Origin of the sequence: Chryseobacterium sp. MFBS3-17, from assembly GCF_020687745.1 — a bacterium.
In the GTDB taxonomy this organism is placed as follows: Bacteria; Bacteroidota; Bacteroidia; order Flavobacteriales; family Weeksellaceae; genus Marnyiella.
In genome coordinates, this window is record NZ_JAJEWK010000008.1 from 57,672 (window position 1) to 115,044 (window position 57,373).

56 protein-coding genes (2 of these 56 only partly in view) are annotated in these 57,373 nt (G+C 44.3%); 32 read left to right on the top strand and 24 right to left on the bottom strand.

Annotation, left to right across the window (positions count from 1 at the left end; translation table 11 throughout):
* Positions 1 to 229 carry the 5' portion of a peptidase T gene (gene pepT / locus LKO26_RS05735; protein ID WP_227586892.1) on the bottom strand. 1,034 nt of this gene lie to the left of the window's left edge, so 229 of the gene's 1,263 nt are visible here — the first part of the coding sequence; its start codon is at positions 227 to 229; its stop codon lies off the left edge, out of view.
* A 164-nt stretch (positions 230 to 393) separates the two neighbouring features.
* Positions 394 to 570 (bottom strand): hypothetical protein, encoded by a 177-nt coding sequence (locus LKO26_RS05740; protein WP_227586893.1) that lies wholly within the window; start codon positions 568 to 570, stop codon positions 394 to 396.
* Positions 571 to 672: 102 nt separating this feature from the next.
* Between LKO26_RS05740 and LKO26_RS05745 the strand changes: the two genes are divergently transcribed.
* A complete protein-coding gene (locus LKO26_RS05745) occupies positions 673 to 1,521 on the top strand; it encodes a hydroxymethylglutaryl-CoA lyase (RefSeq protein WP_227586894.1) in 849 nt (282 codons plus the stop codon).
* 29 nt (positions 1,522 to 1,550) lie between these two features.
* Positions 1,551 to 1,958, top strand: coding sequence for an OsmC family protein (locus LKO26_RS05750; protein ID WP_317206370.1), 408 nt, complete (start codon positions 1,551 to 1,553; stop codon positions 1,956 to 1,958).
* On the opposite strand, the gene LKO26_RS05755 is transcribed toward LKO26_RS05750, so the two are convergent.
* Genes LKO26_RS05755 through LKO26_RS05765 form a run of 3 tightly spaced genes read right to left on the bottom strand, consistent with a single transcriptional unit; the run spans position 1,955 to position 3,575 of the window.
* Positions 1,955 to 2,281 (bottom strand): SUF system Fe-S cluster assembly protein, encoded by a 327-nt coding sequence (locus LKO26_RS05755; RefSeq protein ID WP_227586895.1) that lies wholly within the window; start codon positions 2,279 to 2,281, stop codon positions 1,955 to 1,957. The two genes, LKO26_RS05750 and LKO26_RS05755, sit on opposite strands and share 4 nt — an antisense overlap.
* A 41-nt stretch (positions 2,282 to 2,322) precedes the next feature.
* Positions 2,323 to 3,021: a 3'-5' exonuclease gene (locus LKO26_RS05760; protein WP_227586896.1), complete on the bottom strand. Its 699-nt coding sequence runs from the start codon at positions 3,019 to 3,021 to the stop codon at positions 2,323 to 2,325.
* 11 nt (positions 3,022 to 3,032) lie between these two features.
* Complete coding sequence (locus LKO26_RS05765; RefSeq protein ID WP_227586897.1) at positions 3,033 to 3,575, bottom strand: hypothetical protein; 543 nt, start codon at positions 3,573 to 3,575, stop codon at positions 3,033 to 3,035.
* A 113-nt stretch (positions 3,576 to 3,688) separates the two neighbouring features.
* On the opposite strand from LKO26_RS05765, the gene LKO26_RS05770 reads away from it, so the two are divergent.
* Both LKO26_RS05770 and LKO26_RS05775 read left to right on the top strand, forming a co-directional pair.
* Positions 3,689 to 5,224, top strand: a complete 1,536-nt coding sequence (locus LKO26_RS05770; RefSeq protein WP_227586898.1) for a YifB family Mg chelatase-like AAA ATPase — start codon at positions 3,689 to 3,691, stop codon at positions 5,222 to 5,224.
* Between the two features lie 102 nt (positions 5,225 to 5,326).
* Positions 5,327 to 5,668, top strand: coding sequence for a hypothetical protein (locus LKO26_RS05775; RefSeq protein ID WP_227586899.1), 342 nt, complete (start codon positions 5,327 to 5,329; stop codon positions 5,666 to 5,668).
* Positions 5,669 to 5,753: 85 nt separating this feature from the next.
* On the opposite strand, the gene LKO26_RS05780 is transcribed toward LKO26_RS05775, so the two are convergent.
* Both LKO26_RS05780 and LKO26_RS05785 read right to left on the bottom strand, forming a co-directional pair.
* Complete coding sequence (locus LKO26_RS05780; protein ID WP_227586900.1) at positions 5,754 to 7,934, bottom strand: S46 family peptidase; 2,181 nt, start codon at positions 7,932 to 7,934, stop codon at positions 5,754 to 5,756.
* 136 nt (positions 7,935 to 8,070) lie between these two features.
* Entirely contained in the window at positions 8,071 to 10,206 is a 2,136-nt protein-coding gene (locus LKO26_RS05785) for a S46 family peptidase (RefSeq protein ID WP_227586901.1), read from the bottom strand.
* Between the two features lie 73 nt (positions 10,207 to 10,279).
* Between LKO26_RS05785 and LKO26_RS05790 the strand changes: the two genes are divergently transcribed.
* From LKO26_RS05790 to LKO26_RS05815, 6 genes are all read left to right on the top strand, one after another.
* On the top strand, positions 10,280 to 10,714 hold the full coding sequence (locus LKO26_RS05790; protein WP_227586902.1) for an META domain-containing protein: 435 nt from the start codon (positions 10,280 to 10,282) through the stop codon (positions 10,712 to 10,714).
* Between the two features lie 14 nt (positions 10,715 to 10,728).
* On the top strand, positions 10,729 to 10,995 hold the full coding sequence (locus LKO26_RS05795; RefSeq protein ID WP_227586903.1) for a SemiSWEET family sugar transporter: 267 nt from the start codon (positions 10,729 to 10,731) through the stop codon (positions 10,993 to 10,995).
* Positions 10,996 to 11,028: 33 nt separating this feature from the next.
* Positions 11,029 to 12,243 carry a GTPase HflX gene (gene hflX / locus LKO26_RS05800; protein ID WP_227586904.1) on the top strand — a complete coding sequence of 405 codons (1,215 nt, stop codon included), beginning with the start codon at positions 11,029 to 11,031 and terminating at the stop codon, positions 12,241 to 12,243.
* A 111-nt stretch (positions 12,244 to 12,354) separates the two neighbouring features.
* Positions 12,355 to 13,068: a DNA alkylation repair protein gene (locus LKO26_RS05805; protein ID WP_227586905.1), complete on the top strand. Its 714-nt coding sequence runs from the start codon at positions 12,355 to 12,357 to the stop codon at positions 13,066 to 13,068.
* Positions 13,065 to 13,397 carry a DUF6122 family protein gene (locus LKO26_RS05810; RefSeq protein WP_317206371.1) on the top strand — a complete coding sequence of 111 codons (333 nt, stop codon included), beginning with the start codon at positions 13,065 to 13,067 and terminating at the stop codon, positions 13,395 to 13,397. The genes LKO26_RS05805 and LKO26_RS05810 overlap by 4 nt, the downstream gene beginning before the upstream one ends.
* 111 nt (positions 13,398 to 13,508) lie before the next feature.
* Positions 13,509 to 14,585 carry a calcium:proton antiporter gene (locus LKO26_RS05815; RefSeq protein ID WP_227586906.1) on the top strand — a complete coding sequence of 359 codons (1,077 nt, stop codon included), beginning with the start codon at positions 13,509 to 13,511 and terminating at the stop codon, positions 14,583 to 14,585.
* A gap of 50 nt (positions 14,586 to 14,635) precedes the next feature.
* Here LKO26_RS05815 and LKO26_RS05820 read toward each other — a convergent pair whose 3' ends face one another.
* The gene (locus tag LKO26_RS05820; protein WP_227586907.1) at positions 14,636 to 15,019 is read right to left on the bottom strand and encodes a group III truncated hemoglobin; all 384 of its coding nucleotides are present in this window, start codon (positions 15,017 to 15,019) and stop codon (positions 14,636 to 14,638) included.
* Between the two features lie 177 nt (positions 15,020 to 15,196).
* Here LKO26_RS05820 and LKO26_RS05825 point away from each other — a divergent pair, with 177 nt between their 5' ends.
* Positions 15,197 to 15,685, top strand: coding sequence for a YkgJ family cysteine cluster protein (locus tag LKO26_RS05825; protein WP_227586908.1), 489 nt, complete (start codon positions 15,197 to 15,199; stop codon positions 15,683 to 15,685).
* A 107-nt stretch (positions 15,686 to 15,792) separates the two neighbouring features.
* Here the strand turns inward: LKO26_RS05825 and gdhA are convergent, their stop codons facing one another.
* The 3 genes from gdhA to LKO26_RS05840 form a co-directional block, all read right to left on the bottom strand.
* On the bottom strand, positions 15,793 to 17,151 hold the full coding sequence (gene gdhA / locus LKO26_RS05830; protein ID WP_227586909.1) for an NADP-specific glutamate dehydrogenase: 1,359 nt from the start codon (positions 17,149 to 17,151) through the stop codon (positions 15,793 to 15,795).
* 176 nt (positions 17,152 to 17,327) lie between these two features.
* On the bottom strand, positions 17,328 to 18,437 hold the full coding sequence (gene dprA / locus LKO26_RS05835; protein ID WP_227586910.1) for a DNA-processing protein DprA: 1,110 nt from the start codon (positions 18,435 to 18,437) through the stop codon (positions 17,328 to 17,330).
* Positions 18,438 to 18,468: 31 nt separating this feature from the next.
* Positions 18,469 to 19,236 carry a rhomboid family intramembrane serine protease gene (locus tag LKO26_RS05840; protein ID WP_227586911.1) on the bottom strand — a complete coding sequence of 256 codons (768 nt, stop codon included), beginning with the start codon at positions 19,234 to 19,236 and terminating at the stop codon, positions 18,469 to 18,471.
* 160 nt (positions 19,237 to 19,396) lie between these two features.
* Between LKO26_RS05840 and LKO26_RS05845 the strand changes: the two genes are divergently transcribed.
* Positions 19,397 to 20,512, top strand: a complete 1,116-nt coding sequence (locus LKO26_RS05845; protein ID WP_227586912.1) for a DUF3078 domain-containing protein — start codon at positions 19,397 to 19,399, stop codon at positions 20,510 to 20,512.
* Between the two features lie 56 nt (positions 20,513 to 20,568).
* On the opposite strand, the gene sufD is transcribed toward LKO26_RS05845, so the two are convergent.
* From sufD to LKO26_RS05865, 4 genes are all read right to left on the bottom strand, one after another.
* Positions 20,569 to 21,876, bottom strand: coding sequence for a Fe-S cluster assembly protein SufD (gene sufD, locus LKO26_RS05850; RefSeq protein ID WP_227586913.1), 1,308 nt, complete (start codon positions 21,874 to 21,876; stop codon positions 20,569 to 20,571).
* Positions 21,877 to 21,988: 112 nt separating this feature from the next.
* Positions 21,989 to 22,732 carry a Fe-S cluster assembly ATPase SufC gene (gene sufC / locus LKO26_RS05855; RefSeq protein WP_227586914.1) on the bottom strand — a complete coding sequence of 248 codons (744 nt, stop codon included), beginning with the start codon at positions 22,730 to 22,732 and terminating at the stop codon, positions 21,989 to 21,991.
* Between the two features lie 100 nt (positions 22,733 to 22,832).
* Positions 22,833 to 24,281, bottom strand: coding sequence for a Fe-S cluster assembly protein SufB (sufB, locus tag LKO26_RS05860; RefSeq protein ID WP_227586915.1), 1,449 nt, complete (start codon positions 24,279 to 24,281; stop codon positions 22,833 to 22,835).
* 68 nt (positions 24,282 to 24,349) lie between these two features.
* Complete coding sequence (locus LKO26_RS05865; RefSeq protein WP_227586916.1) at positions 24,350 to 24,679, bottom strand: HesB/IscA family protein; 330 nt, start codon at positions 24,677 to 24,679, stop codon at positions 24,350 to 24,352.
* Positions 24,680 to 24,828: 149 nt separating this feature from the next.
* Here LKO26_RS05865 and LKO26_RS05870 point away from each other — a divergent pair, with 149 nt between their 5' ends.
* From LKO26_RS05870 to LKO26_RS05880, 3 genes are all read left to right on the top strand, one after another.
* The gene (locus LKO26_RS05870; RefSeq protein ID WP_227586917.1) at positions 24,829 to 25,650 is read left to right on the top strand and encodes a GLPGLI family protein; all 822 of its coding nucleotides are present in this window, start codon (positions 24,829 to 24,831) and stop codon (positions 25,648 to 25,650) included.
* Positions 25,651 to 25,767: 117 nt separating this feature from the next.
* Entirely contained in the window at positions 25,768 to 27,612 is a 1,845-nt protein-coding gene (locus tag LKO26_RS05875) for a M1 family metallopeptidase (protein WP_227586918.1), read from the top strand.
* Positions 27,613 to 27,629: 17 nt separating this feature from the next.
* A complete protein-coding gene (locus tag LKO26_RS05880; RefSeq protein WP_227586919.1) occupies positions 27,630 to 28,388 on the top strand; it encodes a type III pantothenate kinase in 759 nt (252 codons plus the stop codon).
* Between the two features lie 53 nt (positions 28,389 to 28,441).
* On the opposite strand, the gene LKO26_RS05885 is transcribed toward LKO26_RS05880, so the two are convergent.
* The 7 genes from LKO26_RS05885 to LKO26_RS05915 form a co-directional block, all read right to left on the bottom strand.
* Positions 28,442 to 28,873: a nucleoside deaminase gene (locus tag LKO26_RS05885; protein WP_227587068.1), complete on the bottom strand. Its 432-nt coding sequence runs from the start codon at positions 28,871 to 28,873 to the stop codon at positions 28,442 to 28,444.
* Positions 28,874 to 28,905: 32 nt separating this feature from the next.
* Positions 28,906 to 29,448, bottom strand: coding sequence for a hypothetical protein (locus tag LKO26_RS05890; RefSeq protein ID WP_227586920.1), 543 nt, complete (start codon positions 29,446 to 29,448; stop codon positions 28,906 to 28,908).
* 37 nt (positions 29,449 to 29,485) lie between these two features.
* Positions 29,486 to 30,712, bottom strand: coding sequence for an aminotransferase class V-fold PLP-dependent enzyme (locus LKO26_RS05895; RefSeq protein ID WP_227586921.1), 1,227 nt, complete (start codon positions 30,710 to 30,712; stop codon positions 29,486 to 29,488).
* Between the two features lie 138 nt (positions 30,713 to 30,850).
* Positions 30,851 to 31,486, bottom strand: a complete 636-nt coding sequence (locus LKO26_RS05900; protein ID WP_227586922.1) for a 50S ribosomal protein L25/general stress protein Ctc — start codon at positions 31,484 to 31,486, stop codon at positions 30,851 to 30,853.
* A gap of 111 nt (positions 31,487 to 31,597) precedes the next feature.
* Positions 31,598 to 32,536 carry a ribose-phosphate diphosphokinase gene (locus LKO26_RS05905; RefSeq protein WP_227586923.1) on the bottom strand — a complete coding sequence of 313 codons (939 nt, stop codon included), beginning with the start codon at positions 32,534 to 32,536 and terminating at the stop codon, positions 31,598 to 31,600.
* Between the two features lie 91 nt (positions 32,537 to 32,627).
* Positions 32,628 to 34,190 carry an SGNH/GDSL hydrolase family protein gene (locus LKO26_RS05910; RefSeq protein ID WP_227586924.1) on the bottom strand — a complete coding sequence of 521 codons (1,563 nt, stop codon included), beginning with the start codon at positions 34,188 to 34,190 and terminating at the stop codon, positions 32,628 to 32,630.
* A 9-nt stretch (positions 34,191 to 34,199) separates the two neighbouring features.
* The gene (locus LKO26_RS05915) at positions 34,200 to 35,432 is read right to left on the bottom strand and encodes an OmpP1/FadL family transporter (protein ID WP_227586925.1); all 1,233 of its coding nucleotides are present in this window, start codon (positions 35,430 to 35,432) and stop codon (positions 34,200 to 34,202) included.
* A 260-nt stretch (positions 35,433 to 35,692) separates the two neighbouring features.
* On the opposite strand from LKO26_RS05915, the gene LKO26_RS05920 reads away from it, so the two are divergent.
* The 3 genes from LKO26_RS05920 to LKO26_RS05930 are packed head-to-tail and all read left to right on the top strand — an operon-like array spanning position 35,693 to position 39,885.
* Positions 35,693 to 37,045 (top strand): stage 0 sporulation family protein, encoded by a 1,353-nt coding sequence (locus tag LKO26_RS05920; protein WP_227586926.1) that lies wholly within the window; start codon positions 35,693 to 35,695, stop codon positions 37,043 to 37,045.
* Positions 37,038 to 37,502, top strand: a complete 465-nt coding sequence (locus LKO26_RS05925; RefSeq protein ID WP_227586927.1) for a gliding motility lipoprotein GldH — start codon at positions 37,038 to 37,040, stop codon at positions 37,500 to 37,502. The genes LKO26_RS05920 and LKO26_RS05925 overlap by 8 nt, the downstream gene beginning before the upstream one ends.
* A gap of 10 nt (positions 37,503 to 37,512) precedes the next feature.
* Complete coding sequence (locus LKO26_RS05930) at positions 37,513 to 39,885, top strand: penicillin-binding protein 1A (protein ID WP_227586928.1); 2,373 nt, start codon at positions 37,513 to 37,515, stop codon at positions 39,883 to 39,885.
* Between the two features lie 48 nt (positions 39,886 to 39,933).
* On the opposite strand, the gene LKO26_RS05935 is transcribed toward LKO26_RS05930, so the two are convergent.
* Positions 39,934 to 40,251: a helix-turn-helix domain-containing protein gene (locus LKO26_RS05935; protein WP_227586929.1), complete on the bottom strand. Its 318-nt coding sequence runs from the start codon at positions 40,249 to 40,251 to the stop codon at positions 39,934 to 39,936.
* A gap of 296 nt (positions 40,252 to 40,547) precedes the next feature.
* Here LKO26_RS05935 and LKO26_RS05940 point away from each other — a divergent pair, with 296 nt between their 5' ends.
* The gene (locus tag LKO26_RS05940) at positions 40,548 to 42,086 is read left to right on the top strand and encodes a protein adenylyltransferase SelO (RefSeq protein ID WP_227586930.1); all 1,539 of its coding nucleotides are present in this window, start codon (positions 40,548 to 40,550) and stop codon (positions 42,084 to 42,086) included.
* Positions 42,087 to 42,145: 59 nt separating this feature from the next.
* Complete coding sequence (locus LKO26_RS05945) at positions 42,146 to 43,420, top strand: DUF6080 domain-containing protein (protein ID WP_227586931.1); 1,275 nt, start codon at positions 42,146 to 42,148, stop codon at positions 43,418 to 43,420.
* Between the two features lie 43 nt (positions 43,421 to 43,463).
* On the opposite strand, the gene LKO26_RS05950 is transcribed toward LKO26_RS05945, so the two are convergent.
* Positions 43,464 to 43,985 (bottom strand): SPOR domain-containing protein, encoded by a 522-nt coding sequence (locus LKO26_RS05950; protein ID WP_227586932.1) that lies wholly within the window; start codon positions 43,983 to 43,985, stop codon positions 43,464 to 43,466.
* Between the two features lie 194 nt (positions 43,986 to 44,179).
* Between LKO26_RS05950 and LKO26_RS05955 the strand changes: the two genes are divergently transcribed.
* From LKO26_RS05955 to LKO26_RS06010, 12 genes are all read left to right on the top strand, one after another.
* Positions 44,180 to 45,544: a c-type cytochrome gene (locus LKO26_RS05955; RefSeq protein WP_227586933.1), complete on the top strand. Its 1,365-nt coding sequence runs from the start codon at positions 44,180 to 44,182 to the stop codon at positions 45,542 to 45,544.
* Positions 45,545 to 45,566: 22 nt separating this feature from the next.
* Entirely contained in the window at positions 45,567 to 48,620 is a 3,054-nt protein-coding gene (locus LKO26_RS05960) for a TAT-variant-translocated molybdopterin oxidoreductase (protein WP_227586934.1), read from the top strand.
* A gap of 21 nt (positions 48,621 to 48,641) precedes the next feature.
* The gene (nrfD, locus tag LKO26_RS05965; protein WP_227586935.1) at positions 48,642 to 50,036 is read left to right on the top strand and encodes an NrfD/PsrC family molybdoenzyme membrane anchor subunit; all 1,395 of its coding nucleotides are present in this window, start codon (positions 48,642 to 48,644) and stop codon (positions 50,034 to 50,036) included.
* A complete protein-coding gene (locus tag LKO26_RS05970; protein WP_227586936.1) occupies positions 50,023 to 50,544 on the top strand; it encodes a DUF3341 domain-containing protein in 522 nt (173 codons plus the stop codon). The genes nrfD and LKO26_RS05970 overlap by 14 nt, the downstream gene beginning before the upstream one ends.
* Positions 50,537 to 51,247 carry a c-type cytochrome gene (locus LKO26_RS05975; RefSeq protein ID WP_410681555.1) on the top strand — a complete coding sequence of 237 codons (711 nt, stop codon included), beginning with the start codon at positions 50,537 to 50,539 and terminating at the stop codon, positions 51,245 to 51,247. Before LKO26_RS05970 ends, LKO26_RS05975 begins: the two co-directional genes overlap by 8 nt.
* 14 nt (positions 51,248 to 51,261) lie before the next feature.
* Complete coding sequence (locus LKO26_RS05980; protein WP_227586938.1) at positions 51,262 to 52,596, top strand: quinol:cytochrome C oxidoreductase; 1,335 nt, start codon at positions 51,262 to 51,264, stop codon at positions 52,594 to 52,596.
* 153 nt (positions 52,597 to 52,749) lie between these two features.
* Positions 52,750 to 53,766: a hypothetical protein gene (locus LKO26_RS05985; protein WP_227586939.1), complete on the top strand. Its 1,017-nt coding sequence runs from the start codon at positions 52,750 to 52,752 to the stop codon at positions 53,764 to 53,766.
* A 58-nt stretch (positions 53,767 to 53,824) separates the two neighbouring features.
* Entirely contained in the window at positions 53,825 to 54,970 is a 1,146-nt protein-coding gene (locus LKO26_RS05990) for a hypothetical protein (protein WP_227586940.1), read from the top strand.
* 2 nt (positions 54,971 to 54,972) lie between these two features.
* Complete coding sequence (locus LKO26_RS05995; protein ID WP_227586941.1) at positions 54,973 to 55,509, top strand: adenine phosphoribosyltransferase; 537 nt, start codon at positions 54,973 to 54,975, stop codon at positions 55,507 to 55,509.
* 79 nt (positions 55,510 to 55,588) lie between these two features.
* Entirely contained in the window at positions 55,589 to 56,296 is a 708-nt protein-coding gene (locus LKO26_RS06000) for a tetratricopeptide repeat protein (protein ID WP_227586942.1), read from the top strand.
* A gap of 3 nt (positions 56,297 to 56,299) precedes the next feature.
* Entirely contained in the window at positions 56,300 to 56,815 is a 516-nt protein-coding gene (gene ribH / locus LKO26_RS06005; protein WP_227586943.1) for a 6,7-dimethyl-8-ribityllumazine synthase, read from the top strand.
* Between the two features lie 133 nt (positions 56,816 to 56,948).
* A protein-coding gene (locus LKO26_RS06010) for a neutral zinc metallopeptidase (protein ID WP_227586944.1) crosses the window boundary here: on the top strand, positions 56,949 to 57,373 show its 5' portion. 430 nt of this gene lie beyond the right edge of the window; the window shows 425 of its 855 coding nt (coding positions 1-425); the start codon lies at positions 56,949 to 56,951; the stop codon falls past the right edge of the window.

Consider the following 57,373-nt stretch of genomic DNA (forward strand, 5'->3'; position numbering starts at 1 on the left):
CCAGATTGGAAGGCACGTAGGCATAAATATAGCCGTGCTCGTCTATGCTTACATCGCTGAGGCCCAGGGCTTTCAGTTCCTCGTAAATGTAATTGGCGATGTCCCACTGCCTTTCTGTAGAGGGTGTGGTTTCGCTTTCGGGATCACTTGTAGAATAGATTTTTGCGTAGTTGATGAAGCGGTTCTGAAGTTTCAGTTTCCACTCCAGGTTGAATTCTATGGTCGTCATTTCTGATAAATTTAATCTAACAAAGATAAGGATTTTACCGCAGCCGGAAGCACGGTTTTGGCTGTGAATTCCTGATGGGGTGATTCATTTTTTATGGCCGTTTCGGAACGCGTCTGTGTTTTGTAGCCTCACGGGATATTTGCTTGCCTGAGTTTCTATTTTCCTCAAAAGAAATTTCCTGCCCGAACATAGTCCGGATGGAAGCGTCTACCCCGCACGCCTGGCGCCACGGTTTTAACCGTGGCGCCAGGCGGAGGAGTAATAGCGGACAGCCGGGTTCTGAAGTGTGCCGGAGCCACAAATGCGGTACTCCTGATGATGCCCGGAAGTCTGATGTTCACTTCTAAAATTTGGGCGGGGTCCCCAGGTTATTTTGCGGTGCTGCAGACCTGAAATCTAACTTTCAAAAAAAATATTATCTTTGAGAAAATCAAAAATCGAAAATGTTTCTTACAGAATGTCCAAGAGATGCCATGCAGGGATGGGGTGAAATGATTCCCACGCAGAAAAAAATCGACTATATCAATTCACTGATGGGTGTTGGTTTTGATGTGCTGGATTGTGGCAGTTTTGTCTCGCCCAAATCCATTCCCCAGATGGCAGACAGCGGTGAGGTGATGGACGCCATAGACAAATCGGGTTCTGCCACGCAAATTTCCGTTATTGTGGCCAATTTACGGGGTGCAGAGAAAGCGCTGAACCACAGTAATGTAGATATTCTTGGGTTTCCTTTTTCTATTTCTGAGACCTTTCAGTACCGAAATACGAATAAAGATCAGGAGGAGGCATTTGCGCAAATTGTAGAAATTAAGAAACTGACGGAAGACGCCGGCAGAAAACTCAATGTTTATTTTTCAATGGCATTTGGAAACCCTTATGGTGAAAAATGGCAGTGGGAGGATGTCGATTTGTGGGCCAAACGATTTCAGGATATTGGAATACGGGATATTCTGCTTTCAGATACTACCGGAACCGGAACTACCGAGCAGATAGAGTTGCTGTTCAGTAAAATTCCTCCGCAGTATGCCGATATTGAGTTTGGGGCTCATTTTCATAACCGGTATGAAGATTCCTATGCCAAACTGAAGGCTGCCTATGACAGTGGTTGCCGCCGTTTTGACTCTGCCATAAAGGGAATTGGCGGCTGCCCGATGGCCAAAGATGATCTGGTGGGAAATATGCCTACAGAGCAGGTCATCAATTTTATGGCTGCAGAGAAAATAGACCATTCACTGAATTTACTGAATTTTGAAAGTGCCTATAATAAGGCGAAGGATGTTTTTCATTTTTAGAAAGATACTGCTAACGATAACTGATCCCTATGATGACTTCTAAAATAACCTACCTGGGCGATTTGCGCTGTGAATCCGAACATCTGCAATCTGGAACAGTGGTGCTTACAGATGCTCCTACCGATAATCATGGAAAAGGTGAAGCTTTTTCGCCTACCGATTTATGTGCGGCCTCGCTGGCGCAGTGCATGCTGACTACCATTGCCATTTTGGGCAGGACCAGAGGAATTGTCATCGACGGTTCTTATGCCGAAATTCAGAAAAATATGAATCCGCAACCCAGAAAAATTGCGGAAATCGTATGCAAGCTGTCCTTTAAAGGTGAATTTACTGAGGAGCAGCGCGAGTTCATGGAACATACCGCAATGAACTGTCCCGTGGCACTATCCCTGCACCCGGATGTGAAAAAGACGGTTACTTTTTCTTACGGAAATTAGAACATTCCGAGCTCAAAGCGGGCTTCTTCACTCATCATATCTTTATTCCATGAGGGTTCGAAGGTAAGTTCCAGATCTACTTCGCCCACTCCGCGTACGGCGGAAACCTTTTCGCGGACTTCTGCCGGGAGACTTTCTGCTACAGGGCAGTTGGGTGTGGTAAGGGTCATCACCACCTTTACGTTGCCCTCATCAGAAATCTGCACGTCATAGATAAGTCCCAGCTCGTAAATATCTACCGGAATCTCCGGGTCATATACGGTCTTTAGAGCAAAAATAATTTTTTCGCCGATATCGGCTATCTGATCGTCTGTATATTTCATTTTGACTTTTCCCAGATGCTGTTTTGTGCAGCACCGGTATCTTAATTTTCGGATGTTGATAATAAATCTTCCTGCCGCATCCGGCGGAAAACATTTGCCAAAGTTAAGACATCTTTTTCACAATATTGAACAATTCTAAATAAGTCTTTTTCTATATAATAGATTGATGCAACCATAGACCCGTCTATATCGTCCTTAGGCGTAGGGATTCCGAAGACATGCGCCAGCAACTCCAGAGATACATAGGATTTATAATCGCCGAACTTCCAGAGTTCCATCGTATCCAGATGCGGAATTTCCCACGGCTTTTTGCCAAACATCTGAAACGGCACGGGCGGTTGCATTCCATGGATCAGAAATCTGCGGGCAATCCACGGGAAGTCAAATTCTTTCCCGTTGTGCGCACACAGAATTACGTCCCGGAGTTTGGGTCTGTTAAAAATGGCTCCGAATTCTTCCAGTAACTTTTTTTCATCATCACCGTAGAAACTTTTGATGAGCAATTTTCCGTTTTTGTCGGTCATGCCCACGGAGATACAGATGATTTTTCCGAATTCAGCCATGATTCCGCCCCGTTCTTTATAAAATTCTTCTGCGGTGAATTCTTCTTTTCGCTGAAATTTTGTTTTTTTATCCCATAAGGCCTGTTCGGCTTCATGGAGTTCGTCCCAGTTGCCGTACTGAGGTACTGTTTCTATATCCAGAAACAAAACTTTTTCTAAGGGAATATGCTGAATCATAATAGAATATTTTAGAGAGGTTGATTTTGTGCAGCAGATTTTTTGCTAAGAATTTCTTCCAGCACAGTTTCTACTTTCTTTTTTTCTGAAGCGTATTTTTGTTGCAGTTCGGAACCTTCACCCATCCGGCGGTAATATTCCAGTGCCTTCTCTGCAAATTGTTTTCTGTTAAAATCCGGTGCATCCGGGATTTGCGGAAATTCTTTGTGAAAGAGCATTTCGGTATAGGCCTGCCATTCCCGTTCGTTTTTGTCTTCCACTATGTGCCCGGGTGCTTTTTGTCTGACGTGGAGCATCTCATGGGCAATGAGATTGAGGACCAGCGGCAGATTAAAGTCAAAGATATTCCGAGGAATATACACTTTCTGCGGTCCGCCCAGCACGCCCTCAGCGGTAAGCAGCAGTGCATTTGCAGACCTCTCCGGCCGGAAATCAAAACCTGCGAAATTTTCGTGCTCAAGCTTATAATTATGAATCAGAAATTGGGCAGCGTCCAGAATCTGGTCGTGAGATTTGTACGCGTCCACATGCATCCGGATGTTTTCTAAATTCATTAAAAATGGCTTTACTTAACAAAAGTATCAATAATTTGAATATCATAATGGGGAAAAACCCTTAATTTTTATTCGTGAGATTTATTAACTTTACTCAGACTAAACCTTGGAGTATGCTTGTAAAGATTTACGGAAGTGCCATTTTTGGTGTGACAGCTCAGACGATTACCATAGAAGTTAGTGTAGACAGTCCCGGTGTAGGCTATCACCTGGTGGGTCTGCCCGACAACGCCATCAAGGAAAGCAGCTACAGAATTTCTGCTGCGCTGAAAAATGTGGGGTATAAAGTTCCCGGTAAAAAAATCACCATCAATATGGCGCCTGCAGATCTCCGGAAAGAAGGCTCTGCATATGATTTGAGCATTGCCATCGGAATTCTGGCCGCCTCAGATCAGATTGTTGCTGAAACAGTGGGCGATTATATCATTATGGGCGAACTCTCTCTGGATGGAGGCTTGCAACCGATAAAAGGGGTATTGCCCATCGCGATCAAAGCCAGGGAAGAAGGTTTTAAAGGAATTATTCTCCCTAAACAAAATACCCGTGAGGCAGCCATTGTAAGCAATCTGGACGTGTACGGGGTAGAAAATATTGCAGAGGTGATTGCATTTTTTAATGACGGAACGCCACTTGAGCGCACGGAAATTGACACCCGAAAAGAATTTCAGGATAAAATCAATGTGTTTCCTTTTGATTTTTCTGAGGTCAAAGGGCAGGAAACGGCCAAGCGCGCCATGGAGGTAGCTGCGGCAGGCGGGCATAATATTATTCTCATCGGGCCTCCGGGCAGTGGTAAAACCATGCTCGCCAAGAGAGTGCCCAGTATTTTGCCTCCGTTTACCCTGAAAGAAGCGCTGGAAACTACCAAAATCCATTCTGTGGCCGGAAAAATTGGCTCGGAGACATCTCTTATGACCGTAAGACCATTCCGCAGTCCCCATCATACGATTTCAGATGTGGCACTGGTGGGCGGGGGCAGCTATCCGCAGCCGGGAGAGATTTCACTGGCGCACAACGGCGTGTTGTTTCTGGATGAAATGCCCGAGTTTAAACGCACCGTGCTGGAGGTGATGCGGCAACCGCTGGAAGACCGGGTGGTCACCATTTCCAGAGCTAAGTTTACGGTGAATTATCCGGCGAGTTTTATGCTCGTGGCCAGTATGAATCCCAGCCCCAGCGGCTATTTTCCGGATGATCCCAATAACACTTCCACCGCGTTTGAAATGCAGCGCTATATGAACCGCCTCTCGGGTCCGCTTCTGGATCGCATTGATATTCATGTGGAAGTGCAAAAAGTGGAATTTGACCAGTTGGCTGACCGGCGGAAGGGCGAGAACAGTCTGGCCATCCGTGAGCGGGTAATGCAGGCACGCGAACGACAGAACGAACGCTATAAAGATTTGGAAATCAGTTATAATGCACAGATGGGACCTAAGGAAATAGAGCGCTTCTGTGAACTGGATGACGCTTCGTCTGCACTCATCAAAACCGCTATGGAAAAACTGAATCTTTCGGCCAGGGCCTATGACCGGATTCTGAAAGTGGCCCGTACGATTGCAGATCTGGAGGGCGAAGAGCACATTGGCAGCAGCCAGATTGCAGAGGCGATTCAGTACCGGAGTCTGGACCGTGAATTCTGGAATGTCTGAAATGAATACCGTTATTGGTGAAACCAATGAAACCGAGGCGTATAATTTCACAAAAAAACTTACTTTTAGCCCTACCTAATATTCAGTTTAAAATCCATTTTTATGCAAGACATGAATGTACATGATATGATTTACTTTCAGATGAATCATTTTATCACGAAAACCATTAACCAGAATTCTGAAATCACTTTGAGCAAGCTCGTGGAAATCGCGTCATGGGTGAGTGCCTATACCATCCGCCAGCGGCATTTGCAAAACGGCAGTATTTCTGAAGACGAAATGCAGATGGTGCTGGGCGCTGTGGGCAATTTCGGCCATGAGAATTTTCCGGATGCTTTCACTCAGGAGCAGTTTGCAGAGGTTTCTGCCAAAGCGCTGGAGCTCCTGAAGACGCCTACTTTTGACGAGGATGCTCCGCAGTATTTCGGACAGTATTACAGATGATTTCAGTGATCTGATTTGTCCTATAGTGAATAAAAAAACCGGAAGCATTGCCTCCGGTTTTTCTGTGTAAACTCGTTTCAGAGTTCTATCTTTTCTTTGCGTTCAGCACGCTGCCTTTTACAGGTTTTGGATGCTCGTCGGTTACAAAGGTCATTTCTTCTACCAGCCTTTTGGCACCGGCATATTTATCAATTACCCACATCACAAAGCGGATGTCCACGTTAATGGTCTTCTGGAATTCCGGCTCGAAAACCACATCTCCGGACAGCGCTTCAGAGTTTCCGTCGAAAGCAATCCCGATGAGGTACCCGTCTGCATCAATCACCGGAGAACCGGAATTACCACCTGTAATATCATGATTGGTGAGGAAGTTTACCGGCATGTGACCGGCCGCATCTGCGTAGATTCCATAGTCACGCATGGCGTGCATGTCCATCACTTTTTTCGGGAGGTCAAATTCCTCATCTCCTTCCTTGTATTTGTTGACCAGTCCCTGCATATCGGTATAATAATTGTCGGTAATGCCGTCATAGTTTCTGTCTTCTCTCATAGGCAGACGGTCTACAGATCCGTAGGTCATTCTCATGGTACCGTTGGCATCCGGATAGAATACTTTTTCCGGGAACGCTTTTCTGTAACCATCGAGTAATAAACGGTTGTTTTTCGCAAAATTGGCATCTACTTTTTCATATCGGGTAATCAGGCCGCGTGCATCGGTAATATACGCATTGGCAAACCTGTACATCGGGTCCGCATCCAGTTTCAGTTTGTCAGGATTCAGCATGAAGTTAACGGCAGAGGCTTTATTGGCAAAAACAGATCCGTGCGCCTGCAGGGAAAGGGTAGATGCATCTACTTCCATTAATGTTCTGGAAGCATCTGCTCTGTTTACTTTTTGCTGATAAAGGTTGACCAGGGAGTTGATCATTTCCCCTTCCAGTTCTGCATCAAAATTCCCATACATTTCATTGATAGCTTCTTCTACCTGAGGCCTCATCTTGATACGGTTTGCCAGATCCTGATCTGCATACACTTTAAACAGTGCACCCAAACGGAACGGAATGGTAATGTATTTGGTGTTCATCTGCAGAATTCCTCCATAGCTTCTTTCTACGTTTCTGTTAGAAATCTGCTTATAATATACATCAATATTCGGCAGTAAACCGCTGTATTCGCTATTGCCCGGTAAGTAGGACCAGTCACTGAATTGGGATTCTTCTTTCTTTTTTTCCAGAATGGTTCCGTTCTGCACGATGGCGTCTATGGTTCCCTGTCTGTTTTTCCAGTAATTGGCTACATTGGCGTACTGCGAAGCGTAGTTCAGTTGGGTGGCCTTATTGCGGTCCATGTATTTTTTCATGACTTTCATGGCGACATCAGAAGCATCTACCCATGCCGGATAATCTTTGCTGATGAGCTGTGCAATTCCGTACGAAGTCATGTAACGGTTGGTACGTCCCGGGTAGCCCAGAATCATGGAGAAATCTCCGGGTTTATATCCTTTCAGGGATACCGGCAGGTGGTGCTTGGGTTTCAAAGGTACATTTTTCGGGTCGTATTCTGCCGGATTGCCCTTGGCATCAGCATACACGCGGAATACCGCGAAATCTGCAGTATGTCTTGGCCATTCCCAGTTATCGGTATCGCCTCCGAATTTACCCAGAGCGGAAGGAGGAGCCCCTACCAGACGGATATCTTTGTAATCCTGATATACGAAATAATAAAATTCGTTTCCATTAAAGAAGTCTCTGACCACCACGGTGTATTTTCCGTTTTCAGAATTTTCTTTCTGGATGGCTTTATATTCTGCATCAATGATTGCTTTGCGCTGGTCGGCAGTCATCTCATTGTTCAGTTTGGAATTGATTCTTTGGGTGGCGTCATCCATCCGCACCAGGAATCTTACATAAAGATCTTTGGCATTAAACTCATCTGCCGGCTTCAGTGCCCAGAAACCGTTTTTCAGGAAATCTTTTTCGGGGGTAGAAGCGTCGGCAATGGCATCATAACCACAATGGTGATTGGTAAAAATCAGTCCCTGATCCGATACGATTTCGCCGGTGCAGAAGCCGCCAAAACTTACGATGGCATCTTTCAGTGAGGAGTTGTTTACGGAATAGATTTCTTCCGGAGTCAGACGCAGTCCTTGCTTCTGCATATCTACGCCGTTTAATCTTTTAATGAGCATCATGAGCCACATTCCCTCGTCGGCCTTCATTTGTGCAAAACTCAAAAGGAATGTAAATAGTAGAAATATTCTTTTCATTGGGTAAAATTATTTTGCGTTGCTAATGTAGTGATTTTTTTCAAAAAACAGATGTGCCGCCGCCGGCGCTTGCTTTCTTCATGTTCATAAAAAAACCACCGGCTGAGCGGTGGTTTTTATAAACGGTAAACGTTTCTTATTTTACAATGGTCATCTCCTGCAGCAGGTGTCCTGCACCGGAGAGCTTATCAATTACCCACAACACAAAACGGGAATCTACGTTGATGGTTTTCTGCCAGTCTTCCTCAAATACAATATCACCGGAAAGTGCTTCAGAGTTGCCGTCGAATGCCAGACCTATCAGTTCTCCGTTTCCATTCATAATGGGCGACCCGGAGTTTCCACCGGTAATGTCATTGTCTGAAAGGAAGTTCACCGGCAGGTATCCTGCGGCATCAGCGTACTGTCCGTAGTCTCTTTTTGCGGCCAGATCCAAAAGTTCCTGCGGTAGGTCGAACTCTTCATCGCCTTTTTTGTATTTGGCTACCATTCCGTCAATATCTGTATAGAAATTGTTCTTTACCCCATTATAATCTCTGTCTTCTCTGAAAGGCAGTGTGGTGATTTTACCGAAGGTAATCCGCATGGTAGAATTGGCATCCGGATAGAATTCTGTTTTAGGATTGGATTTTCTGAGGCCATCAAAGAACAGTCTGTTATTATGGCTGAAACGGTCATCTTCTACGGTATATCTTTCTGCCAGAGCTCTTGAGTCCTTGGTGAAACCATTGGCAATCTTTAGAAGTGCATCGTTGTTCAGTTGTGCCGCATCCGGCTTATTCAGAAACTGCATCATGGAAGTTTTGGTGGCAAAAATTGAATTTTTGGCTACATCATCCAGCAATGCAGGGTTGATGGTCTGCAAGTGAGGAGACGCTGCTTCGTTGCGAACTTTTGCACGGTACAGGCTCACCATTTCTTTCAGCATTTCCTGTTCCAGCGCAGGATTAAATTTCGCATAGCTGGTTTCAATGCGCTCTGAAATCGTCTTCTTCAGATCTGCTTTTTTGGCAGCATCGGTTTCATCCATATAATTTTTAAACATGGAAGAGAAATTGGTGGCATAGGCCAGATATTTTGCATTTCTGGTCATCTGCGCAGCATAGTTGCGTTCTATTCCTTTGGAAGAAGTGGTTTTATAGTACGCAGCCATTTCGGGCAGCACATTTCCGTACAGGTCTTTGTTGTCAGACTTGTTTGCCCATTCCTGGTATACCTGTTCAACTTTTTTCTTGTCTTCGATGGTGCCGTTCTTGTGAACGGATTCTATGGTTCCTTGTCTGTTTTTCCAGTAGTTGGCTACGGATGCGTACTGGGATGCATAGTTCAGCTTGGTAGCCTGATCGCGGTCCATATGCTTTTTCAGCACATCCATTGCTGTTCTGGAGGCATCTACCCAACCCGGATAATCTTTATTGACCAGCTGGCTGATTCCATAAGAGGTCATGTACCGGTTGGTACGTCCGGGGTATCCTACAATCATGGCCATGTCGCCCGGTTTGAAGGACTTGATGGAAATAGGAAGGTGATGTTTCGGTTTCATAGGAACATTGCTCGGAGAATACTCCGCCGGATTACCGTTGGCATCTGCATATACCCGGAATACGGAGAAGTCACCGGTGTGTCTCGGCCATTCCCAGTTGTCTGTATCACCACCGAATTTACCCACCGAATTTGGCGGAGTTCCTACCAGACGTACGTCTTTGAAATCCTGATATACGAAGTAATAGAATTCATTTCCGTTAAAGAAATCCCGTACCACCACGGTATATTTGCCGCTTTCAGCATTTTCGGACTGTATTTTTTTATATTCGGCGTCTATAATGTCTCTTCTTTCTTTGGCCGGCATTTCATTGTTCAGCAATGCATTGATGCGGGCGGTAACATCGTCCATGCGTACCAGAAAGCGTACGGAAAGTCCTTTGGCCGGAATTTCTTCGCTTTTGTTCATGGCCCAGAAACCATTGGTAAGGTGGTCTTTTTCCGGTGTGGAAAGTGCTGCAATCTGTCCGTAACCACAGTGGTGGTTGGTAAAGAGCAGACCTTCGCGGCTCACCATTTCTGCAGTACAGCCGCCGCCAAATTGTACGATGGCATCTTTCAGACTGGCATTATTCACAGAATAAATTTCTTCAGGGGTCAGTTTCAGGCCTTTCTTTTGTAAATCCTGACCGTTTAATCTTTTAATCAGCATCATCAGCCACATGCCTTCATCTGCCTTCATCTGTGCGAAGGACAACATAAAAGTGCACAGTAAAAAAATCTTTTTCATAAAGTAAAATTAATTGGCCGCAATTTACTCAATTTTTGGCGTAAATTTGGCTGAATACCCCTAAAAAGTCCCCATGTCTTCAAATGCTGTCCTGAAAGTGATTTCCCTGCTGTCCGTAGGTTTTCTTTTACAATGTTCATCTGCTGCAAAGCCTGAAGGGCTGAACCGCCAGTGGATGATGATTTCTTTTAAAGATTATCAGAAGGATTTTCTGGTGAAGAACAAAGCGTCCCTGGATTTAAGTGCTTATCCGTCAGAACATCAGACCTACCACGCCTACATGGGCTGCAATCAGATTAGGCTGCAGGCGTCATTTGGTGCAGATCAATCGGTGAAAGCTGGTGATATCAGCGCTACCATGAGGTATTGTGATGATAATGAATCGCTGGAGAATCGGTTTATATCAGAATTTCCGGCCGTGACGCGCTTCAAGGTAGAAGGACATTTCCTCACGCTTTCAGATGAATCCGGCGATGAAATGAAATTTGTAGCAGCAGACTGGGACTAAAATATATTTATCCTATGGAACTGAATCCTGAAATCATTGGTTTTGTGGCGGGTGGTCTCTCCTCCGCATTATTTATTCCGCAGATTATTAAAATTTTCAGAGAAAAATCTGCTGAAGAAATCTCGCTGCTAACCTGTATTATTGGGGTCATCAGTTCGGGGCTTTGGCTCTGGTACGGAATCATCCAGGATCATATTTCCATGATGGTGACCAACAGCATTGCCATTGCAGCAACAGTTCTGCTGGTAATTCTGAAACTGATGTACTCAGAAAAAACTTAATTTTGTACTACCTTTAACAGATAAAAAGAATTTATGCTCGAAAATAAAGAACATCAATATGAAGATGCGGTGATTGTGGGACTCATTACCCAACACCAGGACGAAGATAAGCTAATAGAATATATGGATGAACTGGAGTTCCTGGCACTTACGGCCGGTGCTACAGTAGTCAAAAGATTTACCCAGAAATTGTCCCAGCCCGATCCCAAAACCTTCATTGGAAGCGGAAAAGCACAGGAGGTCCGGGATTATGTAAAGGAAAATAATATAGGAACCGTCATTTTTGACGATGAACTGTCTCCCTCTCAACTTAAAAATCTGGAACGGGAAATTGAAGTGAAAATCCTGGATAGAACCAATCTTATTCTGGATATTTTTGCCCAAAGAGCCCAGACTTCATACGCCCGCACCCAGGTAGAACTGGCACAGTATCAGTATCTGCTGCCCAGACTGACCAGAATGTGGACCCACCTGGAAAGACAGAAAGGGGGAATCGGAATGCGTGGTCCCGGTGAAACTGAAATTGAAACCGACCGCCGGATCATCCGGGACCGGATTTCATTGCTCAAGGATAAACTGAAGGTGATAGACAAACAGATGTCTACCCAAAGACAAAACCGGGGCAAGATGGTGCGTGTGGCATTGGTGGGTTACACCAACGTGGGAAAATCTACCCTTATGAATGCCATTTCTAAATCTGAGGTTTTTGCAGAAAATAAGCTTTTTGCCACTCTGGATACCACCGTACGGAAAGTAGTCATCGGAAATCTGCCTTTTTTGCTCACCGATACGGTGGGCTTTATCCGCAAATTGCCCACGCAACTGGTAGAAAGTTTTAAATCTACGCTGGATGAAGTTCGCGAAGCAGATCTGCTCATACATGTGGTGGATATTTCTCACGAGAGTTTTGAAGATCATATTGCGTCCGTGAATCAGACTCTGCAGGAAATCGATGCGCATAAAAAGCCAATGATCATGGTTTTTAACAAAATAGACGATTTTTCTTATGAGAAAAAGGACGAAGACGATCTGACACCGGGAACGCGTAAAAATATTTCACTGCAGGAGTGGCAGAAAACATGGATGGCAAAATCCAAATTTCCCACGGTGTTTATTTCCGCACTCAATAAGGAAAATTTCCCTGAGATGAAGAAAATGATCTACGATGAGGTCCTGAAAATCCATATTTCCAGATTCCCGTACAATGATTTTCTGTTTGAGTATTATGATGAGGAAGAGGAAAATTAATACCGCATATGGTTCATGCTCAGTAAATTATGGATGTTTCCCGGAATCTCTCTGGCACTGTGTTTTGCAAATCAGGCAACCATATGAAACCTACTGTAAATCAGGATTGTTATGATTGTGCAAGAGATTTGTGAAGCCCTTCAGTTTCTGGCTAACCCGGAGAAAGCGGATTTTTATCCCCGTTTTTTTAAAGCGGGAAAAGGCGGGTATGCAGAAGGAGATCAGTTCATCGGGGTTACGGTCCCCGATCAACGAAAAATCGCAAAGGAATACTGGCAGAAAATTCCACTGGAAGCATTGTCAGAATTACTGTCCTCTCCGGTTCACGAACATCGGCACTGTGCACTGCTCATGCTCGTGAGTAAATTCGAAAAGAGCCAGGAAATCTTTGAAAAGGAAGCAATCATTCAATTTTACCTTAATCATAAAGAATTCATCAATAATTGGGATTTGGTAGACAGTTCCTGCTACAAAATTCTCGGCCGCCATTGTTTTGAAAATGAAGACGATACTTTGCTGCGTCTGCTCGCCGCCGAGGAAAATCTATGGAGTAAAAGAATGGCCGTAGTGTCCACCATGTGGCATGTGAAGCGAGGTCAATTTGAGGTGATGAAAAATCTGGTTGTGAAAAACCTGAACCACGAACACGATCTTATGCATAAGGCCAACGGCTGGCTGCTGCGCGAAATGGGAAATAAAAATGAAACGGAACTGCTGGATTTTTTATCCCTGCATTATCGCAAAATGCCCAGAACCACCTTGCGCTACGCCATAGAAAAGCTGGATGAGCAACTGAGGCAGGACTTTTTAAAAGGAAGACGATGATGGAACTGATGCCGGAACTGAAAACACTGGTGCACTACTTTTTGCATTTGGTATTTCCTGCCATCATCGCACGGATCTTCTACCCGGATCAGTGGCTGAAAGCCTTTATGCTCATCCTGGCCACCATGCTGGTGGATCTGGATCATCTGCTGGCCAATCCGGTTTTTGATCCCGGGCGAAACAGTATTGGCTACCATCTGCTTCACACATGGCCCATGATCGGTCTGTATTTTCTGGGTTGTATTTTTTTGAAAGGCAATTACCGGATCATTGCAGTGGGGCTGTTGTTTCACATGTTTACAGATTTCCAGGACTTTTATTTCTGGTAATGGCAGGTCGGAACTTTCTTGCAAAAACCGGCGAAAACATGATTTTTGATTGTTTTTTTAAATAATGTTTTATCTTTTGATAGCTTTTTTGTATTTTGTGAAAAATTTTTTATGAAGCTGAAAAATCTCTATCACTGGACGGTACTTGTCCCCATTATTGCCGGAATCTACTTACTTACCGGACTTTTAACGGATGGTGCACTGTCAACTATCGGAGGCGGAATTCTCCTTTTCGGAAGCGTACTGGCTGCCGTTCACCATGCCGAAGTAATTGCGCACAAAGTAGGTGAGCCCTACGGCAGTATTGTACTGGCCATCTGTATCACCATCCTGGAAGTTGGACTGATTATTTCCTTTATGCTCTCCGGCGGCGAAGGTGCCGTGACCTATGCCCGGGATACGGTTTTTGCTGCCGTCATGCTCCTGCTGAACGGAATTCTGGGGGTTTGTATCTGGATTGGTGCCGTCAAGTATAAGGAACAAAACTATATGCGAAGCAGTGCGACCACGTATCTGGTCAGCCTTGTTGCCATTCTGGTTCTTACCTTAATTCTTCCCAATTATACCTCCAGTGTACGGGGCCCGTTCTATAATGAATCCCAACTGGTCTTTGTGTCCATAGCCTGTCTAGTTATTTATGGTATTTTCCTGATGGTGCAGACTGTAAGACACCGTAATTATTTCATCATTGAAGATGAAAACCATACCCCACACGAGGCAGATCCGCCTACACGTACCGTTACTGTAGTCAGCCTCATCTTGCTGCTCATCAGCCTTGCGGTGGTAATTTTCATGGCAAAAGGTTTGTCGCCGGTCATCGAGAGTTTTGTGGCAGATATGGGTGCACCACGTGCTTTGGTAGGGGTCATTATCGCCTCTATGGTCTTGTTGCCGGAGGGGTTTGCCGCCATTCGTGCCGCCCGCAGCAACCATTTACAGTCGTCCATCAATCTTACGCTGGGGTCCGCTATGGCCAGTGTAGGACTTACCATCCCTGCCGTTTCTGCTGTTTGCATCTGGTTTGATATTCCTTTTGTGCTGGGTCTGGACATGAAATCCATCATTCTGCTGGCACTTTCGGTATTTATTGTCATGATCTCACTCAGCCGGGGAAAGACCAATGTCATGTACGGAGCCGTACTGCTTGTGAATTTGGCGGCATACATTTTTACCGTCATCGTTCCGTAACGGCATCTGAAAATCAATTTAAACTGCACACCAACCGGTCTGCAGTTTTTTTATTTCAACCGGCGGGCCATTTCCATTTTGTAACCCATCAGATTGGCAATATTCGTGGCCTTGTATATGGCGCTGTCTGCCATTTCACCTACAAAGTTTTCTTCTACGGTGGCGGTCCACAGCTTTACCCAGTGCTCAAAGTGAAATTTTTCCATGGGCACCTGCTCATTGATGGGGAAATGAACAGCCATAGGATTGCCTTTGTACGAAATCTGCCCGAAGAGCAATGTTTCCCAGAACGAGTACATTTTCGGCAGGTGATGGCTCCAGTCTACGTTTGCAACATCATTAAAAAAGAATCCAATGGTCTCATCGGTCTGCACTTTCTCATAAAATTTATTTACCAGCAACTCTATGTCAGCTCTGGTCTCCAACTTTTTCATACCGTAAAATTAAGACTTTTAATAGATATAAGATTCTTTTGGGCGGACATTCCGCGCTATCCGCTCATACTCCTCCCCGCCGGGGCGGGTGGGGGGTAACCGCTACTATCGCGGCCGCAGTGTGACGGGACATTCACCCGGAGTCATCAGAAAAAAAATTAAACTTATTTTTGCACCATGGATTTGTCGCATTACAAAACACAGGCTGCCCAGAAGCAGAAAGAACACCGCAAATTTCTGGACGGTCTCCGGAAAAAACCTCCCAAAACCCTGGATTATACTGTTCAGGAAGTCCATGATGAAGTATTCCGGCAAGTAGATTGCCTGCAGTGTGCCAATTGCTGTAAAACGACCGGTCCGTTGTTTACCGCAAAGGACATAGAGCGCATCGCTGCGCACCTGCGTATGAAAGCAGCGGATTTTGAAGCCAGATTTCTGCGTACAGACGAGGACCAGGACAAAGTGCTGCAGCAACTGCCCTGTTGGTTTCTGAATGAGGACAACACCTGCTCCGTGTATGAAGTGCGTCCCAAGGCCTGCCTGGAATTTCCGCACACGGACCGCCGCAAGATCTACCAGATTAATCATCTTACCATTAAAAACACCCTTATCTGCCCGGCGGCATTTCAGTTTGTAGAAAAATTGCAGGCAGTACTAAAAAAATAAAAAGCATTGAAAATCAATGCTTTTTACCCTTTCATTTTACTTTTTGCCCTGTCCCGGGCCGGGTTTATAAAGAAATTGTCCGGCGGTAAACCACCGGACAATCCGTATCAGACAATGCCCTGAGCCAGCATGGCTTCCGCAACTTTCACGAAGCCTGCTATATTGGCCCCCTTCACATAGTTTACATAGCCGTTTTCTTCTTTACCATAATCGCGGCAGGTTTTATGGATGCCGATCATGATTTCCTTCAGTCTGGCATCTACCTCCTCAGAAGTCCAGTTCAGACGGATGGAATTCTGGGTCATTTCCAGACCGGAGGTTGCAACACCACCTGCATTGGACGCTTTCCCGGGGGAAAACAGAACCTTATGTTCTACAAAATGTGAAATAGCTTCCAGTGTAGAGGGCATATTGGCCGCTTCTGTGACGCAGATTACCCCGTTTGCAACCAGATTTCTGGCGTCGTCCAGATCCAGTTCATTCTGGGTGGCCGCCGGTATGGCGACATCACATTTTACTTCCCACGGCCGCTTGCCGGCATGGAAAACCGCTTCGGGATATTTTTTAACATAGTCTTCTGCACGGTTGTTCCCGGATCCGCGGAGTTCCAGCAGAAAATCAATTTTTTCACCGGTAATTCCGGCTTCATCGTAAATATAACCATCCGGTCCGGAAATCGTCACTACTTTTCCGCCCAACTCATGTACTTTTTTAATCACGCCCCAGGCTACATTACCAAATCCGGATACCGCAACCGTTTTACCGTTGAAATCCTCGTCAATGGTTTTCAGCATCTGCTCTGCAAAATAGACCACTCCGTAGCCGGTAGCTTCCGGGCGGATCAGAGAGCCGCCGTAGGCCAGCCCTTTGCCTGTCATAACGCCGGTAAATTCATTTCTGATTTTCTTGTATTGCCCGAAGAGATAGCCTATTTCCCTGGCACCTACGCCTATGTCGCCGGCAGGAACGTCTGTTTCCGGACCAATGTGTTTACACATTTCCGACATGAATGCCTGGCAGAAACGCATTACTTCCATATCAGATCTTCCCTGCGGATTGAAATCTGAGCCGCCCTTACCGCCACCCATGGGCAAAGTGGTGAGGGAATTTTTGAACGTCTGCTCAAAAGCCAGAAATTTTAAGACGGATAAATTTACAGTAGGATGGAAGCGGATTCCGCCTTTGTAAGGTCCGATGGCCGAATTCATCTGAATTCTGTAACCGCGGTTCACATGGATTTGACCTTTGTCATCTACCCACGGCACCCGAAAAATGATGGTGCGCTCCGGCTCTGCCATTCTTTCCAGCAGTTTCATCCCGCTGTATTCTTTCCTGGATTCGATAAAAGGAATTACCGTTACTGCAACTTCTTTTACTGCCTGAAGAAATTCTGGCTCGTTAGGATTTCTGGCTTCTATATCAGCCATGAATTCCTGAATTTTTTGGTCTATGTTGTAGTGTTCCATAGAAAGTTGTATGATGATTAAACAAATTTAATTTTTTTTTAAAAACCTCCAAATATTTTTTTATAATTTGCAAATATTTGTTACATAATGAAATTCTGATTTATAATCATCATGTTTAGCTCAAAAAAAATATGAATTTACCATTTAATTTGGATTAATATGTATGACATTTAAAATCATACGGCTTCATATTGTCTTCCGGAAAGTGATTTTAAAAGTCCGGAAAGCTCCAGGTCCAGTAGAAGCGGTAAAATTTTATGCGACGGAAGGTCCGTAGTGTCCGCAATCTCGTCCAGCGAAATTTTAGGCTGTTGGCATACGATTTCATAGATAGCCTTCTGATCTTCCGTGAGTTGCTTTCTGAGCTCAGCGTGAGGAAACAAGGGTTCCATGAATGTCGTTTTTGCGCCAAATCCCAGTTCTTCTATCAGATCCGGAATGGTAGAGATGATTCTGGCTTTATTCTGTGCAATAATCTGATTGCACCCCTGGCTGTATTTATCAGTTATTTTTCCCGGCAGTGCGTAGACTTCCCGGTTATAGCGGTTGGCAAATGTGGCGGTGCTGATGGAGCCCCCGCCAAATGCTGTTTCTACGACAATGGTGGTGTCAGAAAGTCCGGCAACAATACGGTTTCGCTGAATGAAATTCTCGCGGTCGGGTTTATGAGAGGAATTGAATTCGGAAATCAGCGCTCCGTTATGTTCAATAATCTGCTGTGCCAGCACCCGGTTTTTACCTGGATACAGGGTGTGAAATCCATGTGCCAGCACAGCTATTGTAGGAATATGATGCTGCAGCGAGTGTTTGTGAACTTCTGTATCCACCCCCAGCGCCAGTCCGCTTACAGAGAGTATATCCGGTTTTTTGATCTCACTGAAGAATTCTTCTATGAATTTTCTGCCATAGGAAGTCATGTTTCGGGTGCCTACCATAGAGAATGCCTTCCGCTGAAAATCTGCCTGTCCTTTTTGATAAATAATGGCGGGTGCATCTTCACATTCGTTCAGCAAAAAAGGCAGATCGCCCAGATGGCGGAGTTTAATCTGAATATCATGCTTTTCACAGAATTTAATTTCATTTTCCGCAAATTCCAGATGCGGGGTACTCCCGATGTCTTCCAGTGTTTTGCTGCCGATGCCCAGAATATGTGCCAGCTCCCGTTTGGGAGATCCCCAGACTTCTTTCGCTGATCCGGCAGAGTGGACCAGTTTATGAAAATTAATGTCTCCTATTTTGGCACATCGCCGCAATGCAATAGCGTACAGGTGTTCTTCGGAATGCATGACTCAGCTCATTTCATTCAAAGATAGAAAATTATTTTCTGCCACGGCGCAGATCTTCAAGCTGTTGCCAGATTTCATCTTTTTCTTTTTGGGGCAGTTCTTCAAAATCCTCAGGGTGGGTTTCGCGGTACTTCTGCCACAGGGTATCGTCACGCTCACTGTAGAAATTGGGAAATTCCCAGATGAATTTTTTTTTCTTCTGACCTGTTTTCCGGTACATGAAGGCCAGCATAATCCCGATTGATGCTCCTGCCAGATGCGATTGCCAGGATACATTGCTGGGTTCGTCTGAGAAGAGTTCCTCCGGCAGTACGCCCCATATTAAACTGCCGTAGTAAAGTGCCACTACCATAGAAACCGTAAGTAATTTCATATCCCACCGGAATACACCGCTGAAAAAAAGGAAAAATGCAAGGACGTAAACAATGCCGCTGGCACCTATGATACAGGTATATAAATAATTACCGGTAAAAATGTCTACCGGTGGCAGCAGCCATACCAGCAGTCCGGTAAGGAGCCAACCGGAGAAAAATACCTTGGTAGAAATTGCAGGGTAAAAATGAAACAGCAGGGCGGTAAGGATCAGTATGGGAATGGAATTGCCAATGAGGTGCTCCAGATTGCCGTGCAGAAAGGGAGAGAGTAAAATACCCTTCAGACCTGCCGGAACCAGCGGGATGATGGCGCCTCTGCAATTGCTGAAAAATCCTGTTTGTTGCAGCAGAAAACCTGCCCACATGACAGTAATCATGGCCAGCGGATAAAAAATGGTTCGTGCAGCAATATGATTTTTGAGCATACTTTTGTTTTTTCAAAGCAAGCGCCAAACTGTAAATACAGAAAGTTTGTCGCAGAGGGGGGAGGTGTTTTCTTATTTTAGCGGACAAAATGTACGCATTTTCAACCAAAAAACTCATATTTATTATATATGTTATATTTTTGCGTAGTTTTTAGGTAAAATGATGACGAGAGTATTTACATGGTTCTTATTGTGCAGTTCAGTTTGGGTGTTTTCTCAGCACGATACGGAATACCGCAAAACCATAGATTCCATTAACCAGGCAAAGTGGAATGTCTTTATGCCCAATCTGGACAGTCTGGACAACCCGCATATGATAGATGTAACGCCGCAGTTTCAGGATACTATTGTGGTGCGGGATGAAGTGGTGTTACCTCCTGTTCTGGAGCAGTTGCCCCTTACACCCTTCAGCCTGAATCAGAAGAAGGAAGAAAAACGGTGGTATTTCTTTGGTCAGAACAATCTGGTCATCAATCAGGCTTCCTTCTCAAACTGGAACTCCGGGGGCAATGATAATATTGGGGTGCTGAGCAAAATTAATTACAACCTCAGTTATAAAAACGGCAAGCATTACCTTGAAAATATTCTGCAGGCCGGGTATGGCTGGACTGCGTCTACAGGGCAGTCTAACCGGAAGACCGAGGATTTTCTGAATTATATGATGAACTACGGCTATGATCTGGGCCGGTACTATTATGTTTCCTCAGGTTTCCAGCTGGTCACTCAGTTTGCGCCGGGCTATAATTATGCAGAAACGCCGGATCCGGTGTATGCAGACCGCATCTCCAAATTTATGGCACCCGGATATATTAACGCCGGTATCGGTTTTTCCTATAACCCGGAAGAAAATTTTCAGATTATCCTGAGACCGGCCAATGGAAAGTTTACCGTGGTGAGTGATCCGCTCTTGCAAAAGGCCGGCAGATATGGTCTGGAGAAGGACGGGCAAAGCGTAAGAAGTGAGCTGGGTGCCATGATGAATATCTTGTACCGGATTAAAATTTATAAAGATATTACGCTGGATAACCAGCTGAATTTCTTCAGCAATTATATAGAACATCCGGAACGTGTGGATATCGCTTATAACGGAGTGCTGAATATCAAATTCAATAAATTCATCTCTACCGTAGTCAGCATAGACCTGATGTATGATCATGACCAGATACAGCGGCTGCAGCGCAAGCAGACCCTGGGCATTGGGTTTTCTTACAGCCTGGGAGAGAAGGTTCAGGAAAAAAATAACAGCAGAAAGGTCATCAAACCTTTCGTAAAATAAAAAAGAGAACCGCTGGCGTACTGCAGCGGTCTCTTTTTATCTTGTTGTTAGGAATCCTAAAATTCCATTTCCACTTCCAGCTTTTCTGCCAGGAGTCCGGATATTTTAAGCTTCAGCGGCTCAATATCAATGTTTTGCATGGCGTCATTGGCAAATGCATACAGCAACAGAGCCTGAGCCTCTTTCCGGGAGATTCCTCTGGCTCTCAGGTAAAATAAGGCATCTTTATTTAGCTGACCTACCGTGCAGCCATGAGAGCATTTAACATCATCCGCAAAAATTTCCAGTTGCGGTTTGGTGTCTATGGTAGCTCCCTCATCCAGAAGAATATTGTTATTCTGCTGATAGGCATTGGTTTTCTGTGCAATTTTATTTACAAAAACTTTCCCGTTGAACACCCCGTGAGAACGGTCTTTATAGATTCCTTTATAATTCTGATAGGACTCACAGTTCGGTGTATTGTGGTGTACTGCCGTGTGGTGATCTACCAGCTGATCTTTGCCAATGATGGTAATCCCGTTCATGAAAGAATTGATGTTTTCACCGTTCTGAATAAAATCCAGATTGTTTCTCACCAGTTTACCTCCGAATGAGAAAGTATTCACCGTGGTCAGCGAGTCACGTTCCTGCTTGGCAAAAGTATGGTCTATCATATAAGACGTATCACTGTCGTTTTGCACTTTGTGCCAGTCTGCTTTTGCGTTTTCGTATGTGAAAATCTCGGTGACAGAATTGGTCAGTACGAAAGTATCATCGTAATTATGGTGGCTTTCTATGATCTCTATTTTAGATCCCTGTTCAGCAATCAGCAGGTTACGCGTATTGTAAATGGTGTTTTCTTCCTGATTCTGCGAAAGATAAAAGACATGAATGGGCTTTTCTATCACCACGTTTTTTGGTACTTTCAGGAAGAATCCAAAATTGCAGTAAGCCAGATTCAGGTTGGTGAAAGCCAGGTCTTTTGCGGCAATCGTATTGAAGTATTCTTCAAAGACTTCTTTATGTCTGGGATCGTTCAGCGCATAGTTGAACGACAGGAGCTCTGCATTTTCAATGGAGATTTTTGAGAGTTCTTTCCGCAGTTTACCGTTCACGAAAACAATCCAGTCAAAATTCTCTTCGCCCAGGTGCAGGGCATCAATCTGATCTTTGGTGATGTTATGAGATTCCTTCGGGAAAAAATTATAGGATTTTTCTGTAATTTCCTTCAGGTTGGTGTATTTGTACTCTTCATCTTTTTTAGTGGGGAAACCCATTGTCTCAAAATTCTGAAGCGCACCTTTTCTGTCTTCGTCCAGAAATCTGTGGTGCAGGGTTTCCAGAAAGGAAGTGTGATTCTGTAGTATTTGTTCTGATAGTGCCATAAGCAATATTTCGGTGCTTTGCACCGGTCTTTTCTTTTTTGATGTTATATCCGCCTCATGCGGCCGTACTGCAGTTTTATTGACTGTTCAAATTCGGATTTCTAATGTGAAATCAGTTCAGCAGCCAGTCGTAGCCTCTTTCTTCCAGTTCAAGCGCCAGGGATTTGTCACCGGTTTTAATGATTTTGCCATCAGCCAGTACGTGTACGAAATCCGGTTGAATATAATCCAGCAATCTCTGGTAATGGGTGATGAGCAATACTGCATTGCCTTCATTGCGGAAGGAATTTACCCCGTCTGCCACAATGCGCAGGGCATCAATGTCCAGTCCGGAATCGGTTTCATCCAGAATCGCCAGTTTCGGGTTCAGCATCATCATCTGGAATATTTCATTTCTCTTTTTCTCTCCACCGGAGAACCCTTCATTCAGCGAGCGGGAAAGAAAATCTTTCTTAATGCCCAGTTTTTCAGAGTTTTCACGAATCAGACCCAGCATTTCCTTGGCCGGCATATCTTCCAGGCCTTTTGCTTTTCTGGTTTCATTCATGGCTGCCTTAATGAAGTTGGTCACCGTAACCCCCGGGATTTCTACCGGATATTGAAAAGACATGAAGATGCCTTTGTGTGCTCTTTCTTCGGGAGCGTCTTCCAGAATGCTTTCGCCGTCAAAGAGAATCTCGCCGTCAGTTATCTCATAGTCTTCTCTTCCTGCAATCACAGATGAGAGGGTAGATTTTCCGGCACCATTCGGTCCCATGATGGCGTGTACTTCGCCGGGGTTTATTTGCAGATTGATTCCTTTTAAGATTTCAGCGCCTTCTTCTATGCTGGCGTGTAAGTTTTGAATATTAAGCATTATGTATGTTTAAAACTTGTTGTGTTATGATTGAGTTGCTGTTTCATGAACAGGAGGTCATTTGTCCTCGCCTGCACAGAAAATTTTATGATGAGAGTTTCTATCCTACACTTCCTTCCAGTGATATTTCCAGTAATTTCTGTGCTTCAATGGCAAATTCCATGGGCAGTTTGTTCAGTACTTCTTTTCCGAATCCGTTCACAATCAGCGCAATAGCCTTTTCGGTGTCTATGCCCCGCTGGTTACAATAGAAAATCTGGTCTTCGCCAATTTTAGAGGTCGTGGCCTCATGCTCCAGCTGTGCCGTGGGATCTTTGATTTCAATGTACGGGAAGGTGTGGGCTCCACATTCATTGCCCATCAGCAGTGAGTCACACTGTGAAAAATTTCTGGCTCCTTTGGCAGAAGGCATTACCTTCACCAGACCCCGGTAGGAATTGTTGGATTTTCCTGCCGAAATTCCTTTGGAAATAATGGTGGATTTTGTGTTTTTACCGATGTGGATCATCTTGGTACCGGTATCTGCATACTGATGGTTATTGGTTACGGCAATGGAATAAAATTCACCAATGGAATTGTCGCCCTTCAGGATACAGCTTGGATATTTCCACGTTACGGCAGATCCTGTTTCTACCTGTGTCCAGGATATTTTTGCATTTCTTTCGCAGAGTCCGCGCTTGGTCACAAAATTAAAAACGCCGCCTTTTCCTTCTTCATTTCCGGGATACCAGTTTTGTACCGTAGAATATTTTATTTCTGCATCTTCCATGGCAATGAGTTCCACCACAGCGGCGTGCAGTTGGTTCTCATCCCGGGAGGGTGCTGTACAGCCTTCCAGATAGGAAACATAGCTGCCTTCATCTGCAATGACCAGTGTTCTTTCAAACTGTCCTGTTCCGGATTGGTTGATTCTGAAATAAGTAGAGAGTTCCATCGGACATTTTACGCCTTTTGGAATATAGCAGAAACTGCCGTCTGAAAACACAGCAGAATTCAGTGCTGCATAGAAATTATCGCCCCGCGGCACCACTTTTCCCATGTATTTTCTTACCAGATCCGGGTGATTTTTGATGGCTTCAGAAATGGCACAGAAAATAATCCCTTTTTCCATCAGCGTTTCCTGAAAGGTGGTCTTTACCGAAACGGAGTCCATTACAATATCGACGGCAACTCCTGTCAGGCGTTTCTGTTCTTCGATATTGATTCCCAGTTTCTCAAAAGTTTTCAGCAGTTCCGGATCTACTTCATCCAGGCTGGATAATTCCGGTTTTTTCTTGGGTGCAGCGTAGTACTGTATCGACTGGAAGTCCGGTTTTTCGTAGGTAACATTTGCCCAGTCCGGTTCTTCCATTTTTTGCCAGATTCTGAAAGACTCCAGCCTCCATTCGGTCATCCACTCCGGTTCTTCCTTTTTTTCAGAAATCATCCGGATGATGTCTTCATTCAGACCTTTCGGGAATTCTTCGTATTCAATGTCGGTATAAAATCCCGCTTCATACTCTCTGGTTTTCAGATCTTCCCGCAGGTCATCTTCTGTATATTTTGCCATTTTTGTTCAATTCAAAAATTAAAAATCACTACAGGATTTCTAATTTTATCCTTAATTTTTTTTAATTATTATAAAGAAAAACTCTCGCCACAGCCGCATGTACGGTTGGCGTTCGGGTTGTTAAAAACAAACCCTTTTCCGTTTAGTCCACCGGAGTATTCCAAAGTGGTACCCGCAAGATAAAGAATAGATTTTTTATCAATGATGATTTTGATTCCGTTATCTTCAAAAATCTGATCAGAATCAGTGCTTACATTGTCAAATTTCAATACGTATTCTAAACCGGAACAGCCTCCGCTTTTCACTCCCACTCGTATATAGTCTTCAAAAGGTTTATAACCATCCTCTGTCATGAGTTGTATGGCCTTTTCTTTTGCATGATCACTTACTTTTATCATTGTATTTATTTAGAATGATTTTAGATTGCAAAATTACTAATAAATAAATAAAAATCAAATTACTACACGTACATTTGTCTATCACTAAAATAGATGCTTCTTTTTAACTTTCACCTTCATTAATAATCAAAATTCCATAAAAATTGAGCATGAAGAAATTTATTTTCATTGCGCTTGCAGCGCTCTTTTCCCAAAACCTTGCTGCGCAGGGCAGTCGTTTTATTTATGAAGCCCGTATGAAGCCTTATGCCGGTGGTGCACCCGTAACAGAGCGGGCCTATCTGGATGTGGATTCCGGCAAGTCTGTTTTTTATGGAGAAAATCGTGTAAAACGGGATTCGCTGATGCAAAGAATGCGGGATACACGGAATTTTCAGCCTGGCCAGATGGAAAACTTCCGCTCAGTGGTAGATTATATTATCGAAAAAGATTTGCGTACTGCCCAGATTACCTACCGCGGTCAGATTGGCAGAGATCAGTACCAATATACGGAAGACCGCACTATAGACTGGCAAATGTCGCCGGAAACCCTTAAAATTGGTGAGTACAATGTGCAAAAAGCTGAAACCGATTTCGGCGGAAGAAAATGGACTGCCTGGTTTTCTGCTGACGTTCCCTTTCCGGATGGTCCCTATAAATTTTCCGGTTTGCCGGGCTTAATTCTGAAAATAGAAGATGAAAGCGGAGATTACAGCTTTGACCTCAGGGAAGTGAAACAGATTCCCGAAGTAAAAACTTTTGGTATCCGCAGCAATCTGATTAAGCTGAAAAGAAAAGATTATGAAAAACAGATGGATGCCTACCGCAAAGACCCTGCGGCCTTTATGCGCAGCCGAGGATCAGGACGAACGGGTGGACCCGCTGGTGGAGGAAGAGGTGGATTTCAACCGGATCCGCAGCGCATGAAAGAGATGGAAAGCCGTATGAAAGAGATGGTAGCCAGAGATAATAATCCTATTGAAAAACAATAATATAGCATCAGAACTCCCGCTTGTCCGGGAGTTTTTTTACAGCGTAAAGCGACCGGGTGTGAAATGGTGAAGAAACAAAAATTTCTTATCTTCCGCATCGAAAAATGAAAAATTGAAATGAATAAAAGTTTAGTACTCCTGTTTTTCCTGATGGCAGCATTGGGTTTTGCCCAGCAAGGGCCATATTACCAGCAATTTGCTAAATATAAAATGGATATTGATGTAGATGCCGCTGGTTTCACCTACAACGGTAAGCAAACCATTACCTATACCAATAACTCGCCGGATGAGCTGAAGGTGGTGTACTTTCATTTGTACTGGAATGCTTTCAAACCCGGCTCTATGATGGATCAGCGCGTGGCTTCACAAGGAAAAAACGGTGACTCCAGATTGCAGCGGAACGGAATTTCTACGCTGAGCACCATTCCCAAAGATCAGGAAGGAGCGCAAAACATTCACTGGATTAAACAAAACGATAAGGATCTGAAATTTGAAATTCAGGAGACCATCATGAAGGTGGAACTGAACACGCCGCTGCAGCCCAACACTTCCACCACATTTACCATGGAATGGGATGCGGTAATCCCGGAGCAAATTCGCCGTGCCGGCAGAAATAACCGGGAGGGTATAGACATGACCATGACGCAGTGGTATCCCAAAATTGCCGAATATGATTATGATGGCTGGGCAACTTTTGATTATATCGGCCGTGAGTTTCATGCGCCGTTTGCAGATTTTGAAGTCAACATTAAAATTGACAAGGACTATATTATAGGAGCAGGCGGAACGTTAATGAATGAAAATGAAGTTCGGGGGTACAGCCGGAATGCTGTAGTGAAAGCCGACGACCAGAATAAAGCTACCTGGCGGTGGACGGCAAAGAATATTCTGGATTTTGCATGGGCCGCAGACCGTGACTATACAGTGGAAACCTTTACGGTGCCAGACGGCCCCAAAATCTATTATGTCTATCAGAAATCCGAGAAAACTAGCCATTGGGAAACCTCTAAACCGTATGTAACCAAATTTTTTCAATTGATGAATACGGATCTGGGAAGGTACATCTATCCCAGCTATGCTTTTGTACAGGGCGGAGATGGCGGTATGGAATATGGTATGGCCACCATGATGCTGGGTGAAGGCAGAACCCTTGAAGGACTGGTGGGATTAATGGTGCATGAAGGCGGACACTCCTATAACCAACAGATTCTGGCCACCAATGAAAGCATGCGTCCATGGCTGGATGAAGGCTTTACCAGCTATTATGACAGTAAAATTATGCATCAGTTATTCCCGCCGGAGCAACCGGTACCCAATCCCTTCATGAGCAGCCTGCAGAGCTACCGTAACTTTACCAAAAGAGGATTGGAAGAGCCGGCAGTATGGTTGGGAGATCATCATGATCACGGAACAGCGTATTCATTCGCAACCTATGTGAAGGGTGAGCTCTACCTGGTGCAACTGGGCTACATTATGGGTGAAGAGACCCTGTCGCTGGTCATGAAAGAATTTTATAACCAGTGGAAACTGAAACATCCTACAGACCGTGATTTCCTGCATATTGCCCAGAAAATTTCCGGGATGGATCTGAAATGGTTCCATCATTACTGGATCAATACCACCAAAACCATAGACTACGCCGTAAAGCATGTAGAGCACGGTGAAAATACGACTACCATCACCCTGCAGAATAAAGGCGATGTACCCATGCCGGTAGATTTCTCTGTGCTCACCCGGGATAAAAAACTTGTGCACTATCAGATTCCCCTGAATATGACCCGAACGTGGAAAAGTGAGGATATTTACGGATCGTTCAAAACACTGGCGTACTGGCCATGGACCCAGAAGGAATATACCTTTACTATTCCGTATGGTAAAGATGAAATTTCTGCGATGGGAATTGACTTTTCCCAGAGACTGGCAGATGTGGACCCAGAAGATAATATACTGGAAATCAAATAAAAAATCAAAGGATGCCCATGACTTCTATTGTAATTAACATTGGCAATACCAATATCCGTTTTGGTCTTTTTGATGATGAAAACTGTGATATTTCCTGGATTCTGAATACCAAGCCGTACCGCACCAGTGACGAACTCCAGATGCAGTTCCTCATAATGTATCAGGCGCATAAAATCAATCCAGAATCCATAGATAAAATCATCATCGGCTCGGTGGTGCCCCAGCTCACATATGACATTACCAGAGCCATACAGAAACTGCATCAGCGCAAGCCGGTGATCGTAGACCGTGCCACCGTATCTGCGGTAATTCCCAAGTCCAGACAAATGGGTACGGATATCTATGCCAATCTGGTGGCAGCCCACCACCTCTATCCCGGGAGAAAGAAGATTATATTTGATTTTGGAACCGCACTGACTGCCAGTTGTCTGGACGAAGAAGGAAGTACAGTAGGCGTCATCATCGCACCGGGAATCATCACATCACTTAATTCGCTGATTCATGATACTGCGCAACTTCCTGAAATTGAACTGGTGAAACCAAAATCCGTTTTGGGTCTGGATACCGTTTCCTGTATGCAAAGCGGAATGGTGTACGGATATCTGGGAATGGTAGAGGGTTTTATAGACCGCATCAATGCGGAGGTAGATGATGATTGCTTCGTGATTGCTACCGGTGGTGTTTCACATGTGTATAAGCCTCTGACGGAGAAAATTCACGTAGCAGACCGTTTGCATACCCTCAAGGGACTCTATTATCTGGGAAAAGATCTGTAAAGCCACACAGGTTCAACTGTTTTAAAACTTAACCGGTTACAAAAGTGGGTTGATTATCGTTTGGATCTAAAAAAATCTTTGATCACCGCCGAGCATTGATCCGCCATCACCCCGGTAATGACCTCGGTTTTGGGATGCAGTTGCAGATTTTTATTGATGAAGCCTCGCTGTTCGTCCCGGGCGCCGATGACCACTTTAGAAATCTGTGACCAGCTCAGCGCACCGCAGCACATCACACATGGTTCCAGGGTAATGTACATGGTGCATTTTTGTAAATATTTGCCGCCCAGAAAATTGGCTGCCGCCGTGATGGCTTGCATTTCAGCGTGTGCCGTCACATCATTCAGCGTTTCTGTAAGGTTGTGGGCACGGGCGATAATGCGGTTGTTGGAGACAATGATGCAGCCTACGGGTACTTCATCTCTTTCCAGCGCGGCTTCCGCTTCCTGAAGCGCCAGCTTCATGTAATATTCATCAGAAAAAATCATTTTGGCAGATTTTCAACTAAAAATTACGGTTAGAAACGATATCCGATGCCCGCCATGATTCTGCCGGTAACTTCACTGAAGATATCATCTCCGGTATCGCCAAACAATCTGGCAATACCACCACTGGCTTCTATAACCAAACCGTTGCGTACCACCCATTTACCGCCAACTCCGAATCCCGCTCCTGCAGCCGTTCTCTTGATTTCTTTTTCGCTTTCGGTATAGTACCCACCATATTCGTTAGAGATAAATATCATTTCGTGATCTTTGAAAGTGGTAATGGGTACAAACCCTTCCAGAAAGAAGCCGCTGGCGAAATTTTTTCCGAAGTAGAATCTGTAATAGGGTGAAAACTGGCTGAAGCCGGTGTTATCTTCGCCCAAACCTATAATAACGTTCAGACCCAAACCGTTGTGTTCGGTAAGGATTCTCTCGTAGGTAACATTGGCTGCAGGAACTGCAATGAGCATGATGGGGTCACCTATAATGTCATTTCTTCTCTCAGTAGGGGTTTCCTGCGCGTCAATCATAAGAAATGAGAGGAGTAACAGGACGAAACCAATTTTTTTCATAGCGAATTCTTTTAGCAAAAGTAAGTTTTTCTATGTTTTACGCCAGCATTTTCTGAGCTTTTCTGATGCCTTCGGCCAGGATATCTATTTCTTCCAAAGTATTATAAATGGCAAAACTGGCGCGTACCGTTCCGGCAATATTAAAGAAGTCCATAATGGGCTGCGTACAGTGATGGCCTGTTCTTACCGCAATGCCCAGTTTATCCAGAATCATTCCGACGTCAGAACTTATGCCGGCATTCAGAAGGTTAAAGGATACCACACCGGTACGCGGCGCATTTTCCCCGTAAATCTTCAGGTTGTCAATCTCCAGCAGTTTGCTTTGGGCATAGTTCAGTAATTTGTTTTCATGTTCCTGAAGTGCCTCGTGACCAATGCTGTTCATGAAATCAACGGCAGCACCCAGTGAGATATTTCCGGCTATATTGGGCGTGCCTGCTTCAAATTTGAAGGGCAGTCCGGCATAGGTAGTACCGGTGAATGAACAGGTTGCAATCATCTCTCCACCTCCGTGAAACGGTGGCAGCATTTCCAGAATCCGCTCTTTGCCGTACAGGATGCCGGTGCCGGTGGGCGCATACATTTTATGTCCGCTGAAAACAAACAAGTCACAGTCCAGATCCTGTACATCTGTTTTGAAGTGGGGTACTGCCTGTGCCCCGTCCATAAGAATCAGTGCATCAGATTGTTTTCTGATTCTGGCAATCATTTCCTTCACCGGATTGATGATTCCCAGCGCGTTGGACACATAATTAAAGGAAACGATTTTTGTTTTCTCACTCAGGTTCTCCTCCAGAAAATCCAGTTGTAAAATACCGTTTTCATCTATGGGAATAACTTTCAGAATGGCGCCGGTGCGTTCGCACAGCATTTGCCACGGAACAATATTGGAGTGATGTTCCAGGTAGGAGACGATGATTTCATCTCCTTTTCTGATGAGGTTTCCGTTTGAAAGGGCATACGCTACCAGATTGATGCCTTCTGTAGTGCCTTTGGTGAAAATCACTTCGTAGTCATGAGCTGCGTTGATGAATTGCTGAACCTTGCGGCGGGCAGCTTCCATTTCTTCTGTAGCCAGCTGGCTCAGGGTGTGAATGCCGCGGTGCACATTGGCATTGAGTTCCCGGTAGTATTTTGCTTCGGTCTCTATGACTTGCAACGGTTTTTGGGAAGTAGCAGCATTATCCAGATATATCAGAGGTTTCCCGTTTATCGTGCGTTCTAATACCGGGAATTGTTGGCGAATGTGTTGTAGGTGTGACATGTGTCTTGTTTGGAACGGTTCAAATTTACGGAAAATATTATTAGCCGGCGGGTGGGTGTGGCTTTCTGCGGCTTCATGGTACAACTAAAAAAACCTGCCATTGACTGACAGGTTTTCTATTTTGATAAATATGATTGCTTATTCAGCTGCAGCAGCAGGTGCTTCACCTTCGGCTACTGCTTCAGTTTCTTCTTCATCGTCATCACCTGCAGAAGCACCGCCTTTCATTGCATTTCTGGACATCTTCACGGCTGCAATTACAGCGTTGTCCGGATGCATGAATGTGTACATTTCAGATTTCACATCGCCTACATATAATTTATTTCCGATTTTCAGTGGCGTTACATCTACCACTACTTCATCCGGAAGGTTTGCAGGGATTGCCTTGATTTTCAGTTTACGGTAAGTCTGACGCAGTACACCACCGGCCATAACACCTTTTGCACGACCTGTAATACGTACCGGAACGTCCATAATTACCGGTTTGTCTTCAGAAAGCTGATAGAAGTCTGCATGCAGGATTCTGTCAGTAATCGGGTGAAACTGAATGTCCTGAAGTACTGCCGGAATTGTTTCTCCGTCAATGACCAGTTCTACTGTGTGTGCTTCAGGAGTATAAACCAGATTCTTAAAAGATTTCTCTTCTGTAGAAAAGTTTAATGGTTCGTTTCCTCCATACACAACACAAGGAACTAATTCAGCATCACGTAAAGCTTTGGTTGATTTTTTGCCCACGCTTTCTCTTTTTGCGCCTTGGATTGTAATAGATTTCATAAGTGATAAAAAATGTTAGATTTTTGTGGGTGCAAATATAAAAAATAATTTTTAATAAAAAAATCCTTCCGCAGCGAAAGGATTTTGAAAATCAGTATGATATTGTCTTTTTTAGATGATGAATTTTTCACTGATGGATTTATGCTCATGCACCATCTTCATCACATCTGCAAAAAGTCCTGCACAACTCAGCACTTTTATTTTGTCCGTGAGGTCTGTTTTTAAGGGAATGGTATCTGTCACAATGACCTCTACCAGTTGCGAGTTGTTGATGTTTTCATATGCCTTACCGGAAAAGACTCCGTGTGTGGCCATGGCCCGCACAGATTTTGCACCATTGGCCATCAGAATATCTGCAGCTTTGCAAAGGGTACCACCGGTATCAATCATATCATCAATCAGAATTACATTTTTACCTTTTACATCACCAATCAGGAACATCTCTTCTACCACGTTGGCTTTTTTACGTTCCTTGTATGCAATAACCACTTCAGCTCCCAGATGTCCAGCGTAGTTTTTTGCTCTTTTGGCACCACCCATGTCCGGAGACGCAATGGTTAAATTATCTAATCCTAAAGACTGAATATAATCTATGAATATAGTAGATGCATATAAATGGTCTACCGGAATTTCAAAGAATCCCTGAATCTGATCGGCATGAAGGTCCATGGTCATAATCCTTGTGGCACCGGCAGCGGTAAGAAGATTTGCTACCAGTTTTGCACCAATGGGTGCTCTGGGTTTGTCTTTTCTGTCCTGTCTTGCCAGTCCGTAGTAAGGAATTACCACGGTGATGTTTTTGGCAGATGCCCGCTTGGCAGCATCAATCATTAAGAGAAGTTCCAGCAGGTTGTCTGCAGGCGGAAAGGTGGAACCTATCAGGAATACCCTGCCTCCTCTTACAGACTGATCCAGTACCGGTTCAAATTCTCCGTCACTGAATTCCTGGAAATTAATCTTGCCCATTTCCTGCCCATAATGTTGTGCAATTTTTTCGGCCAATTGCTTGCTTGTTCGTGTTGAAAACAGATACGTTAACTGTTGAGCCATTTTTACTTTTTTTTAAGGATACAAATTTAAAAAAATAAAACCACCTGATTTGGCTCAGATGGTTTTAAAATAATCAATTTTTCAAAAAGCATTACGGAAACGTAACCCCCGAATACGAATTTACATTCACCTGAGGCAGGTTAGAGCCATACTTATTGTTGATGGCTTTAATAAATTCATTGCCTATAATGGCATAACCACGGCCGGTAAGGTGCACACCGTCCAGAGAGAATGTTCCTCCGGTTACAAAAGTGGTGGTGTATTTTACACCGTCAAACTGAATCCCCGACTGGGTGTGCAAATCGGCCATTTTTCCGTTGGCGTTTACCAGCGCAAGTCCATAAGTAGTGGCCAGGCCGCTGATGACCTGATTATAAGCAGTCACAGCTGTTGAAATATTGGATATCTCTGTAGCGGTCAGTGAAAATCTATCATGCAGCGGGAAAGATGCTCCTACAATAAACTGCGATGTAGCGGTGGGTGCCTGCCCGGTAAGCGCGTCTTTTCCGAGCTCATTGGCCGCGGTAAGCAGAATCAGTTCCCCGGGTTTTGCCTGGCGGGCCTGCCCGAATGCCGAGCCAAGGAATGCAGCCTGCTGGGCAGGGTATCCGTTCGCAGAAAGTACTGCAGTAAGCTGGGCAGATACATTCTGAAGAGAGTTATCTACGATGATTACCGGATTCTGGCCGGCATTAACCAACTCAAACCGGTCTCCCGCGCCCAGAAATGTAAGTGCAGCTTTCAGCGGCTGATACAAAGAGGTGTTCAGGGTTTGTGCCGTAGCAGCATCCAGAGAGATTTCATTATACCGGACTCTAGTGAAATGTGGAATGGTCGTGACGTCCGGAATATTGGCAATAACCCCTTTTGAGGCCCCTACACTTTTCAGTCCGTCCAGCACTGCTTTTATGGCAGCTCCTACCAGTTGTGGATCTGAAATGTCATTGGCAGCATAAGTCGCCGGATTGGTATTTCCGGTTTGCACTACTGCCGGTGTGTACAGCGTTGCTCCGCCTGCAGACTGAGAATTCATCCCACCATTGGTCGCGTAGGACAATACATCATTATTCCCAATCCACAGTGAAAAGAATGTAGGTTGCAGCGACATGGCATCACTGAGTACAGAGGAGGTTGCAGGATCTTTGGCAAATCTCACAAAGTATGGATTAGCCATACCTATCGCCAGATTTGCAGGATTGCCGTATCCGGGAATCACCAGATGATAGGATTTAGCTCCTGGTACACCCATATTATGATACGGTCCGGATGAATAGATGTTCTGAAGGGTTGTGGCGCCGGTGCCCTCTGCAAAATCCAGTCCCAGAGAGGAATTCAGAACGCGCTTGTTTGGAAATCCTATAGAAGGGATGCCTCCCAGTTCATCTGCCATCAGCGGTATATTGAAATCTCCGCCACCGGCAAGCTTCATCTGGGTGGCGATCATGTTCGGGAAGGATTCAATCTGCCCCTGTCTGTACAGAGCTCCGTCTCTGTATCCTGAGGTCAGCGAGTTGCCTATGGAAATAAATCTGCTGAAATCTGCTGTTCCACTGGTAACCGGTATGTCATTTACGTCATTTTCAAAATCGGTATCACAGCTGTAAGTAAACAGAAGAAGGGAGGCTGCCAGAGATGATATTAATATTTTTTTCATAGTTTCTTCTTATTTTAAGTTATAGTTCACGCCCAGACCGAAGTAGAATGTGCTTGCTTTGGCCTGTCCGGAAAAGCTGGTATTTACATTGTTAAAAGTTCTGCTTTTCGGGAATGTTTTGGCAGCCGCCAGGTCTACGCCCAGACTGCCGAAATTAAGTCCGATACCACCGGTAATGGCATGTGCATCAAATGATGGGGTTTCCGGAATAAAATCCTTATCTTCATAAGGGGCCTCGTCATAATACCATCCCAGTCTTGCAGCGATCATAGAGCTGAAGGTGTATTCTGTACCCACCCGGAAGTTTGTGGTGTTATGGAAGTTTTTCGGGTTTACCAGAATGGTAGGGTCGGCCTGATTGCCCACAGGAGCATTTTCAAAATCCAGTGTCAGTTTATCATATTTTTCCCAGCCTACATAGTTCATGTCTGCCGAAATTGTCCAGTTCGGGGTTACTTTATAGGTAGCACCTATGGTAAATTCTTCTACCAGCGGCAATGTGGCTTTAAAACCATCTTTTCCGGAAGCATCCAGCCCTACCAGCGGGTACAGTACCGGACTGATGTTGAAACTTGCGACGCCATTTTCAGCTTTCATATTGACCGGTGACCGGTACGCTACAGAAACATCCCACTGGTCATCCGGCTGGAAGTAAAAGCCTACTCCCATACCGTGCCCGGAGGCATCTTCGTCTTTAATGTTCATGGTTCCGTTGAAATTGGTCACTGCTTTATCCCAGTCCACCGTTCCTTTGGCATAAATATAACTGGCACCCAGGGAAGCCCATGGAGCAAGTTTCACAGAAATCATCGGTTGGAAGTACAAGCTCTTTAGTGACATTTTTTGTACAATTTCACGCCCTGCCCAGTCTTCCGGCCATTGGATGGTGCTTCCAAACGGGGTAGAAAAACTGAAACCAACAGATAAATTATCCACAACTTTGTACGCTACAGCTGCATAGATGGGGGTTCCCAGGGGGTTATCTGTTTCATACGTCTGCATCGTAGTGGGATTCTGGTAAGTCACTTTGGACATTGCACCAAAGCCGCCTGCAGCAACACTCAGCTTAGCCGGGATAAAGGAAATACCTGCCGGATTGAAGAAAGCAACGCTGGCATCCTGGGCATGGGCACTGGTGTGTGCCATGGCCAATTGTTTTACCCCTTGCAGAGAAACCCGGAAGCCTCCTGCATAGGCCATCATGCCTGCCAGTAATGTGGTCGTAATTAAAACTTTTTTCATAAAAATTGTTAATAAATATAATCCAAATATATAATTATTTTGGATACAGATGTTAACAAAACTTAATATTTATGCATAATTCGCAAAGAAAAAGCTATGTATAAAATACCACCGGTGAAAGGTTTATATCTGATGTTGGAAAATGATCAGTGTACAGATTTCGGATCTTGTGGTGGTTTTCAAAAATATAGCATATCGTAAGACCGGATTTAAAAATTATTCTAAATTTGCAGATTAAAGAAAATTGAAAATACAGAAATATGAGTTGTGGATGCAAAACATCCGGCGATTCTGCTCATAACTGCGGTACAAAATCCGCAAACGGCTGTGACAATGTAGATACCTGTGGTAATAGCTATAAATTAAGTGTTTTTGACTGGCTTGCAAACGTACAGAATCCCACTGCGGAGAAGTGCAATATTGTAGAAGTGCGGTTTAAAAATGACAGAAAACAGTTCTTTAAGAACGTAAACGGATTACCGCTTCACATTGGAAGCATCATAACAGTAGAATCAAGCCCCGGACATGATGTGGGTGTAGTAAGCCTTACGGGAGAGCTGGTAAAAGTTCAGATGAAGAAAAAAAATGTTCCCGAAGAGAGCGTTTTGAAAGTTTACCGGCTTGCGAATCAGAAAGATATAGAAACCTGGCACGAGGTGCGCGGCAAAGAAGACCCCACCAAAATCCAGGCACGCAAAATTGCCCAGCACCTGCGGCTGGATATGAAGATTACGGATGTGGAATACCAGGGAGACGGAGGTAAAGTTACCTTCTACTACACCGCAGAATCCCGCGTGGATTTCCGGCAGCTGATTAAGGAATTTGCAGCCGCTTTCCGGACCAAGATTGATATGAAGCAGATCGGTTTCCGGCAGGAAGCGGCCAAAATAGGAGGAATTGGTTCCTGTGGCCGTGAGCTGTGCTGCTCTACATGGCTTACCGATTTCCGGTCAGTGAATACCAATGCAGCTCGATATCAGCAACTGAGCATTAACCCTCAGAAACTTGCTGGCCAGTGCGGAAAACTGAAATGTTGTCTGAATTACGAACTGGACAGCTATATGGATGCGCTGCGGAACTTCCCGCCTACCAGTACTACCCTGGATACGGAGAAAGGAAAAGCATTCTGTATTAAAATTGATGTTTTTAAAAGAAAGATGTGGTTTGCCTATGCAGAACATCCGGTGGCATGGTATGATCTGGAGATTGATGACGTTCATCAAATGATCGCGCAAAATAAAAAAGGTGAAAAGTGCAGTCCGCTGGAAGACATGAAGGCCGTTTCGCCGGAAACTTTCGCAAAATCCACTGATTTGATTCAGGAAAGCAGTCTCGACCGCTTCGAACATAAAAACCGGGGCAAAGGACGTGGCAGAAAGCCGGATAATAAAAAGCCGGATAACCGGAAACGAAATGAGGATGCCAAAGGTCCAAGGCCGAACGGAAAAAAACAGAATGCAGACCGCAGAAAAAAATCTGAACCCCGGGCAGAAGGCCAGCAGGCAGTGAAAACGCAGCCCAGACCTGCCGGTGAAGCGGGAACCAGACCCAACGCACAGAAAAAGAAACATCACCCCAGAAAGAATACCCCCAAAAGAGATAACAATGCATAAACAAATCGGTTTACTGTGCCTGCTTTTTGCCCTGCTGAGCTGCAATTCCCATTCAGAAAATCTGAAAACTGCTGATGTGAATAACAGTTGGGACAAAAAAACAGCCCATGAATTTCAGTATGAAATAAAAAATGCTCAGGAACCGAAAAATATTATATTTGTTGTGAGAAACAACAACAGTTATCCGTACAGCAACCTGAGGCTGATCATCAATGTGGCAGACCAGAACAAAAAAACCATTTTGACTGATACCATCAATGAAATAATGGCAAAGCCCGACGGATCATGGATTGGCAAAGGATTTGGTGAAGTAAAGGAAATTCAGTTTCCCTTCCGCAACCAGTTTCAGTTCCCGGCAGATGGAACGTATACCATAGGAATTATACAGGCCATGAGAGAGGATAAACTGCAGGGAATAGAAGATATAGGAGTAATAGTAGAACCGTCTAAACCATAAAGACATCTTAATGGACGATAAAAAAAATACCGGCAGCAGTAAGCGAACCTTTCCGCTGCCTCCGAAAAAGAAACCGAATAATGGTTGGCGAAAATGGGTGAAATTCATTTGGGCAGCACTTATTGCGGTGGTTTTGGGAATTGTTATTTTATTTTTTGCCGTTTCTCAGGGCTTTTTAGGAGAAATGCCGGAAGTAGAAGAACTGGATAATCCGGATATTTATGTGGCTTCCGAAATTTATTCTGCAGATAATGTTTTGCTGGGAAAATTTGAAAAAGAAAAAACACAGCCGGTTAATTTCAGTGATCTGCCGCCTCACCTGGTATATGCATTACAGGCCAAAGAAGATGAACGTTTTAAGGAGCACTCCGGGATTGACCTGCAGGCCGTAGCCCGTGCGGTGTGGTTCGGAGGAGACCGTGGCGGAGGTTCCACCATTTCTCAGCAGCTGGCCAAACTGCTCTTCACGCCGGATCCTGCCTCCAATAAAATGAAAAGAGCTTTTCAGAAACTCAAGGAGTGGGTAGTGGCGGTAAGCCTGGAAAAAAGGTATACGAAAGAGGAAATTATTACTTTGTATTTTAATAAATTCGACTTTTTGTATAATGCCAACGGTGTAGAAATGGCTTCACGCATCTATTTCAACAAATCCACAAAGGATCTCACCCTCCCGGAAGCGGCTATGTTCGTGGCGATGCTGGAAAATCCGGTGAAAAACAACCCGAAAAGAAATATAGAAAGAGCGAAGGAAAGACGGGATATCGTACTGAGTCAGATGCTGAAAACAGGATATCTGGATCAGGCTACGTATGAAAAGGCAGTGGAACAACCCATCGTTTTGGATTATCAACCGGTAAAATCCATTGATGAAGGCTATTCTGCATACTATAAGTTTTATCTTAGGAAAGAAATAGAAGGTTACCTGCAGGAAAATGAGAAGAAAACGGGCAAACCGCTCAATCTTTATAAAGACGGTCTTAAAATTTACATCACCCTGGATTCTAAAATGCAGAAATACGCAGAAGAATCCATCAGGGAACACCTTACACAGCTTCAGGCAAGTTTCGACCGGGAACAGCGCGGACGGAAAGATGCACCTTTTTATCTGATTAATGATAAACAGATCAATAGTATTATGATGGCTGCGGTAAGAAGAACCGGAAGGTACAAACAGCTGAAAGCAGCCGGTGTATCAGAAGATTCCATCATGATTGATTTCCACACACCGGTGAAAACGTCACGTTTTACCTGGAACGGAGAAGAAGAAGTGGAAATGACCCCGTGGGACTCCATCCGCTATCACAAACAGATTGCGCAGGCCGGACTGATGTCTATGGTGCCGGGAACCGGTGAAATTAAAGCCTGGGTGGGCGGCATTAACTGGCAGCATTTTCAGTATGACCATATCAAACAGGGAAAAAGACAGGTGGGATCTACCTTCAAACCTTTTGTTTATGCGGCAGCCATTATGAACCTGGGCATGACTCCTTGTTCCGAAGTATCAAATGCTACGTATACCAAAGGTTCCTGGCGGGTATCTGGCTCTGGAGGAATGCGCACCCTGAAGGATGCACTGGCGTTCTCCCGAAACCCGGTAGCCGTACGCCTTATTGAGATGACCACGCCCAAGAAAGTGATTCAGCTGGCCAGAGATTTGGGCGTGACAGAAGACATGCCGAATGAATACGCCATTGCACTGGGCTCATCGGATATTACCATTTATGAAATGCTGGGCGCATACAGCACCTTTGCCAATTATGGAAACTACATTAAACCCGAAATGATCTGGCGGATAGAAGACGCCAATGGCCGGGTGATTAAAGAAGTAGTGAGCGAAGAACGTGAGGTGATGAACGAGAAATACGCCTATACCATGATTGAACTCATGAAAGGGGTAGCGCAGTTTGGTACCGCCTCCGGCGAACTGGGAAGACGCGGCATCAGTAAGGCGGTGGAAATTGCCGGTAAAACCGGAACCACAGATAACAACTCCGATGGGTGGTTCATGGGAATTGTACCCAATCTTTCTACCGGAGTCTGGGTAGGCTGGGAAGACCGTGCCGCCCACTTCAGAAGCACCGGTGAAGGACAGGGAGCCAAAATGGCTTTGCCAATCTGGGCTATTTATATGAAGAAAGTGTGGGCAGACAAAAGCCTGGGCATTAGTCCGGACGATAAATTCATCAAGCCATCAGACTGGGAAGACGGTTGCCAGGCACTCCAGGGACTGGGAGGCGGCTACGGGGACGAAGGTCCGCTGCAAACCATGGATGAACTGAAAAATCCAGTGATAGAGCAAACCGTAAAACCCACCAATGGCAAAAAAGAAGAAAATGTGAATGAAGCCATCAACCGGGGTGACGAGGTGGATTTCAACAAATAAAATTACAAATACAGCCTGCACATCTGCAGGTTGTATTTGTTTTTAGAGTTATTTAATTGCTTCTTTTTTCCAGTATTCTAGCTGGTTCTTTAAATCTTCAATTTCCTTTTCATAAGAAGCAATCAGTTTTCTGGGAAGATCTGAATACTCATTAAAAATATTGTCATTAAAGCCCTGAAATCCTTGTGAGCGGTCTTTATTCTCTTGGTTAAAATTTTTTTGTGAATCCAGATCCAGGAGATTGTCCAGCGGGGTTTGTAATACTTTTGAGATCTGCATCAGCCTTTCGATGGTCGGTTTGGTATCCCCGGTTTCTATTTTGCGGTATCCAGACCTACAGATCCGGCTCGTGCGCCATGTTCTCATAAGAAAAACCTTTCTTGTTCCGTATTTCTGTAAATTTTGTGAATTATTTGCTCCGTAAAAGTGCGCCTTGTTTTAAAAAAATAGTCCTAAACTTGTTCTGTCTAACAACTTAAAATAACCCTAATTTATCCTGATTCGTTCAAAATGTATGAAATGCAGCCTCTCCAGAAGTAATTCTGAGGAGGTTTCTGTTTTAGTGTGGAAAATACGCGTAGGACTTAGTGGGCTTATTTGAGTACGGTGAAACACCATAAAATAGAATGTCCGGGGGATTTTTTTATGCCTAAATTTGCAGGATGAATGTGCATCAGATTACCCAACAATATACAGAATACTTTCCCGGGGATTTATCGGGAAACACCATGCAGCGGCAAACGCCCAAAGTGCTTTTTGCCCTCACCAAAACTGCAGGTTTTGACCATCCGGAACTAATCGTATTGAATCAAAAATTGTCTTTGGAGATCGGTCTGGGAGACTATTCGGAAAAAGATCTTAATTTTCTTGTCGGCAATGATCTGCCGACGGATATGAAAACTTATGCCACTGCCTACGCCGGACATCAGTTTGGCAACTGGGCGGGTCAGCTGGGTGACGGCCGTGCCATATTTGCGGGTGAAATTGAAAATTCCCGGGGTCAAACCACAGAACTTCAGTGGAAAGGTGCCGGTGCCACACCGTATTCCCGTTTTGCAGACGGAAGGGCAGTGCTACGCTCCTCTGTAAGGGAATACCTGATGAGTGAAGCCATGCACCATCTGGGTGTGCCCACCACAAGAGCATTAAGCCTGGCCTTTACCGGTGAAGATGTGGTGCGGGACATCATGTACAACGGTAATCCCAGGCCGGAGAAAGGCGCGGTAGTCCTGAGAACTGCCGAAAGTTTTCTGCGCTTCGGACATTTCGAATTGCTGTCTGCCCAAAAAGAAACTGAAAACCTGAAAAAACTTGCAGATTTTACCATAGAGCGCTACTTCCCTGAGATTACCTCTGCAGGAACGCAGAAGTATAAAGACCTGTACCGTAATATCTGCAGCCGTACTGCCTCCATGATTGTGGAATGGTACCGCGTGGGGTTTGTGCATGGGGTCATGAATACGGATAATATGTCTGTGCTGGGGCTCACCATAGATTACGGTCCGTTTTCTATGCTGGATGAATTTGACCTTAATTTTACCCCCAATACCACGGATCTGCCGGGAAGACGATATGCCTTCGGTAAGCAGGCGCAGATTTCGCAATGGAATCTCTGGCAACTGGCCAATGCTTTGTTCCCGCTGATTAATGATGAGAAGTTTCTGGAAGAGACCTTACAGGCTTACAACGATGAATTCTGGCAGAAGCATGACCGGATGATGGCTGATAAGCTGGGTCTGGATGAGGTTCTGGCCGAAGACGAAGATTTTTTTATCGGCGTGCAGACGCTGATGCAGGATCTTCAGCTGGATTATACTTTGTTTTTCCACCGGCTGGAGAATCATCTGCACGGTGATGCTGAAATTCTTGCAGACGAAATCTCATATCTGCCTGCATCCACCGAAAATCAGGGGAAAATCAATGTTTTTCTGAAAGAATACCGTAAACGGCTGGCAAAAAATAGTATTTCTTTAGCAGAATCGATTGCGCTGATGCAAAAAACCAACCCTAAATTCACCCTGCGGAATTATCTGTTATTTGAATGTATTGAAGATCTGATTCACGGCCAGCGCGAAAAATTTGACAAATTGCTGGATGCCCTGGAACATCCTTACGAGGAACGATATCCGGAATTTTCTGTGAAAAGGCCTCAAAAATACGAGAACGTTGCCGGATGCAGCATGCTTTCGTGCAGTTCGTAGTATATTTTTTTCTTTGTTTTTGCATGGGAAAGTATATTTTTGCCGAAAAATAATCAACGGTGAAGTTAACAAATAAGTTGAGCGGTTTTCTGAAAACGGTATTTCCGCAGAACAAAACGGAGTGGAGTTTGCTGCTTTTTTTCCTGGCGGCTTACGGCTTTTTTGCCGCTCATATTGCGCTGAATTACCGGATTATCTTTGACAATCGTATTCCCTGGGATGCGTATTTCAGTTTTGATAACCGCGCTATTGTGATGACCGGCGGTGGTTTTGAAAGACACCCGCTGGCGCATTATTTTTTTGACATGATCAGAAATGTTGCCAAATGGATTTCCGGAGGCAAGTATGATGCAGATTTCCGGCTTACACTGGCACTGCTGTCCACTGCAGCGGTAAGTTTTACCATGCTTCATCTCTTTAAATATCTGAGAAACATCATCCGGTTGCCGGTATGGATCTGTATTTTTCTGGTGCTGTTTTTTTCTTTGTTTTCTACCAGTATTCTCCTTTCTTTCACTCCGGAAACCTATACCTACACCCTGTTTTTATTGGTTTTGTTTAATTATTATGCTGCCCTGCGGCTCAGGAAGAATCAGCCTGTTTCGCCAGCAGCGCTTATTCTGGGGACTGTAACGGTGGGCGGACTTACGATTACCAATGCGGCCAAGGTTTTTATTCCGGTGTTGTTTGAAAACGGTTTATTTCGCCGGGGAAAGAAATTTTTGAGCGCAGCCGTCCGGGGTATTGTTGCCGTGGCAGTTTTTGCTTTGCTGTATCTGAACCGGCTGAATTTTGATGTCCAGCGAATTTTTACCAAAACCGGCGAGCAGTATGAAAAATTTTCAAATCCGAAAATCACGCCGCTGTGGGACATGATTACCTCCTGGTTCTGGGGTGGTAATATGCTGTTTCCGTCTTTTGTGCTCCGGGATTACCACAATAAGAAACGATTCGAATATAAAGCAATCTTTATGGACGTTTATACCGGCTGGGCACCGTATCTGTTTGCAGGGCTGGTGTTTGGACTGGTAATTTGGGGATATGTCACGAATTTTAAAAACAAACTGGTGCAGATTCTGATGGTGTCATTTCTGGTAGATGTCATCATTCATGTAGTAATGAAATTCGGACTGCATACTGCTTATATCTATGGCGGTCACTTTATTTTCGTGGTTCCGCTGATGCTGGGCTGGCTGATCTCGTATTATAAAGATGTTCCCCTGAAACGCATGTTTATTCTGGCTGTAGCCGGGATTCTATTTATTTTCTTACTGATGAACAATGCCTTCAGGGTTCAGGAGTTTTTACTGTTTCTTAAAGTCTTTTATGCATAAAAAAACCGGCGAAAATGCCGGTTATGGTGTGATGTTGTTATTTTTATTTGGCTTCCACACAGAAAACTCGGTATTGTACCGCTACTGCAGTATTAAAATGTTGTCTGATTCGGGACAAATCCGGTGCCGCACTTTGTTTTGAGAAGTAGCTCCCGGCCATAATTTTATAATTGGGGCGCAGTGATGCATCGGTTTCTACCTTCATATTGGGAAACAATTTTCTGAAATCAGCCTTTACCTGGTTGGCTTCTGCATTACTTTTTACTACGGCCAGTTGTATCTTGTAGCCCAGAATACGCGGGTTCCGGCGGCATACTTCTGCATTGGTGAGTTCCCGGTTTGGTACCAAAACCCTTGTTTTATTCGAAGGATTTGCAAGTGTACCGCTACTGCTTTTTCGCTCGCAGTTCTCCTCAAGGTCTTCCATTGCATTATTCACACGGCTGTCCATGGAGATGGTAAGCGGGGTGCCGGATAAAGTGTCTGTTTTCACAATTTGTTGTGCATGTGTGCAATACGAAAATGAAAAGAAGGTTACGGCAATTATTTTAATTAATTTATTCATTCAATTTATTTTGAGCAAATTTATAACAAATAAAAATTATTCCAAACTGTCTTATTTAGAACAGTTATAAATTAAGCGCAAAACCAATTCGTAACCCTTATGGCTTGTTAATTTACTGTTAAATATCTTATTTTTGCGGCACTGATTATATTCTTTGAATTCTAAAAATTAGTACTAACATAAGTTTATTATAAATGATTAGTTGGAAAAAGCATTACAAAAAAGGGCTGTTAGCGTTATCGCTTTTGCTTACAGCCAGTGCTTCTGTTTACGCGCAGGGCGATGCTAAAAAGGGGGAAGAGCTCTTTAAGGCAAACTGTACCGCCTGTCACGCTTTGGATAAGCAATTGATAGGCCCCGCACTGGGAGGTGTGGTGGATAGGTTAAAGACCGAACAAAACCTGGATAATGACTGGCTGCACAAGTGGATCAAGGACAGTAAAGCCTTACGCGAGTCTGGTGATAAGTATGCCAATGAGGTATTCGAGAAATTTAACCAGACTGAAATGTTGCCTTTCCCTAATCTTACTGATCAGGACATAGACGATATTCTGGAATATACCACCAATCCGCCAGCACCGGAACCTGCAGCAGCAGCGGACGGAGCTGTTGCGCAAGATTCTGCCGCCGCACTGGAAGCAGAAAAAGCGGCTAAAACTACCTCTACCATCGTCATCATTTCCCTGCTGGCCATTTGTGGCTTACTGGTTTGGCTGTTACTGAAACTCAGACAACTGGTGAAGTTGCAGCAAACAGAGGAACTGGCGGGACTGAACGCTACCAGAGCTTATTCCCTGGGCGATCTGTATTCCAAGTACAGTTTTGTAGGAAAAGGATTGCTGGCTCTGCTGGGTCTTCTGGCCTTCTACGGCATCTGGAACTGGATGATGTGGATTGGGGTGTACAAAGGTTATAAGCCCGAACAGCCTATTCATTTCTCACACAAAATTCACGCCGGCGAAAATAAAATTGACTGTCAGGTTTGTCACTCTTCAGCCAAGTACGGAAAAGTATCAGAAATTCCTTCCATGAATGTGTGTATGAACTGTCACAGAACCATCTCTGAATACAATGGTAAGTATATGGAGCCAGGTAAAGACAAGGCGTTCTACGATGCTGAAATTCAAAAAATCTATGCCGCAACCGGTTGGGATCCGGCTTCACAACAGTACACCGGTAAAACAGAGCCTGTAGAATGGGTGAGAATTCACAATATGCCGGATTTTGTGTACTTTAACCACGCACAGCACGTAGTGGCAGGAGAACAAGCCATTATCAACTCGCATAATGCCAAGAACCCGGACAATAAGATTGATGTAGTATGTAAAGCGTGTCACGGAAACGTAGATCAGATGGATGTTGTGGAAATGGCAAATGACTTTACAATGGGTTGGTGTATTGACTGCCACAGAACTACTGAAGTAGATATGAGCAATGGATACAATCAGGAATATTTCCAGAACCTGCATGAGAAACTGAAAAAACAGTATCCGAAGAAAGAAGGAAAGATTACTGTAGATGCAATCGGTGGACTTGAATGTGGTAAATGTCATTATTAATAACTAAAAATTAGAAGTATCAATGGCTTCAAATAAAATACAATTCAGAAGTATTCATGAGCTTAAGGATCCGGCCTTAAACGGAAAACTGGCTCAAAAAGAGTTTCAGGATGAACTTCCTGTAGATGAAATTCTGACAGATGATCAGTTAACGCAGAGTGAAAACGGAACCTCCAGAAGGGATTTCCTGAAGCTTTTAGGATTCTCTACCGCAGCGGTTACCCTGGCTGCCTGTGAGGCGCCTGTGGTGAAAACCATTCCTTATGTGGTAAAACCCCACAGCATTATCCCGGGTGTACCCAATTATTATGCTTCTGCCTATTTTGACGGATTTGATTTTGCCAGCGTGCTGGTAAAAACCAGAGAGGGAAGACCGATAAAAATAGAAGCCAATCCTGCTGCTGGTAATTTAGGTAAAACCAGCGCCAGAGCTCAGGCCAGTGTTTTATCCCTTTATGATAATGATAAAATAAAACAGCCCAAACTGGATGGCAAAGACGCGACTTTTGATAAAGTAGATGATTATGCAATCAATGCAATCAACCAGGCTGCCGGGGCAGGAAAAAGAATTGTGCTTCTGTCACACTCTTTTGCTTCTCCTACTTTCAAGAAATTATTCGCTGATTTCAAAGCAAAATATCCTACTGCAGAACTGGTAACCTATGATGCATATCCTTATGCAGCGGGTCTGGATGCAGCACAGGAAGTCTTCGGACAGCGTGCATTACCTGTGTATGACCTGAGCAGCACAGAACTTGTGGTTTCATTTCAGGCAGATTTCCTGGGTGATTATAACGGCGGAGGTTTAGAACCTTCTTATGCTGTAGCGAAAACTCCCGGTTCCAAAATGCTGAAGCATATTCAAGTGGAATCTAACCTGTCTTTAACCGGAGCCAATGCAGATATCCGCATCCCGCTGAAGCCAAGTGCGGTAAACAAAATGCTTGTAGAAGTATACAACGTACTGAACGGCGGATCTTCATCTGATACCAATGCAAAACAGATTGCCACAGATCTTCAGGAAAAAGGAAATAAAGCGGTAGTATTTGCAGACGGATCCAAAGCAGCGTATGTTCTGGCACACCTGATCAACCAAAAATTAGGTTCTGCAGCATTTACCGGTAAGGCCAATCTTCTGAAAGAATTTGACGGAGCAAGATATCAGGAATTCCTGGGTTGGATGAATGCCGGCCAGGTAGATGTACTGATTACCAATAACGTAAACCCAATCTATTCTTCCCACAAAGCTGAAGCTTTCAAAGCGGCAGTAGCAAAAGTAAAATCTGTTATTGCAGTAGCCGATAAGAAGAATGAAATGTATAAAGCGGCACATGCGGTGATTCCGGTGGCTAACTGGCTGGAAAGCTGGGGCGACCTTACTCCTGAAACCGGTGTGTATGCGCTGATGCAGCCTACTATTCAGAAAATCTATAAATCCAGACAGATTGAAGAATCGCTCCTGGTATGGTTGAATGGCAAAGGTCATGAAGCGAACGATTATTATACTTATCTGAAAGCCAACGCGGCTGCTTATACCAACGGAAGCAGTTTCAATAAAGCATTATATAATGGTTTTGTACCGGGCGGCAGCACTTTGACACTTGCGTATGCGGGTGGCAACGGGGCGCAGGCTACTGCCGAACTTTCGGGATTTAAAGCAGCAAATTTTGAGTTGTCTCTGTATACCAATACTGCTATAGGAGACGGTACCCAGGGCAATAACCCATGGCTGCAGGAACTTCCGGACCCGATCAGCAGACTATCCTGGGATAACTATCTGACGGTATCTCCTGAAGATGCTAAGAATCTAGGACTGGAGAATGACCTTAATGCAAGAATGCAACTGAATGGGTCCCGTGCTAATATTACGGTAAACGGTGTTCAGCTGAAGGACCTTCCTGTGCTTATTCAGCCGGGTCAGGCAGACGGATCTTTTGGTCTGGCACTGGGTTACGGAAAGAAAGATTCCGGGAAAGTTGCGGAAACGGGTATCAATGCCTACCCGCTGTTTGACGGCTCCAACCTTGTTGTTTCAGGCGTTCAGATAGAAAAAGCTTCCGGAACACATGAGTTTGCAGGAATGCAATTGCAAAACACCCTGATGGGTCGTTATGAAATTGCGAGAGAAGTGCCTTTGGATGACTTCCTGAATGTACCTTTTGATGATCCTTTGAAGGGATGGAACAAACCATTGGAATACCATACCCTTACAGAATCTACTCCTGCAGGTAAAATTACCCTTTGGGATGAGTTTGATGATACCGATGGTCCTCACTTTAACCTTTCCGTTGACCTGAATGCATGTACCGGCTGTGGAGCTTGTATCATTGCTTGCCAGGCAGAGAACAACGTTCCGGTGGTAGGGAAAGAAGAGATCAGAATGTCCAGAGATATGTACTGGCTCAGAATTGACCGTTACTATTCTGCCAAAGAAAAGATTACGCCTCAGCAGCAGGTAGAAAGAGGACTGAATGTACCACAGGTATATGATATCCTGATAGAACCAGCCAAGAATCCTGATGTCATCTTCCAGCCGGTGATGTGTCAGCACTGTAACCATGCGCCTTGTGAAACGGTATGTCCGGTGGCGGCTACTTCACACGGTAAGCAGGGTCAGAACCAGATGGCGTATAACAGATGTATCGGTACCAGATATTGTGCAAACAACTGTCCGTACAAAGTAAGAAGATTCAACTGGTTTACTTATAACCTGAATGACAGATTCGACTTTAATCAGAATAATGATTTAGGAAGAATGGTTCTGAATCCGGATGTGGTGGTAAGAACCAGAGGGGTAATGGAGAAATGCTCCATGTGTATCCAAATGACACAGAACACCATTCTGGAAGCCAAGAAAGAAGGCAGAGCGGTGGTAGATGGTGAGTTCCAGACCGCTTGTTCGGCAGCTTGTTCTACCGGGGCTATGAAATTTGGTGATATGAATGACAAATCTTCGGAGGTGAGAAAACTGTTCAACAGTAACAGAAGATATACTTTGCTTGAGGAAATCGGTACCAAACCGAATGTATTCTACCATACCAAAGTAAGAAACAGAAAAGAAGATAATAAAGTATAAATAATAATAATAAGGTAAACAATGTCACATTACGAAGCCCCGATAAGGGAACCTTTAATTATTGGTCACAAAACTTATCATGATATCACAGAAGATATCGCAAGACCTATTGAGGAAAGAGCAGGAAAACTGTGGTGGATTTCCTTCTACGCAGCTTTGGCACTTTTCATCTACGGATTTGGTTGTATTGCTTACACCATCGGTATCGGTATCGGAGCGTGGGGACTGAACAGAACCGTCAACTGGGGTTGGGATATTACCAACTTTGTATGGTGGGTAGGTATCGGTCACGCCGGAACCCTTATTTCTGCCGTATTATTATTATTCAGACAACGCTGGAGAATGTCGGTGAACCGTTCTGCGGAAGCCATGACCATTTTTGCAGTAGTACAAGCGGCCATCTTCCCGGTAATTCACATGGGTAGAGTATGGGTAGGATACTGGGTGTTCCCTATTCCTAACCAGTATGGTTCGCTTTGGACAAACTTTAACTCGCCCTTGTTCTGGGACGTATTCGCAATTTCCACGTATTTTTCCGTATCCACCGTATTTTGGTTTATGGGACTGATTCCGGACTTTGCTATGATCCGTGACCGGGCAAAAACCCCGTGGACCAAAAAGATCTATACATTCCTGGCATTCGGCTGGGGTGGTAAGGCAAAACACTGGCAGAGATTTGAAGAGTTATCTCTTGTACTTGCCGGTCTGGCCACGCCACTTGTATTCTCTGTACATACCACGGTATCCTTTGACTTTGCCACATCGGTAATTAAAGGATGGCACTCCACTATTTATCCGCCGTACTTCGTTGCAGGTGCTATTTTCTCCGGATTTGCTATGGTGCAGACACTGCTACTCGTAGCCCGTAAAGTTTGTGATCTGGAAGACTATATCACCATGTACCACATTGAGATTATGAACATCGTAATCATTGTGACGGGCGGTATGGTAACGGTAGCATATGCGTGTGAGTATTTCATTGCATGGTATTCCGGAAGCCGTTACGAAGATTTCGCATACCTTACTCCGGGTGCAGCAACCGGTCCTTACTGGTGGGCATTCTGGTCATTGATTATCTGTAACCTTGTAGTTCCTGCTTCTTTCTGGTTCAAAAAACTGAGAAGAAACATTATCTGGACTTTCATTGTGGCATTAATCATCAATATCGGGATGTGGTTCGAACGTTTTGACATTATTGTCATCAACCTTTCCAGGGATTATCTGCCAAGTAGCTGGACCATGTTTAAGCCTACCATTATAGACGTGGGAGTATATCTGGGAACAATCGGGTTTTTCTCTGTACTGTTCCTGCTGTATGCCAGAACATTCCCTGTAATTGCACAGGCTGAATTGAAATCGATTTTGAAAACTTCAGGTGAAACTTTTAAAGCAAAAGAAGGAGATGAGCACCACTAAAATTATATACGGACTTTATGCCGATGACGACGATCTGATGGATGGAGTTAAGGCTTTCAGAGATAAAGGAATTGCAATCAATGAGGTATACAGCCCTTTTCCGGTGCATGGCCTGGACAAAGCGCTTGGGCTAAAGAAAACCAGAATTTCTGATGCAGCTTTTATATACGCTGTATATGGTGTGACCCTGGCGATACTGATTTCCTGGTACACCATGAATCATGACTGGCCGCAGAACATAGGCGGTAAGCCTGCATTTACCTGGTGGGAAAACATGCCGGCGTTTGTAGTACCTATGTTTGAACTTATGGTATTCTGTGCGGCACACATGATGTCCCTTACCTACCTGGTGAGAAATAAAATGTACCCTCTGGCACCACCGCAGAACCCCGATCCGAGAACTACGGATGATAAGTTTCTGATGGAATTTGTATCTGATGATGTAGAAACCATCAAGCAAATCCTGATTGATACAGGTGTAGAGGAAATAACCGTAAAAGATGCATAAAATGAAAAAGACGATATTCAAAATTACGGCTTCTTTAGTATTATCTGCAGTGATTTTTAACTCTTGCGGATCAAAAGATAATCCACCATTGGTCTATTTCCCGGATATGTATTTTCCGGTGGCCTATGACCCGCTGATGAAGGCAGAAGATGCATACTCCAGTCATGAAAACGAAATCCCTGCTTTTGTGGCGAATAATGGTGCAACCGGACTTTCTCCAGTAGATGGTTCTGTAGCGCAGAATAAAGATGGCGTGGTAGATATGAACTGGGGCAAAGGCATGACCGCTGTGGAATACAATGCTGGTTATGACGAATCCAAAGCCACTACAGTATCTCCGCTGAATCCTGACAATGCAGAAAAAGACATCGCACGCGGTAAAATTTTGTTTGACAGAACCTGTGCAGTGTGCCACGGAACCGGAGGAGACGGACAGGGATCCATCGTGCAAACCGGCGCATATTCGGGCGTTCCTAATTTCAAAGACAGAGAAGTAACAGTAGGGTCTGTTCATTATGTTTTGTCACATGGCAGAAACGCCATGGGATCGTATGCCGGCCAGCTGAACCCCGGTGACCGGTGGAGAGTAGCCATGTATGTTATGAGTGCTTTTAAAGGAGGTGACTCCGTAGCAACTGCTTCTGCAATAGATACTGCAGAGACTACTGCAACCGAAACTCCTGAAACGCCTGCAACCAATTAATAAAAAGAATTAAAATGTATAGTTTTTCACCAAAGTTAAAGTTAGTTTCTATCATTCTCCTCGTCGCAGGTTTGGTTCTTTTTGCCGCGGGATACTTCATGAATCACGCTATTGATGAAGTGAAGATTGAACATATGATGGAGGCCGTGAAAGGTACCGGCCACGATAATCCTACACACTCCAGCGAGGTGGTGACGCCTGCAAAGGATCATGCAGGACACGTGAAACATGCCACACATCAGATCCATAATCAGCCGCTGGCATCATTGCATTTTATTTCCGTGTTCTTTTTCGGGGTAAGTTGTGCGGTTCTGTTTTTCTATTGTATTCAGCATGCGGCGCACGCCGGATGGCCCATCATCATCACCAGAGTGATGGAGGCAATCTCCGGCTATATTCCGGTGGGAGGGCTTATCCTGATCATCATCATGCTGCTTAATGTTACACATAACGGACATTTGTTCCACTGGATGGATCCTGCGCTTACAGATCCCGATTCAGATCAGTTTGATGTGATTATTTTTGAAAAGAAAAAGTTCCTCAATATTCCTTTTTATGCCATCAGAACCATTTTATATGTGGCAGGTGCGTCATTCTTCGCATGGAAACTCAGAAGAATGTCTAAGAAGGTTGATGAAACCAAATCCGCAAGGGATTATCAGTTCCTGTACAGATGGTCTGTAGGGTATATTGCATTTTTCGGATTTGCATCTGCAGCATGGGCCTGGGACTGGCTGATGTCTATTGATCCTCACTGGTATTCTACCATGTATATCTGGTATTCTATGGTGAGCTGCCTGGCCAGTGCAATTGCTGTGATCATTCTGGTGAGTGTATATCTGAAGAAAAACGGATTCCTGCCTCAGTTTAATGATAATCACCTGCACGATTTAGGGGTGTTCCTGTTTGCATCAAGTATGCTCTGGACTTATACCTGGTTTGCACAGTTCATGCTGTACTGGTATGCCAATGTTCCGGAAGAAGCCAACTATTTCTTCGGCAGATTTGAGCACTATAAAGAATTATATCTTCCAATGCTGATTCCGAACTTCCTGATTCCACTGTTGGTTCTGGTAAGTTCCAAAATCAAGAGAAATTACAAAGTGGTTTCTGCAATGGCAGTAGTGGTTATATTTGGTCATGCATGGGATTATTTCAATATGGTTATGCCGGGTACCATCGGTCCTTACTGGAGAACTCCTGAACTTTGGATGTTAACCATAGGTGCTACCTTGTTCATTGTCGGTCTTTTTATGTACAGTGTATTGTTTACATTATCTAAACTGAAACTGATACCTGAAGGAAACCCTTACCTGCACGAATCAAAAATTTATGAATATCCCTTCTAATTGGTTATTCAGACTTGATACAACTCCGGAAAGCATTCTTTTCCGGAGTTTTTGTTTTTAATTCTGTATCTTTCCGTTCGGGACTATCAGGCAGATGTAACATTTTGACGCCTGTGATGGACTTATTGTTTTTATTAACCATAAAGTAACCTTATGAAAAAGATTTTACAGTTTTTTTTGCTGCTTGTTTTCTCTGTTTCAGGATTCTGCCAGGACATTAAATTGGTATCATCGGTCTCCGGTCAGCCTCTTTCAGGAGTTACGGTGCTCAGTGAACGCGGAGATGTGCTTGCCATTTCAGATGTGGAAGGAACGATTCTGAAGTCAGCTCTGGAACCCTTACAGGGTACTTATGTGCTGATTTATGAGAATTATGAAATCGCCAGAGTGGGAGCCGCAGATTTGTCTCAGCAGGTCATCAGACTTCAGGATCGCGTTTCAGAGATTCCGGCAGTCGTCATCAGTGCCAAAAAAGCCAAATACCTGAATGTAAAAGGATATTTTAATGTGTATATCACCATAAACCGGGAACTGAATGTGTATGCAGACGGGGTAGCCACCTATATTTTTGATAATGATTCCAAAAAGTTACGTTCGGTCAGTATAGAGCAGTACAGAACTTTTACCAAAAGTACCGAGAATCAGGATCGCAAAAAAGTGGCCAGTATGGTCTATACTTCATCACTTAAAGTGCCGGAGCTTGATGAAATCGGGAAGATTCAGCAAAAGTTGCAGAAAGGCAAATCAAAGTATAAAGAACTGGAAAGTGGCAATCAGACGCGGATGCAGATTCACCAGACCGCACTTCAGGAAAGAGCATTCAGTATTTTAGGGTATCGCTTTTATGATTTTGAATATTTGAACGCTGCCAGTTTCGAGAAGGGAACTTCAGATCTGAGGAATTTCCTTGCCTATGCAGAACAGATTAACTTCAAACTGAAGCATAAGTCTGAAGCGGATTACCACCAGATGACCAAATATGCAAACTTTCTTCCCACAGAGATTTCATACAGTAATTCCATCAATTCGACCCAGATCAAACTGGATCCGGACAAAAGTCACTATAGCGAAGCGTACTGGAAAGAAACCGGGTTTCCGGATATGCAGCAGGTCTTCAGGTCATTCTTTGAAAAAAGTCTGCATGAGGGTCAGAACCGTGGTACAAAATAAAGCCATACCGGGTTTCATCAAAATTATTTAAATTTGTAGATAACCACCAAACGATTATATGAAAAAGTTCCATTTTCTTTTTGTGCTGATGCTCTTTCTTTTTACAGCCTGTAAGAAAGATTCGGTAGATGCTACCAGTTTACAAGCTTTTCAGTCCAGCATCAATGATATGAGCTCAAAGCTCAGCACCATTCAGCAATACAAGTTTAATGAAGCTCTGTATATCCTGAAAACCTTTGGCGTAGAAGCTGACGGCGATGCTTACGAACTGACTTTACTGTCCAAAATGCTGGAAGGCAAAAAGGTCCCGGAGATTTTCGCACTTGCAGATCAGGTTGCACAAAAGCATGGTATAGACTGGACCAGCAGCGGGCCACCGTCTCTGGGTACCATGAATATTTTCGAGGATGTAGCGGCCAAAGAATCAGATCCTAATGATGTAGCAGCCACAGCATTGCATCTGTCCACCAGAAATGGTGCAGAAGACCCCGTGCTGGGCGTGCGTGAACTGATTGTAAAACCAGCTTTGGTAGATGGAAACGGCAATAACGTGGCGTTCAGCGGTGCCGCGCTGGAAGTCACCATGGATGTGTACAGTGGCGGTGTGAAAATTTATAGTTCCAAAAATATGATGCAGGATCAGAATTTTCCCGGCTTTACATTGAGGTTTCAGAGTCTGCCTGCAGAAAAGATTATTGACAATAAAGTAGATATTACGGTTGCTGTAGTGACGACCAAAAAAACACTGAAAATGACCAATGTGGGCGTGCCGGTCAATCCGAAAATGCTCAGAGCACCCAAACCCGTGATTGTGTCAGACTCGGCCTCCACAGAAACCGCAGCACCTGCAGAAACACCACTGGATAACACTTCAACGGTTCCGGCGGCCGGAGATCCCAGGGTTACCGTGCAGAAATTTCTGAATGGCCTCAGTACTCAGAATCTGCGCTCTGCTTACGAAACATCCAGTAATCCAAGTTGGGGTTCCTATGAAAAGTTCTCCAATCCCAGCAGTGGTTTTGGAGCTGTAAAAAATCTGACTGTAAAGAATATCTCCGGAGCTACAGTTACGGAAGGCGGCTCCACCGTAAATGCCACTTATGATATTACAGATAAAAATGGAAATACTTCCTCACTCAACGTTACTTTTGGATTAAAAAACATCAATGGTGAATGGAAAATATCATCATATAAATTAAATTAACCATGCCATCAAAAAACTTAGTTCAGGAATTAGAACAAACCATTGAAAATATTGCAGATTTTCCCATTCCGGGCATCCAGTTTAAAGACATTACACCTATTTTCTTAAAACCGGCCTTGTATGAAAGTGTTATTGATGAATTTGTACAGTTCAGCAAAGGAAAGGTAGATGCCGTGTGCGGTATAGAAAGCCGGGGTTATCTTTTCGGAATCGCCATCGCCGTGGCACTGGAGGTTCCGTTCATCCTCATCCGCAAAAAAGGAAAATTACCGCCGCCATTTGTTAGTGAAAAATACGAACTGGAATATGGTTTTTCTGAAATCGAAATGCGCGAGGGTCAGATCAAAGCCGGGCAGAGGGTTCTGATTCATGATGATCTGCTGGCTACGGGCGGGACTACGGAAGCCGCCGCCAGACTGGTGGAAAAGCAGGGAGCAAAGGCATCACAGTTTAGTTTTTTGATTGGCCTGAAAGATCTTCACGGGGAAGACAAGCTCAGAAAATTCAATGCAGAAGTGTTCCGGATTCTGGAATATTGATTGATTTTGAAGGCATTCAACAAAAATTTTGTAAATCGTTCTGAATAAGTTAAATTTGCACTTCTATTTTACAAAAATTATGGCAAAAGATAATAAGCACAACAAAAAAGAACAGGAAGGTAAAGAAACAGTAGAGTTCTTTAAAGATTTAGATAAAGAGGCTTTACAGACTGAGCGTTTTCTGGAAAAGAATTCCAAAATGTTGGGCATCGTGTTCGGCGTTCTGCTGGCAGGTGTTCTTGGCTTTTTTGCATACCAGCAATTTATTGTGGCGCCCAAAAATGAAGAAGCAATGAAAGGCTACCTGGCTGCACAGAAACATCTGAATGATGGAAATGATGCAGAGGCACTGGGTGGTAAATCTGCTGCAAATCCCGGCTTTTTGGGAACCCAGAAAGAATATGGCAACACCGATGTCGGTAAATTATCTGCCTATAATGCCGGTCTTCTGAAATTCAAAGAAGGAAAATATCAGGAGGCGTATGATTTGCTGGATAAATTTTCCTCCGGAAATAAAATCCTGATGGCTTTGAAATACGGGGCTATGGCAGATTGCAAATCTAATCTTAATCAGAATGATGAAGCCCTGAGCCTGCTGGAAAAAGCTGCCGGAGCTTCTTCAGACCCATATACCATGTACTTCTTTACCAAAAAAGCGGGCACAGTGGCACTGGGCATGGATAAAAAAGATGTGGCAAAGAAACACTTTACAACCATAGACCAGAAATATAAGGATTATGACAATGGAATGTCTGATGCCTATATTGAAATGGTAAAATATTTTTAAATCATGGCTACAGTAAATCTTTCGGATTACAAACCATTACAGATAAACGATGCTGATTCTTTTAGAATTGGCATTGTTGTTTCGGACTGGAATGATTTTGTAACCTTCAACCTGCGCGATGCCGCTCTGGATATCCTGAAGACAGAGGGGGTTCCGGCAGAGCAAATAGAGGTTTTTCCGGTACCCGGCGCTTTTGAGCTTACGTATGCATCTATGCAGTTGTGCCGGGAGAAAATATATGATGCGGTCATCGCCGTAGGCTGCGTCATCCGTGGTGAGACGCCTCATTTTGATTATGTGTGTGCTGCAGTAGCGCAGGGAATCAAGGATTGCAATGTGCGTACAGATACGCCGGTCATTTTCTGTGTCCTTACCGATGATACACCCGAGCAATCCGTAGCGCGCAGTGGTGGCGACTTGGGCAACAAAGGGGTGGAAGCAGCGGTTACAGCGTTGCAGATGATTCAGTTTAAAAGAAGCCTGGGAAAGAAACCCGGTAGCATAGGTTTCGGACAGTAAACTGTTCCGTATTATTCCTGTATTCAAAACTTAGACGCGATTTTTGAATCCCTCACTGAAAATTCTGTACAGGATGTTCCTGTATTTTTTAATTTTAACTAACTTTACCTCATTAATCATAAAAAAATAAACGATGAAATGGACTGAAGACCGCAGCAGAAATGTAGATGACAGAAGAGGATCCGGGGGTGGCGGAGGTATGCTGGTAGGCGGTGGGCTCGGTACCCTGATTATAGCCGCAATTGTATTTTTTCTGGGTGGTGACCCGTCCGCCATCCTCAGTCAGGGCGGTGGTTCTTCTGCTACTACAGAACAGCGTGATCTGACCCGGGATGAATTACAAATCCGCGAATTTGTGCAAATGATTACTGCAGAAAATGAACAGACCTGGGCCAGAATTTTTCAGGAAAACGGAATGCAGTACCAGCCGGCCCGTGTAGTAATGTTCGAGGGCATGACCCAGTCTGGCTGCGGAACTGCCCAGGCTGCCATGGGACCGTTTTACTGCCCTTCAGACCAGTCCGTTTATATGGATATGAGCTTTTTTGCAGAACTTAA

Bases quoted from the DNA above. Each gene is read 5' to 3' on its own strand.
- LKO26_RS05745 (WP_227586894.1), top strand. From the start codon at position 673: ATGTTTCTTACAGAATGTCCAAGAGATGCCATGCAGGGATGGGGTGAA.
- LKO26_RS05750 (WP_317206370.1), top strand. From the start codon at position 1,551: ATGATGACTTCTAAAATAACCTACCTGGGCGATTTGCGCTGTGAATCC.
- LKO26_RS05755 (WP_227586895.1), bottom strand. From the start codon at position 2,281: ATGAAATATACAGACGATCAGATAGCCGATATCGGCGAAAAAATTATT.
- LKO26_RS05760 (WP_227586896.1), bottom strand. From the start codon at position 3,021: ATGATTCAGCATATTCCCTTAGAAAAAGTTTTGTTTCTGGATATAGAA.
- LKO26_RS05765 (WP_227586897.1), bottom strand. From the start codon at position 3,575: ATGAATTTAGAAAACATCCGGATGCATGTGGACGCGTACAAATCTCAC.
- LKO26_RS05770 (WP_227586898.1), top strand. From the start codon at position 3,689: ATGCTTGTAAAGATTTACGGAAGTGCCATTTTTGGTGTGACAGCTCAG.
- LKO26_RS05775 (WP_227586899.1), top strand. From the start codon at position 5,327: ATGCAAGACATGAATGTACATGATATGATTTACTTTCAGATGAATCAT.
- LKO26_RS05780 (WP_227586900.1), bottom strand. From the start codon at position 7,934: ATGAAAAGAATATTTCTACTATTTACATTCCTTTTGAGTTTTGCACAA.
- LKO26_RS05785 (WP_227586901.1), bottom strand. From the start codon at position 10,206: ATGAAAAAGATTTTTTTACTGTGCACTTTTATGTTGTCCTTCGCACAG.
- LKO26_RS05790 (WP_227586902.1), top strand. From the start codon at position 10,280: ATGTCTTCAAATGCTGTCCTGAAAGTGATTTCCCTGCTGTCCGTAGGT.
- LKO26_RS05795 (WP_227586903.1), top strand. From the start codon at position 10,729: ATGGAACTGAATCCTGAAATCATTGGTTTTGTGGCGGGTGGTCTCTCC.
- hflX (WP_227586904.1), top strand. From the start codon at position 11,029: ATGCTCGAAAATAAAGAACATCAATATGAAGATGCGGTGATTGTGGGA.
- LKO26_RS05805 (WP_227586905.1), top strand. From the start codon at position 12,355: ATGATTGTGCAAGAGATTTGTGAAGCCCTTCAGTTTCTGGCTAACCCG.
- LKO26_RS05810 (WP_317206371.1), top strand. From the start codon at position 13,065: ATGATGGAACTGATGCCGGAACTGAAAACACTGGTGCACTACTTTTTG.
- LKO26_RS05815 (WP_227586906.1), top strand. From the start codon at position 13,509: ATGAAGCTGAAAAATCTCTATCACTGGACGGTACTTGTCCCCATTATT.
- LKO26_RS05820 (WP_227586907.1), bottom strand. From the start codon at position 15,019: ATGAAAAAGTTGGAGACCAGAGCTGACATAGAGTTGCTGGTAAATAAA.
- LKO26_RS05825 (WP_227586908.1), top strand. From the start codon at position 15,197: ATGGATTTGTCGCATTACAAAACACAGGCTGCCCAGAAGCAGAAAGAA.
- gdhA (WP_227586909.1), bottom strand. From the start codon at position 17,151: ATGGAACACTACAACATAGACCAAAAAATTCAGGAATTCATGGCTGAT.
- dprA (WP_227586910.1), bottom strand. From the start codon at position 18,437: ATGCATTCCGAAGAACACCTGTACGCTATTGCATTGCGGCGATGTGCC.
- LKO26_RS05840 (WP_227586911.1), bottom strand. From the start codon at position 19,236: ATGCTCAAAAATCATATTGCTGCACGAACCATTTTTTATCCGCTGGCC.
- LKO26_RS05845 (WP_227586912.1), top strand. From the start codon at position 19,397: ATGATGACGAGAGTATTTACATGGTTCTTATTGTGCAGTTCAGTTTGG.
- sufD (WP_227586913.1), bottom strand. From the start codon at position 21,876: ATGGCACTATCAGAACAAATACTACAGAATCACACTTCCTTTCTGGAA.
- sufC (WP_227586914.1), bottom strand. From the start codon at position 22,732: ATGCTTAATATTCAAAACTTACACGCCAGCATAGAAGAAGGCGCTGAA.
- sufB (WP_227586915.1), bottom strand. From the start codon at position 24,281: ATGGCAAAATATACAGAAGATGACCTGCGGGAAGATCTGAAAACCAGA.
- LKO26_RS05865 (WP_227586916.1), bottom strand. From the start codon at position 24,679: ATGATAAAAGTAAGTGATCATGCAAAAGAAAAGGCCATACAACTCATG.
- LKO26_RS05870 (WP_227586917.1), top strand. From the start codon at position 24,829: ATGAAGAAATTTATTTTCATTGCGCTTGCAGCGCTCTTTTCCCAAAAC.
- LKO26_RS05875 (WP_227586918.1), top strand. From the start codon at position 25,768: ATGAATAAAAGTTTAGTACTCCTGTTTTTCCTGATGGCAGCATTGGGT.
- LKO26_RS05880 (WP_227586919.1), top strand. From the start codon at position 27,630: ATGACTTCTATTGTAATTAACATTGGCAATACCAATATCCGTTTTGGT.
- LKO26_RS05890 (WP_227586920.1), bottom strand. From the start codon at position 29,448: ATGAAAAAAATTGGTTTCGTCCTGTTACTCCTCTCATTTCTTATGATT.
- LKO26_RS05895 (WP_227586921.1), bottom strand. From the start codon at position 30,712: ATGTCACACCTACAACACATTCGCCAACAATTCCCGGTATTAGAACGC.
- LKO26_RS05900 (WP_227586922.1), bottom strand. From the start codon at position 31,486: ATGAAATCTATTACAATCCAAGGCGCAAAAAGAGAAAGCGTGGGCAAA.
- LKO26_RS05905 (WP_227586923.1), bottom strand. From the start codon at position 32,536: ATGGCTCAACAGTTAACGTATCTGTTTTCAACACGAACAAGCAAGCAA.
- LKO26_RS05910 (WP_227586924.1), bottom strand. From the start codon at position 34,190: ATGAAAAAAATATTAATATCATCTCTGGCAGCCTCCCTTCTTCTGTTT.
- LKO26_RS05915 (WP_227586925.1), bottom strand. From the start codon at position 35,432: ATGAAAAAAGTTTTAATTACGACCACATTACTGGCAGGCATGATGGCC.
- LKO26_RS05920 (WP_227586926.1), top strand. From the start codon at position 35,693: ATGAGTTGTGGATGCAAAACATCCGGCGATTCTGCTCATAACTGCGGT.
- LKO26_RS05925 (WP_227586927.1), top strand. From the start codon at position 37,038: ATGCATAAACAAATCGGTTTACTGTGCCTGCTTTTTGCCCTGCTGAGC.
- LKO26_RS05930 (WP_227586928.1), top strand. From the start codon at position 37,513: ATGGACGATAAAAAAAATACCGGCAGCAGTAAGCGAACCTTTCCGCTG.
- LKO26_RS05935 (WP_227586929.1), bottom strand. From the start codon at position 40,251: ATGAGAACATGGCGCACGAGCCGGATCTGTAGGTCTGGATACCGCAAA.
- LKO26_RS05940 (WP_227586930.1), top strand. From the start codon at position 40,548: ATGAATGTGCATCAGATTACCCAACAATATACAGAATACTTTCCCGGG.
- LKO26_RS05950 (WP_227586932.1), bottom strand. From the start codon at position 43,985: ATGAATAAATTAATTAAAATAATTGCCGTAACCTTCTTTTCATTTTCG.
- LKO26_RS05955 (WP_227586933.1), top strand. From the start codon at position 44,180: ATGATTAGTTGGAAAAAGCATTACAAAAAAGGGCTGTTAGCGTTATCG.
- LKO26_RS05960 (WP_227586934.1), top strand. From the start codon at position 45,567: ATGGCTTCAAATAAAATACAATTCAGAAGTATTCATGAGCTTAAGGAT.
- nrfD (WP_227586935.1), top strand. From the start codon at position 48,642: ATGTCACATTACGAAGCCCCGATAAGGGAACCTTTAATTATTGGTCAC.
- LKO26_RS05970 (WP_227586936.1), top strand. From the start codon at position 50,023: ATGAGCACCACTAAAATTATATACGGACTTTATGCCGATGACGACGAT.
- LKO26_RS05975 (WP_410681555.1), top strand. From the start codon at position 50,537: ATGCATAAAATGAAAAAGACGATATTCAAAATTACGGCTTCTTTAGTA.
- LKO26_RS05980 (WP_227586938.1), top strand. From the start codon at position 51,262: ATGTATAGTTTTTCACCAAAGTTAAAGTTAGTTTCTATCATTCTCCTC.
- LKO26_RS05985 (WP_227586939.1), top strand. From the start codon at position 52,750: ATGAAAAAGATTTTACAGTTTTTTTTGCTGCTTGTTTTCTCTGTTTCA.
- LKO26_RS05990 (WP_227586940.1), top strand. From the start codon at position 53,825: ATGAAAAAGTTCCATTTTCTTTTTGTGCTGATGCTCTTTCTTTTTACA.
- LKO26_RS05995 (WP_227586941.1), top strand. From the start codon at position 54,973: ATGCCATCAAAAAACTTAGTTCAGGAATTAGAACAAACCATTGAAAAT.
- LKO26_RS06000 (WP_227586942.1), top strand. From the start codon at position 55,589: ATGGCAAAAGATAATAAGCACAACAAAAAAGAACAGGAAGGTAAAGAA.
- ribH (WP_227586943.1), top strand. From the start codon at position 56,300: ATGGCTACAGTAAATCTTTCGGATTACAAACCATTACAGATAAACGAT.